The 56800-nt window shown below is 36.2% G+C and carries 67 protein-coding genes, 3 riboswitches and 2 other annotated features (2 of these 72 only partly in view); of the genes, 50 read left to right on the top strand and 17 right to left on the bottom strand.

Features of this window, described 5'->3' with window-relative positions:
• The 3 genes in view from dltB to NSQ69_RS07130 are tightly spaced (at most 12 nt apart) and all read right to left on the bottom strand, a layout consistent with a single transcriptional unit that may run on beyond the window.
• Positions 1-158, bottom strand: the start of a protein-coding gene (gene dltB / locus NSQ69_RS07120) for a D-alanyl-lipoteichoic acid biosynthesis protein DltB (RefSeq protein WP_002126234.1). It extends 1009 nt beyond the left edge of the window; the window shows 158 of its 1167 coding nt (coding positions 1-158); its start codon is at positions 156-158; its stop codon lies beyond the left edge, outside the window.
• Positions 155-1669, bottom strand: coding sequence for a D-alanine--poly(phosphoribitol) ligase subunit DltA (gene dltA, locus NSQ69_RS07125; protein ID WP_002011625.1), 1515 nt, complete (start codon positions 1667-1669; stop codon positions 155-157). The genes dltB and dltA overlap by 4 nt, the downstream gene beginning before the upstream one ends.
• A gap of 12 nt (positions 1670-1681) precedes the next feature.
• A complete protein-coding gene (locus NSQ69_RS07130; protein WP_002011626.1) occupies positions 1682-1828 on the bottom strand; it encodes a teichoic acid D-Ala incorporation-associated protein DltX in 147 nt (48 codons plus the stop codon).
• A 359-nt stretch (positions 1829-2187) separates the two neighbouring features.
• Here NSQ69_RS07130 and NSQ69_RS07135 point away from each other — a divergent pair, with 359 nt between their 5' ends.
• The 5 genes from NSQ69_RS07135 to NSQ69_RS07155 all read left to right on the top strand — a co-directional run bounded on the left by NSQ69_RS07135 (position 2188) and on the right by NSQ69_RS07155 (position 5249).
• A complete protein-coding gene (locus NSQ69_RS07135) occupies positions 2188-3366 on the top strand; it encodes an amidohydrolase (RefSeq protein WP_002126238.1) in 1179 nt (392 codons plus the stop codon).
• A 223-nt stretch (positions 3367-3589) separates the two neighbouring features.
• Positions 3590-3754, top strand: a complete 165-nt coding sequence (locus NSQ69_RS07140; protein WP_002011628.1) for a hypothetical protein — start codon at positions 3590-3592, stop codon at positions 3752-3754.
• Positions 3747-4193: a flavodoxin gene (locus tag NSQ69_RS07145; RefSeq protein WP_002086759.1), complete on the top strand. Its 447-nt coding sequence runs from the start codon at positions 3747-3749 to the stop codon at positions 4191-4193. Before NSQ69_RS07140 ends, NSQ69_RS07145 begins: the two co-directional genes overlap by 8 nt.
• 24 nt (positions 4194-4217) lie before the next feature.
• Positions 4218-4991, top strand: coding sequence for a hypothetical protein (locus tag NSQ69_RS07150; RefSeq protein WP_002140953.1), 774 nt, complete (start codon positions 4218-4220; stop codon positions 4989-4991).
• 96 nt (positions 4992-5087) lie between these two features.
• The gene (locus tag NSQ69_RS07155; protein WP_002126244.1) at positions 5088-5249 is read left to right on the top strand and encodes a hypothetical protein; all 162 of its coding nucleotides are present in this window, start codon (positions 5088-5090) and stop codon (positions 5247-5249) included.
• Here NSQ69_RS07155 and NSQ69_RS07160 read toward each other — a convergent pair.
• Entirely contained in the window at positions 5246-6154 is a 909-nt protein-coding gene (locus tag NSQ69_RS07160; protein WP_341099105.1) for an aminoglycoside phosphotransferase family protein, read from the bottom strand. The genes NSQ69_RS07155 and NSQ69_RS07160 overlap by 4 nt on opposite strands.
• A 112-nt stretch (positions 6155-6266) precedes the next feature.
• On the opposite strand from NSQ69_RS07160, the gene NSQ69_RS07165 reads away from it, so the two are divergent.
• Positions 6267-6764, top strand: coding sequence for a hypothetical protein (locus NSQ69_RS07165; protein ID WP_002126248.1), 498 nt, complete (start codon positions 6267-6269; stop codon positions 6762-6764).
• A gap of 25 nt (positions 6765-6789) precedes the next feature.
• Here the strand turns inward: NSQ69_RS07165 and NSQ69_RS07170 are convergent, their stop codons facing one another.
• The 3 genes from NSQ69_RS07170 to NSQ69_RS07180 form a co-directional block, all read right to left on the bottom strand.
• The gene (locus NSQ69_RS07170) at positions 6790-6939 is read right to left on the bottom strand and encodes a hypothetical protein (RefSeq protein WP_050000110.1); all 150 of its coding nucleotides are present in this window, start codon (positions 6937-6939) and stop codon (positions 6790-6792) included.
• A gap of 18 nt (positions 6940-6957) precedes the next feature.
• The gene (locus tag NSQ69_RS07175) at positions 6958-7131 is read right to left on the bottom strand and encodes a hypothetical protein (RefSeq protein ID WP_000343684.1); all 174 of its coding nucleotides are present in this window, start codon (positions 7129-7131) and stop codon (positions 6958-6960) included.
• Between the two features lie 76 nt (positions 7132-7207).
• Positions 7208-8566 (bottom strand): MATE family efflux transporter, encoded by a 1359-nt coding sequence (locus NSQ69_RS07180; RefSeq protein ID WP_002126252.1) that lies wholly within the window; start codon positions 8564-8566, stop codon positions 7208-7210.
• Between the two features lie 182 nt (positions 8567-8748).
• Here NSQ69_RS07180 and uppP point away from each other — a divergent pair, with 182 nt between their 5' ends.
• Both uppP and NSQ69_RS07190 read left to right on the top strand, forming a co-directional pair.
• Positions 8749-9540 (top strand): bacitracin resistance undecaprenyl-diphosphatase, encoded by a 792-nt coding sequence (gene uppP, locus NSQ69_RS07185; protein WP_002011643.1) that lies wholly within the window; start codon positions 8749-8751, stop codon positions 9538-9540.
• A gap of 194 nt (positions 9541-9734) precedes the next feature.
• Positions 9735-10199: an SRPBCC family protein gene (locus NSQ69_RS07190; RefSeq protein ID WP_002126258.1), complete on the top strand. Its 465-nt coding sequence runs from the start codon at positions 9735-9737 to the stop codon at positions 10197-10199.
• 40 nt (positions 10200-10239) lie between these two features.
• On the opposite strand, the gene NSQ69_RS07195 is transcribed toward NSQ69_RS07190, so the two are convergent.
• The gene (locus NSQ69_RS07195) at positions 10240-10827 is read right to left on the bottom strand and encodes a thioredoxin family protein (RefSeq protein WP_078175613.1); all 588 of its coding nucleotides are present in this window, start codon (positions 10825-10827) and stop codon (positions 10240-10242) included.
• Between the two features lie 33 nt (positions 10828-10860).
• Positions 10861-11292 carry a regulatory YrvL family protein gene (locus NSQ69_RS07200; protein WP_002126264.1) on the bottom strand — a complete coding sequence of 144 codons (432 nt, stop codon included), beginning with the start codon at positions 11290-11292 and terminating at the stop codon, positions 10861-10863.
• Between the two features lie 162 nt (positions 11293-11454).
• Here NSQ69_RS07200 and NSQ69_RS07205 point away from each other — a divergent pair, with 162 nt between their 5' ends.
• Positions 11455-11874: a MarR family winged helix-turn-helix transcriptional regulator gene (locus NSQ69_RS07205; protein WP_002064429.1), complete on the top strand. Its 420-nt coding sequence runs from the start codon at positions 11455-11457 to the stop codon at positions 11872-11874.
• 153 nt (positions 11875-12027) lie between these two features.
• Positions 12028-12183, top strand: a complete 156-nt coding sequence (locus NSQ69_RS07210) for a hypothetical protein (protein ID WP_002011733.1) — start codon at positions 12028-12030, stop codon at positions 12181-12183.
• A 22-nt stretch (positions 12184-12205) separates the two neighbouring features.
• Here NSQ69_RS07210 and NSQ69_RS07215 read toward each other — a convergent pair whose 3' ends face one another.
• Entirely contained in the window at positions 12206-13459 is a 1254-nt protein-coding gene (locus NSQ69_RS07215; RefSeq protein WP_050000112.1) for a dicarboxylate/amino acid:cation symporter, read from the bottom strand.
• A gap of 968 nt (positions 13460-14427) precedes the next feature.
• Here NSQ69_RS07215 and NSQ69_RS07220 point away from each other — a divergent pair.
• Positions 14428-15771, top strand: a complete 1344-nt coding sequence (locus tag NSQ69_RS07220) for a TrkH family potassium uptake protein (RefSeq protein ID WP_002168825.1) — start codon at positions 14428-14430, stop codon at positions 15769-15771.
• A gap of 34 nt (positions 15772-15805) precedes the next feature.
• On the opposite strand, the gene NSQ69_RS07225 is transcribed toward NSQ69_RS07220, so the two are convergent.
• Positions 15806-16180: a hypothetical protein gene (locus NSQ69_RS07225; protein ID WP_002011728.1), complete on the bottom strand. Its 375-nt coding sequence runs from the start codon at positions 16178-16180 to the stop codon at positions 15806-15808.
• A 172-nt stretch (positions 16181-16352) separates the two neighbouring features.
• On the opposite strand from NSQ69_RS07225, the gene ytfJ reads away from it, so the two are divergent.
• Positions 16353-16760, top strand: coding sequence for a GerW family sporulation protein (gene ytfJ / locus NSQ69_RS07230; RefSeq protein WP_002168824.1), 408 nt, complete (start codon positions 16353-16355; stop codon positions 16758-16760).
• Positions 16761-16868: 108 nt separating this feature from the next.
• Complete coding sequence (locus tag NSQ69_RS07235; RefSeq protein WP_000608225.1) at positions 16869-16958, top strand: hypothetical protein; 90 nt, start codon at positions 16869-16871, stop codon at positions 16956-16958.
• Positions 16959-17386: 428 nt separating this feature from the next.
• Here the strand turns inward: NSQ69_RS07235 and NSQ69_RS07240 are convergent, their stop codons facing one another.
• Positions 17387-17626 carry a YkuS family protein gene (locus tag NSQ69_RS07240; protein WP_002011725.1) on the bottom strand — a complete coding sequence of 80 codons (240 nt, stop codon included), beginning with the start codon at positions 17624-17626 and terminating at the stop codon, positions 17387-17389.
• 86 nt (positions 17627-17712) lie between these two features.
• Positions 17713-17952 (bottom strand): DUF3911 family protein, encoded by a 240-nt coding sequence (locus tag NSQ69_RS07245; RefSeq protein WP_002011724.1) that lies wholly within the window; start codon positions 17950-17952, stop codon positions 17713-17715.
• A 59-nt stretch (positions 17953-18011) separates the two neighbouring features.
• Here NSQ69_RS07245 and NSQ69_RS07250 point away from each other — a divergent pair, with 59 nt between their 5' ends.
• The 21 genes from NSQ69_RS07250 (at position 18012) to NSQ69_RS07350 (ending at position 36603) form a co-directional block, all read left to right on the top strand.
• Positions 18012-18227 (top strand): hypothetical protein, encoded by a 216-nt coding sequence (locus NSQ69_RS07250; protein ID WP_078177944.1) that lies wholly within the window; start codon positions 18012-18014, stop codon positions 18225-18227.
• A 141-nt stretch (positions 18228-18368) separates the two neighbouring features.
• Positions 18369-19265: a branched-chain-amino-acid transaminase gene (ilvE, locus tag NSQ69_RS07255; RefSeq protein WP_002011723.1), complete on the top strand. Its 897-nt coding sequence runs from the start codon at positions 18369-18371 to the stop codon at positions 19263-19265.
• A gap of 15 nt (positions 19266-19280) precedes the next feature.
• Positions 19281-19509, top strand: a binding site (T-box leader).
• Positions 19510-19581: 72 nt separating this feature from the next.
• A complete protein-coding gene (gene ilvB / locus NSQ69_RS07260) occupies positions 19582-21282 on the top strand; it encodes an acetolactate synthase large subunit (RefSeq protein WP_002168823.1) in 1701 nt (566 codons plus the stop codon).
• The gene (ilvN, locus tag NSQ69_RS07265; RefSeq protein WP_000822948.1) at positions 21279-21788 is read left to right on the top strand and encodes an acetolactate synthase small subunit; all 510 of its coding nucleotides are present in this window, start codon (positions 21279-21281) and stop codon (positions 21786-21788) included. The genes ilvB and ilvN overlap by 4 nt, the downstream gene beginning before the upstream one ends.
• A gap of 21 nt (positions 21789-21809) precedes the next feature.
• Positions 21810-22826: a ketol-acid reductoisomerase gene (gene ilvC, locus NSQ69_RS07270; RefSeq protein ID WP_003188179.1), complete on the top strand. Its 1017-nt coding sequence runs from the start codon at positions 21810-21812 to the stop codon at positions 22824-22826.
• Position 22827: 1 nt separating this feature from the next.
• Positions 22828-24348 carry a 2-isopropylmalate synthase gene (leuA, locus tag NSQ69_RS07275; RefSeq protein ID WP_002186328.1) on the top strand — a complete coding sequence of 507 codons (1521 nt, stop codon included), beginning with the start codon at positions 22828-22830 and terminating at the stop codon, positions 24346-24348.
• Positions 24349-24426: 78 nt separating this feature from the next.
• Positions 24427-25491, top strand: coding sequence for a 3-isopropylmalate dehydrogenase (gene leuB, locus NSQ69_RS07280; RefSeq protein WP_002011718.1), 1065 nt, complete (start codon positions 24427-24429; stop codon positions 25489-25491).
• Complete coding sequence (gene leuC / locus NSQ69_RS07285; protein ID WP_002011716.1) at positions 25491-26885, top strand: 3-isopropylmalate dehydratase large subunit; 1395 nt, start codon at positions 25491-25493, stop codon at positions 26883-26885. The genes leuB and leuC overlap by 1 nt, the downstream gene beginning before the upstream one ends.
• Entirely contained in the window at positions 26863-27444 is a 582-nt protein-coding gene (gene leuD / locus NSQ69_RS07290; protein WP_002126281.1) for a 3-isopropylmalate dehydratase small subunit, read from the top strand. Before leuC ends, leuD begins: the two co-directional genes overlap by 23 nt.
• Before the next feature lie 309 nt (positions 27445-27753).
• The gene (locus NSQ69_RS07295; RefSeq protein ID WP_002186327.1) at positions 27754-29016 is read left to right on the top strand and encodes an ATP phosphoribosyltransferase regulatory subunit; all 1263 of its coding nucleotides are present in this window, start codon (positions 27754-27756) and stop codon (positions 29014-29016) included.
• On the top strand, positions 28992-29627 hold the full coding sequence (hisG, locus tag NSQ69_RS07300) for an ATP phosphoribosyltransferase (RefSeq protein WP_033708301.1): 636 nt from the start codon (positions 28992-28994) through the stop codon (positions 29625-29627). The genes NSQ69_RS07295 and hisG overlap by 25 nt, the downstream gene beginning before the upstream one ends.
• An 11-nt stretch (positions 29628-29638) precedes the next feature.
• A complete protein-coding gene (gene hisD, locus NSQ69_RS07305; protein ID WP_341099109.1) occupies positions 29639-30928 on the top strand; it encodes a histidinol dehydrogenase in 1290 nt (429 codons plus the stop codon).
• Positions 30928-31512, top strand: a complete 585-nt coding sequence (gene hisB / locus NSQ69_RS07310) for an imidazoleglycerol-phosphate dehydratase HisB (RefSeq protein ID WP_002030662.1) — start codon at positions 30928-30930, stop codon at positions 31510-31512. Before hisD ends, hisB begins: the two co-directional genes overlap by 1 nt.
• Positions 31513-32142 carry an imidazole glycerol phosphate synthase subunit HisH gene (gene hisH / locus NSQ69_RS07315; protein ID WP_002168816.1) on the top strand — a complete coding sequence of 210 codons (630 nt, stop codon included), beginning with the start codon at positions 31513-31515 and terminating at the stop codon, positions 32140-32142. It abuts the gene before it with no gap.
• Positions 32115-32834: a 1-(5-phosphoribosyl)-5-[(5-phosphoribosylamino)methylideneamino]imidazole-4-carboxamide isomerase gene (gene hisA, locus NSQ69_RS07320; RefSeq protein ID WP_002186325.1), complete on the top strand. Its 720-nt coding sequence runs from the start codon at positions 32115-32117 to the stop codon at positions 32832-32834. Before hisH ends, hisA begins: the two co-directional genes overlap by 28 nt.
• On the top strand, positions 32828-33586 hold the full coding sequence (gene hisF / locus NSQ69_RS07325) for an imidazole glycerol phosphate synthase subunit HisF (protein ID WP_002126292.1): 759 nt from the start codon (positions 32828-32830) through the stop codon (positions 33584-33586). Before hisA ends, hisF begins: the two co-directional genes overlap by 7 nt.
• The gene (hisI, locus tag NSQ69_RS07330; RefSeq protein WP_002086731.1) at positions 33583-33888 is read left to right on the top strand and encodes a phosphoribosyl-AMP cyclohydrolase; all 306 of its coding nucleotides are present in this window, start codon (positions 33583-33585) and stop codon (positions 33886-33888) included. Before hisF ends, hisI begins: the two co-directional genes overlap by 4 nt.
• Positions 33889-33898: 10 nt before the next feature.
• Positions 33899-34222 (top strand): phosphoribosyl-ATP diphosphatase, encoded by a 324-nt coding sequence (gene hisE, locus NSQ69_RS07335; RefSeq protein ID WP_002011702.1) that lies wholly within the window; start codon positions 33899-33901, stop codon positions 34220-34222.
• 12 nt (positions 34223-34234) lie between these two features.
• A complete protein-coding gene (locus NSQ69_RS07340; protein ID WP_033730590.1) occupies positions 34235-35254 on the top strand; it encodes a histidinol phosphate phosphatase domain-containing protein in 1020 nt (339 codons plus the stop codon).
• A 68-nt stretch (positions 35255-35322) separates the two neighbouring features.
• On the top strand, positions 35323-35487 hold the full coding sequence (locus NSQ69_RS07345; RefSeq protein WP_002030670.1) for a YozQ family protein: 165 nt from the start codon (positions 35323-35325) through the stop codon (positions 35485-35487).
• Positions 35488-35622: 135 nt separating this feature from the next.
• Complete coding sequence (locus NSQ69_RS07350) at positions 35623-36603, top strand: 2-hydroxyacid dehydrogenase family protein (protein WP_003188176.1); 981 nt, start codon at positions 35623-35625, stop codon at positions 36601-36603.
• Positions 36604-36635: 32 nt separating this feature from the next.
• Here the strand turns inward: NSQ69_RS07350 and pssA are convergent, their stop codons facing one another.
• Both pssA and NSQ69_RS07360 read right to left on the bottom strand, forming a co-directional pair.
• On the bottom strand, positions 36636-37337 hold the full coding sequence (gene pssA / locus NSQ69_RS07355; RefSeq protein WP_002011698.1) for a CDP-diacylglycerol--serine O-phosphatidyltransferase: 702 nt from the start codon (positions 37335-37337) through the stop codon (positions 36636-36638).
• A gap of 182 nt (positions 37338-37519) precedes the next feature.
• The gene (locus NSQ69_RS07360) at positions 37520-39406 is read right to left on the bottom strand and encodes an LTA synthase family protein (RefSeq protein ID WP_341099111.1); all 1887 of its coding nucleotides are present in this window, start codon (positions 39404-39406) and stop codon (positions 37520-37522) included.
• Positions 39407-39659: 253 nt separating this feature from the next.
• Here NSQ69_RS07360 and NSQ69_RS07365 point away from each other — a divergent pair, with 253 nt between their 5' ends.
• The 12 genes from NSQ69_RS07365 to NSQ69_RS07420 all read left to right on the top strand — a co-directional run bounded on the left by NSQ69_RS07365 (position 39660) and on the right by NSQ69_RS07420 (position 50668).
• Entirely contained in the window at positions 39660-40055 is a 396-nt protein-coding gene (locus tag NSQ69_RS07365; RefSeq protein WP_041868037.1) for a DUF3888 domain-containing protein, read from the top strand.
• Positions 40056-40144: 89 nt separating this feature from the next.
• Positions 40145-40326, top strand: a riboswitch (Lysine riboswitch).
• A 180-nt stretch (positions 40327-40506) separates the two neighbouring features.
• Positions 40507-41823 (top strand): diaminopimelate decarboxylase, encoded by a 1317-nt coding sequence (gene lysA, locus NSQ69_RS07370; RefSeq protein ID WP_002126306.1) that lies wholly within the window; start codon positions 40507-40509, stop codon positions 41821-41823.
• Positions 41824-41940: 117 nt separating this feature from the next.
• Positions 41941-42049, top strand: a riboswitch (SAM riboswitch).
• Between the two features lie 72 nt (positions 42050-42121).
• Complete coding sequence (locus NSQ69_RS07375) at positions 42122-42265, top strand: YezD family protein (RefSeq protein ID WP_000116159.1); 144 nt, start codon at positions 42122-42124, stop codon at positions 42263-42265.
• 87 nt (positions 42266-42352) lie between these two features.
• Positions 42353-43057, top strand: a complete 705-nt coding sequence (locus NSQ69_RS07380; RefSeq protein WP_002126308.1) for a phosphoadenylyl-sulfate reductase — start codon at positions 42353-42355, stop codon at positions 43055-43057.
• 39 nt (positions 43058-43096) lie between these two features.
• Positions 43097-44233 carry a sulfate adenylyltransferase gene (gene sat, locus NSQ69_RS07385; protein ID WP_002126309.1) on the top strand — a complete coding sequence of 379 codons (1137 nt, stop codon included), beginning with the start codon at positions 43097-43099 and terminating at the stop codon, positions 44231-44233.
• Between the two features lie 12 nt (positions 44234-44245).
• Positions 44246-44839 (top strand): adenylyl-sulfate kinase, encoded by a 594-nt coding sequence (gene cysC, locus NSQ69_RS07390; RefSeq protein ID WP_002030679.1) that lies wholly within the window; start codon positions 44246-44248, stop codon positions 44837-44839.
• 11 nt (positions 44840-44850) lie between these two features.
• On the top strand, positions 44851-46473 hold the full coding sequence (locus NSQ69_RS07395) for a nitrite/sulfite reductase (RefSeq protein ID WP_050000114.1): 1623 nt from the start codon (positions 44851-44853) through the stop codon (positions 46471-46473).
• An 11-nt stretch (positions 46474-46484) separates the two neighbouring features.
• Positions 46485-46685, top strand: coding sequence for a DUF3906 family protein (locus tag NSQ69_RS07400; RefSeq protein WP_000366913.1), 201 nt, complete (start codon positions 46485-46487; stop codon positions 46683-46685).
• A gap of 84 nt (positions 46686-46769) precedes the next feature.
• Entirely contained in the window at positions 46770-47546 is a 777-nt protein-coding gene (gene cobA / locus NSQ69_RS07405) for a uroporphyrinogen-III C-methyltransferase (protein WP_341099113.1), read from the top strand.
• A 1-nt stretch (position 47547) separates the two neighbouring features.
• Positions 47548-48300, top strand: coding sequence for a sirohydrochlorin chelatase (locus NSQ69_RS07410; RefSeq protein WP_002030685.1), 753 nt, complete (start codon positions 47548-47550; stop codon positions 48298-48300).
• The gene (locus NSQ69_RS07415; RefSeq protein WP_002186321.1) at positions 48275-48892 is read left to right on the top strand and encodes an NAD(P)-binding protein; all 618 of its coding nucleotides are present in this window, start codon (positions 48275-48277) and stop codon (positions 48890-48892) included. Before NSQ69_RS07410 ends, NSQ69_RS07415 begins: the two co-directional genes overlap by 26 nt.
• A gap of 61 nt (positions 48893-48953) precedes the next feature.
• Positions 48954-49201, top strand: a binding site (T-box leader).
• Between the two features lie 111 nt (positions 49202-49312).
• Complete coding sequence (locus tag NSQ69_RS07420; protein WP_002186320.1) at positions 49313-50668, top strand: sodium-dependent transporter; 1356 nt, start codon at positions 49313-49315, stop codon at positions 50666-50668.
• Positions 50669-50700: 32 nt separating this feature from the next.
• On the opposite strand, the gene NSQ69_RS07425 is transcribed toward NSQ69_RS07420, so the two are convergent.
• Positions 50701-50865 carry a hypothetical protein gene (locus NSQ69_RS07425; RefSeq protein WP_003188170.1) on the bottom strand — a complete coding sequence of 55 codons (165 nt, stop codon included), beginning with the start codon at positions 50863-50865 and terminating at the stop codon, positions 50701-50703.
• A 98-nt stretch (positions 50866-50963) separates the two neighbouring features.
• Complete coding sequence (locus NSQ69_RS07430; RefSeq protein WP_002168808.1) at positions 50964-52238, bottom strand: murein hydrolase activator EnvC family protein; 1275 nt, start codon at positions 52236-52238, stop codon at positions 50964-50966.
• A gap of 493 nt (positions 52239-52731) precedes the next feature.
• Between NSQ69_RS07430 and gltP the strand changes: the two genes are divergently transcribed.
• From gltP to NSQ69_RS07450, 4 genes are all read left to right on the top strand, one after another.
• Positions 52732-54006 carry a glutamate/aspartate:proton symporter GltP gene (gene gltP, locus NSQ69_RS07435; RefSeq protein WP_098167336.1) on the top strand — a complete coding sequence of 425 codons (1275 nt, stop codon included), beginning with the start codon at positions 52732-52734 and terminating at the stop codon, positions 54004-54006.
• A 68-nt stretch (positions 54007-54074) separates the two neighbouring features.
• Positions 54075-54593 (top strand): DUF402 domain-containing protein, encoded by a 519-nt coding sequence (locus NSQ69_RS07440; RefSeq protein WP_215564166.1) that lies wholly within the window; start codon positions 54075-54077, stop codon positions 54591-54593.
• Positions 54594-54713: 120 nt separating this feature from the next.
• Positions 54714-54819: riboswitch (SAM riboswitch) on the top strand.
• Between the two features lie 94 nt (positions 54820-54913).
• Positions 54914-56230, top strand: coding sequence for a Na+/H+ antiporter NhaC family protein (locus NSQ69_RS07445; RefSeq protein ID WP_002168806.1), 1317 nt, complete (start codon positions 54914-54916; stop codon positions 56228-56230).
• Positions 56231-56459: 229 nt separating this feature from the next.
• On the top strand, positions 56460-56800 hold the 5' portion of the coding sequence (locus tag NSQ69_RS07450; protein WP_002011676.1) for a lmo0954 family membrane protein. 16 nt of this gene lie beyond the right edge of the window; the window shows 341 of its 357 coding nt (coding positions 1-341); the start codon lies at positions 56460-56462; its stop codon lies off the right edge, out of view.

Below are 56800 nucleotides of genomic sequence, written 5' to 3' on the forward strand. Positions count from 1 at the left end.
GCTTGCTTCGGTTTATCAGAGAAGATAATAACGAGCATTACTAATGTTAAAACGGCATTATATTTACGCAACATTTTACCTTTTAATCCAGCTATGATAGTAGGTATTAATAAAATGCCTACTATAGCGAAAAAATAAAATGATCCATATGCGGTCATGCTGTAACCTCACTCAATAATTTTTTGCGATCTACCTTTCCATTTGGTGTCATTGGAATAGAAGATTGATACATGAATTTACGTGGAATCATGTAATTTGGTAATCGCTCATTGAGTTCTTTTTTGATTGCAGATGTTAATTTGAATTCTTTTTCAAACGAATGCTCTCCAGGAACAACAACCGCTAATAAGTAATCATATTTTTCACCTTTTTTAATTGGAACAACAACTGCACCTTCTACGTAAGAACACGCGCGAAGATGATGTTCGATTTCTTCTAATTCCATTCGATAACCATGAAGCTTAATTTGGAAATCAAGACGACCATTATAGAATAGAAGACCATTTTCTACATAGCCAGCATCACCTGTTTTATAGGCACGCTCACCATCAATCATGGTAAATACTTTTTCTGTTAATTCAGGGCTTCCTAAATAGCCAACGCTTACGCTTGGACCGACAATTACGATTTCACCTTTTTCACCGTCAGGTGCAATTGTACCATCTTCTTTCATAATAAGAAGGCGACAGTCTGATTTACAGTAGCCAACTGGAAGTGATTTGTATTGATCAAGCACTTCTTCTGTAACGTGAATGCCTGTTACAGCAACAGTAGCTTCTGTTGGACCGTACGTATTCATAATTGCTGCTTTCGGGAAACGCTCAATTAATTTTCTAGCTACTTCATTTGGCAACACTTCACCGCAGAATAAGAATGTTTTCATGTTTGGTAGCATACTTTCAGAGAAAGAGGCTTCCATTAAACACATTTCTGCGAAAGATGGTGTCGAAGTCCATACTTGTATATCCGATTGCTCTAAAGAAGCAAACAAGTCTTTTGGACGTGCAATCATGTCTTTATCGATTGCCCATAGTGTGCCACCCGTTACTAATGATGGGTAAATATCCATTACAGATAAATCGAATGAGAAAGGTGCTTGGTTTAAGAATACTTGCCCTGTTTGTAAGTTGAAATCTTCTACAGCCCATTTTGTAAAGCTAACAAGACAGTTATAAGTAATCTGAACCCCTTTCGGATTACCTGTACTTCCTGATGTGTAAATAATGTAGAAGTTCTCATCACCTTTTACCGCATGTTCAGGATTTGGAATGTTCCCTTTATGAGTAAAGAAAATATCTTTTAAGTTGTCTTCACTTACGATACGAACTGGTAAATCAGTTACAGTTACTTCAGTTCCTGATAAAAGTAATTTCGCACCAGAATTTTCAGCGATACGTTGTACGCGATCAGCTGGGATAGATAAATCTACAGGAATGTAAGCATGTCCAGCTTTTACACAACCTAAAAAGTTAATAATCATTTCAGGTTGCATATGGCCATAAACCATAATTGGTGAACGATCATCTGGATACTCAGAAGAAATCCAATGTGCTAACGCATCAGAATCTTCCTTTAATTGTTTGTACGTAATTTTCGCATCTCGCCAAACAAAAGCGGTTTGATCAGGCGTTTCTACAGCCCACTTTTCAATTTGTTCTAATAACTTCATAACGTTCCCACCCTAAAATTCGTTGTAAATAAATGTACTTGTGTTTGTATCATGGAATCCATACAACCAAAGCAATGCAAATAAAATTGCAAGGTAATAAACCGTCTTTGCAACCCATTGTGTGAGTGGTTGAGACCATATCTCTTTTAATCTTTCCATGTCTTTCCCTCGCTTAATGAAATAATAGCTCTTTGTAGGTATCATGTCCTACATTATTGTGAAAAAAACAAAATCCCACATTTTAGGTAAAAATAAGTCAAAAGGCTCTTTTCTGATATTAGCACTAAATACTAAAAAAGAAAATCCCTAACTTAGCAATTATATTACATTCAGCATGAATTTGTAATGGGTTTGACATGTAAATAGGAAGTGGATTGTGTGAATGTATAAAAGTGGATTGTGAGAAGGCGGGAAAATATAATATTTGTTTTGTTATTCCTGAATTGGAGTGGGTTAATAATCACTGGGTACTTAGTACATTTTTAAGGTATAGAGCCTTTTAAAAGGAGGTAATTATTATGAAAAGAGAGTGGAGGAGTTTTATTTCAGAGGAAAATATCATTAAATGGAGACGGCATTTCCATAAGTATCCGGAATTATCGTTTCATGAAAAAGAAACTTCGCAATTTATATATGAAACATTATGCTCATTTTCTTCTTTTGAAGTAACGAGACCAACGCAGTACAGTGTGCTAGCAATTAAAAGAGGAAGGCAACAAGGGAAAGTAGTTGCGATTCGAGCTGATATAGATGCTTTACCAATCCAAGAGGAAACAAGGAAACCTTATACGTCTGTGCATAAAGGAATAATGCATGCATGCGGGCATGATGCTCACGCAGCTATTTTATTAAGTGCAGCAGAGACGATAGCAAATATGAAGGAAGATTTTGCAGGCGAAATCCGTCTGTTCTTTCAGCACGCAGAGGAAGTGTATCCCGGTGGTGGACAAGAAATGGTGGAGGCCGGTGTTATGGACGGCGTCGATTATGTAGTAGGTTTGCACGTTATGTCTGGATTAGAAAGTGGAAAGATAGGAATTGTATATGGCCCTATGATGGCAGCACCAGACGTATTTACAATTGAAATTTTAGGAAAGGGTGGTCACGCGGCACGACCAGAAGAAACGATAGATCCTATTGCTATCGGAGCACAAATTATTACAAATTTACAACATATCGTATCAAGAAATACAAGTGCTTTTATGCATAGAGTAGTGTCAGTTACACAATTTCATGGGGGGATGGCCGATAATATCATTCCTAGTGCAGCAGCTTTAATGGGAACTGTTCGATCTTTTAATCAAACATTAAGAGAGGAAGCAAAAGAGAAAATTGAGCAAATTGTAAAAGGAATTACAGAAGCACATGGGGGAGATTATACATATACGTATCGTTACGGATATGATCCAGTTGTTAATAATGAGTACATTACGAAAATAGTAGAAAAAAGTGCGATAAAATTGTTCGGAAATCAGCGTATTGTGCATCTTGAACCTTCTATGGGAGGAGAAGATTTTTCAGCGTATTTAAGAAAAGCACCTGGTTGTTTCATTAAATTAGGAACAGGGAATAAAAATATTGATACTTGTTATCCACATCATCATCCGAAATTTGATGTGGATGAATCGGCTTTAATTAATGGAGTGGAACTATTTTTAGAGACAACTATAAGACTACTAGAAACTGATAAAACATAAAAAAAGGCAACTGCACTCTATTGCAGTTGCTTTTATTTCTTCCGTCAGAGAGGGCTGAGAAAGAACTATGCTCATTTATAGTATATGAATAGCTAACGGACAAGCTTGTACATTTTAACTATTTTTTTTAAAATAGTTATTGACTTTGATAATCAATTTCAATTAATCTAATGGTATAATTGAAATTGATAATTATTATCAATGAAATAGATGAGGAACCTTAATGAGAAAAACATTTCACCTTTTACGAAGGGGATTAAAAAATAAAGATGTTGATAAGCATATTGAATGGCAACGAAATGTAATTCGTTCTGAATATGTAGATGAGAAGAGTACACTTCAAACAGAAAAAGAGATACAAGGTAAAAGGAGAGGTTCAGTTGAGTAAGTTAGTAATGATTTTTGCAAGTATGAGTGGAAATACAGAGGAAATGGCTGACCATATTGCGGGTGCGATTCGTGAAACAGAAAATGAGATTGAAGTAATTGATATTATGGATACACCAGAAGCTTCTATATTAGAGCAATATGACGGGATTATTTTAGGTGCTTATACTTGGGGAGATGGTGATCTTCCTGATGATTTTTTAGATTTTTATGATGCAATGGATTCTATTAACTTAACTGGTAAAAAAGCGGCTGCATTCGGTTCTTGTGATTCGGCTTATCCGAAATACGGGGTAGCGGTTGATATTTTAATAGAAAAGCTGCAGGAGCGCGGGGCAGCAGTTGTGTTAGAAGGATTGAAAGTAGAATTAACGCCAGAAGATGAAGATGTAGAAAAATGTTTACAGTTTGGAGCTGAATTCGTAAAACACCTTTCTTAATGGCAGAAGGGAGATGAAGAGCAATTGCATGAGAAAATCTCAATCAAAACGATGACAGATTACCATTTGTATGATTTTATGCGTTGTCCGCATAAATTTTATTTCCGTCATATAAAAAGAAGAGAACCTTCTTCATTTGAATGGCAACAAATAGCACAAATGATTGTGAATCAAATTATTAATGAATATTACACGCTACCTGCGGGCCAACAAACGAAAATTGTACTTTTAATATTAATAGAAAAGTATTGGAAAAAAGTAAGGATTAATATGTTTGCTTCAAAGGCGGAGTACTATATTGTTTTAGCAAAGCTAACTGATCACTTATTACAGTTTGTTGAAAGGGATGATAGTCAGGCACCGCCGTTATTTTTATATGAGAAGTTTCAAACATATATGGAAGAGTTAGGTGTCCACATGTCATTGACATTTGAAGTTGGTGAGTGGAGTGCTGAATCGTTTGTAATTAAAAAGTATGTTGTCGATGCGGATGAGGAAATGCTTGCTCTTTGTCAGAAGCTAATGACAGTATTCAGTTATAAAGCTTTCGGTATTCTTCCAGGGAAAATTGAAGTTATTAATTTAATAGAAGGAACTAAGTATGAGTACATTCCAAAGCAGGAAGATATTATAACTGGAATGGATGATTTATTTAGAATGAAAGAAATGTTGCAACAACCTGAGCACTATACAGAGCGTCATTTTCGTTCTGAGTGTATGAGTTGTGCGTTTCGTAGTGAATGCCAAAGGGAAGAAGTAAAGAAAGAAGCGAAGCAGAAGAAAAATATAGTACATTAAAGGATGCAATTTTGCATCCTTTTTTGTTATTGACATGAAAAGCTTTTCATCATTTACCGTATATTTGTAGCAGATTAATAAAGGGAGGAATAATCAATGAAAGATGAAACGGCAGTATTTCAATGGTTAAAAGAACAGAATGCTCCTTTTGGAATTCAACTGCAAATTTTACAGGCATTTCAATTGTATAAAGTTATTGTTGAAATGGATAAAAAGTTAATGATGTATGAGGAGAGAGAGTATAGGGAGAGAATTTAATCTCGTCCCTGTAGTATTGCTTTAAGCTGTTCTTCATTCTTCTTTAATGTTATTTCGTTGTTTGTTTCAATGTTATAAATAAGGTTATGTAGTAAAGGGCTGTATTGATAAAAGGTAGTGATGCGGTGAATGAATAATGGATGGCGGTGAGAAATAAGTGTACTGTATTGTTCATATACAGATGTAGTAAACTCACGACCGAAATCATAATATAGCCCAGCAAAATCAAAAGCGGGATCGCCAATTTGAGCATCTCCAAAATCGATAACACCTGAAATGGTTTTGTTCAAGTTGTTAAATAAAATGTGGTGATGTGTAAAGTCAGCATGGATGATTGTATTTTGAAAGGCAGATTTAGCTATACAGGTAAAGAAATTTTCGAATAAACGATTTAAGGCTGATTTCTGTAATGAAGTAAGATTGTTAGTAAAATATTGATTTAATTTTGTTTGTAGTTCTTTCCAGTAGGTAAGTGTTTTTTCGATAGGGAACCCTAGCGTTTCAGTACGTTTTAAAGGAATACTATGTAAAGCCGCAAGGAAAGTGGCTAATTGTGTAATAATTACTTCAAGTTCTTTTTTCTCTAGCTTTGCAAGTAGTTCAGTTGTTAACGGTTCACCATGAATGAGAGGATAATAGCTGCAAAATGGAACCGTATTACAATCATTCTTATACAATAAATGATACTTAGGAATCTCGATTTCTTGTAATGAATGAGAAAGAATTGTGCACAGTTCTTTTTCTAACGGAATTCGGTTTGCATATTCAAGTTTTCGTGGGAAACGAAATAGTAGTTCGGCATTTATAATAACCGTTATATTATCCCACCCTTCTTCATTTTGTATATATGAATGTATAGAAAGATCTGGTAGAGCTTCTTTTATATATTGTTTGTAAGAGTCCATAATTGTTCCTCGTTTCTAAGTTAAAGGTAGGGTATTCTATTTTATGATATCAGAATTTTCTTTCTATACGTTAAAATATAACTATCATTAATGGAGGAGGGTGGGGTGCATTATGAAGAAAAGAATATTAATCATTTCTCTATGTATCGCTTTTGGATTGTTTTGGCCATATAAAGAGGAGGTTTTTGCCACCTTTAAACCGATAGATCGCTACGAGTTAAATAAGGAATTAAAGAACAAAAGTATAGAAACTTTAACTGATAAAGAAATGAAAATGATAGGAGAACACTTTGTGACAGCGCAACTAGCAGTGTTTGAGTTTAATAATAAAGAAGATGTGAAACGAAAAGGTGAAGAAATATTTGTAAGTAGAGGGTATGAACAGTTAATAGAAAATTATTACCCAAACCGTTTTCGGGATTTAGAGTATAAATTTACAAACGAAGAGATACGTGAAGAGACAGATGAGAGTTTTCGCTATCATGCTGTAGCGTACGTTACTGGTATTGAAAATGGCAAGAGAAGTGAAATGAAATTAAATTATGACATGAAAATTGTAAAGGTTAATAATTTATTCATGGTGTTAGAACAAAAACAATATGTACAATAAAAAACCCTCTAGAAGCAGAGGGACTTTAAAGATTTTCATTTTGTTGACCAAGTTCTTTTTGAGCAATGTATAAATTTCCTTGCTCAACTTGTTTCAGTGTATGAACAGAATCTCCTGTATATCCTTTTTCCGTTTTCACAGTTCTTTTTGAACGATTTGAATCTTGTTTCTTCATATAATAGACCACCCTTCTTTAAAAATAGACGAAAATGATGAGCACGAGTAATACAGCTGCGAAAATGGTAATGCCCATTAAAAAAGAAGTATTTTTATATTTAGGTGGCTTATGTACATCTTGCCGATATCCAGGTGAAATTTCAGGGGCGAATTCTTCATCGAATGATTGTTTCTTTTGTTTTTCGTCCATATGTATCCACCTTTCTTTTTCATTATGTTACACGTTACAAGAAAAAATATGCATGAAGAAAACAGCCGCTATATCATTAGCGGCTGCTTTGCGTTGTATATTTTCTTTGTACTTGAAAGAGACGGATAAGCAGGAAGATTGCTCCAAATGCTAGACCGATAATAAGACCGATCCAATAACCTTTTGCTGCCCAGTCAGTATAAGTTGCTAACATGTAGCCAAGAGGTAGACCTATTACCCAATAAGCTATTAATGTCATAATTAAGGCAACATTTACGTCTTTATAACCACGAAGTGCTCCTTGTACTGGAGTTGCAATCGCATCTGAAATTTGAAATAAAATCGCGAATATAAGAAATTCTTTAGCTAAATGATGGACATTTGCATTTGTCGTATAAATAGAAGCAATTTCATCATCAAAGAAATAAAGAAGGATTGAATATAAAAGAGCGAAAGCAAGGGCTAACCCAATTCCGATAAATCCATATTGTTTCGCATTATTGTATCGTTTTGCTCCAACTTCAAATCCAACGGCTATCGTCATTGCCATTGCTAAACTTAAAGGAGTCATATATAACAAGGAAGCAAAGTTCATAGCTGCTTGATGTGCTGCTATTGTTGTCGTACTAAAATTACTCATCATAAGTGTTACCGCAGCGAAAATACTCGTCTCAAAAAAGATAGCAAATCCGATAGGGACGCCAAGTTTCAGGAATTCCTTCCAGATTGTAAAGGAAGGGCGGTATAACTGTTTAAAGATATTGAAAGAAGCGAAAGGCTCTTTCGTACGAATAATAATAACCGTAATAATTAAAATACACCAATAAGTTGCTGCAGAAGCGATTGCCGCACCAACACCACCGAGTTTTGGAAAGCCAAAGTGACCAAAAATTAATAAGTAATTTAATACTACATTAATTGGTAATGATAGTAATGTAATAATCATCGTTGTTCGAGTTTTTCCTAATGCATCAATAAATCCACGTAAGACGGTGTAAGTAAATAAAGGGATAATTCCAATCGCGATAATAATTAAAAATTGTGCTGCAATACGTTCCACCGGTTCTTCTAATTGCATGCCATTTAAAATAGGTGAAACAGCGAAGAATCCGATAAGGATAACAACGAAACTAGCACAAATTGCTAAATATACTGCTTGTATGACAATGTGGGGAACGTCCTCCTTTTTCTTTGATCCAACGAGCTGTGCAACAATAGGAGTAGTAGCCATTAAAATTCCTGTTAAGCCGGTACTAACGGGAAGCCATATACTTGTTCCGATAGCAACACCCGCTAAATCAATAGGACTCGCATGTCCTGACATTGTCGTATCAAAAAAGCTCATCGCAAATAATGACATTTGCGTTACAAAAATCGGGAAAAAGAGTAATAAAAATTGCTTTAACTTTTGTGAGAATGAATTAGTTTCTTTCATAAAATCCCCTTTCAACGTAAAAAACAAACTCTTATTATCATACAATTTAATCAAAAAATAGAAAAGAAATAAGCGTATACAACAAATGAAATCAATAAAAAAAGGATGCACTTTGAAAAGGGATAAGGTATTATGATAAGGTGTGAAAAAATTACATATGCGTTATTAAGGAGGCACTAATTGTGGCTGATTGGTTAATTGGATTAATCATGGGTGCTGTTGAAGGTTTAACAGAGTTTCTACCAGTATCATCAACAGGACATATGATTTTAACAGGACACTTAATTGGATTTGAAGACGATAGAGCGAAAGTTTTCGAAGTTGTTATTCAGTTGGGATCGATTTTAGCAGTTGTTGTTATATTTTGGAAGCGTTTATGGTCATTAGTTGGAATAGGGAAAGTAACAGATGGGCCATCGTTAAATTTATTACATATTATTATCGGGATGATCCCTGCTGGAATTCTTGGTGTATTATTCCATAGTACAATTAAAGAAGTTTTATTCGGTCCAGGACCGGTTGTTATTAGCTTAGTAGTTGGTGGTATTTTAATGATTGTTGCTGAGAAGTTTTCAAAACCAAGTACAGCAAGAACGTTAGATGAAATTACATATAAGCAAGCATTTACAATTGGAATGTTCCAATGTTTAGCACTTTGGCCAGGATTTTCTCGTTCTGGATCAACAATAAGTGGTGGTTTATTAGCTCGCGTTTCGCATACAGCGGCAGCTGAATATACGTTCATTTTAGCGGTACCAATGATGGTAGCTGCAAGTGGCTTAGATTTAATTAAAAGCTGGGATATATTAAGCTCGGCTGATATAACGTTATTTGCAACTGGATTTATTACAGCATTCGTTGTTGCGTTGCTTGCAATCGTTTCATTCTTAAAATTATTAGCTCGTGTAAAACTAACACCGTTCGCTTACTATCGTTTCATTTTAGCTGCGGTATTCTATTTCTTCATTATGTAAGTATAAAATATCAGCAATACCCTATAGAATAGACACTTGAAAAAAAGTCTACACTGTAGGGTATTTTTTTATAGAGAGAGAAAAATGAAACTTTTACCTTCAATTACTTGTATTTCACCATGTGAAATATGCCATAATGATTTCGTTATAATAATTTTAAGGAAATCGATAGGGTATTTGAGAGGAGCAATTTAGTGAGTTTTGCAATAGAAATAGTAATTCCAGCACCAATTGATGTTGTATTTGATTATGTACACAATGACGAGAAAATACTAGAATGGAGTACCTTTATGGTAGAAAATAGGTATCCTTCAAATATAGATGTTGAAAACCCTCGTGAAGGTGACAAATATATATCTGTGCAAAAGATGGGGAAGAAAATATATGAATTTGAGGCGGAAATTTTAGAGTATGATGAACCGTATATTGTTTCAGTTGGATGTGAGATGAAGCAAGGTTATACAGCTGCAACTTATATGTTAGAAGAGGATGAAGAAGGTACATCGCTTACTTTAATCGTAGAATTTGAACCGAAGAATTTTTTATATAAGATTATGTACAAGTTGACTGGGTGGATGACACGTGGAATATACATGGGTGAAATGGAACGTTTAGCAGCGTGCGTAGATGCTGTATATTCTCAGAAAAAAGGATTATAATTTAGTAAAATAAAAAACCTGCCGAAATCGGCAGGTTTTTTTATTTTACTACTTTCTCAATCATGCTTTCCATTACATGTTCCCAAAGAGAAGTATCATCAGCTAATGTAGCACGGAAATTAGCATACATTTCTTTTTGTTTCTCTTCGAATGTTGGATCTTCTTTTTCAGGTAATGTAGCGCGCATTGAAGTTACTAATTCTTGTACTTTTGGAGCGCGTGGTCCAAAGACGGCTTGTTCATTTCCGTCTTTATCAATGAAAATAAAGATTGGAATCGCACGTGCTGTTCCGTTTGTTAAGTATTGATCCATTAACTCTAAGTTTTCATCGCGAATTAATAAACGCATATCAATATTTGCAACTTCAGAAATTCGTTTCATAACAGGTACACATAAAAGAGCGTCGCCGCACCAGTCAGCTGTTAATACGATAACGCGCCAGCCATCATTTTGACGTTCTTCTAAAACTGGAAGTAATTCATTTGGAATTAAAAAGTTATTGTAAATGTGTAGTAGCTCGTATTGGTTTACTTTCATTTCATTCACATATGTATCAAAGGACATGCCTTTATCAGCCCATTGTAGTAAGTTCATAAGTAACACCTCTTTAGTATGATTTATTTTTATTGTACCAATTTTTATATAGAAAAGCTTGTATTCTTACTCTTTCTTATCACTAAATAATTTATTTAGTGTGTAAAGGAATAGTGTGACACATAATTCAGCTATGTTGGGCATTTGTACACTCTCTATCCAGTCATCGGCGGTATGTATGACAAACCAATCTAACGTAATTTCAATTATAGAGAGCAGAGCAATTGAGAGCCAATTGGGCATACTTGTCATCATTGGATGTAGGAGCACTTTAAAGAAAATGAATATAAAATATGTAATACCGTCTAATAAAAGAATGAGTAAAAAAAAGAGTAGTAGAGCTGTTCTTGATGAATATTCTATACCTGTAATATGAAAGATTCCTACATATACAAAAAATATAAATGCAAAGAATATAATGAGAATAAGAATAACAACACTAATAATAATAGTCTTATCTTTTAGACTGAGATTAGAAAGTTTGTCTTCTTCACTCATTGCCCCAACTCCTTTTTCTGGAAAATCAATTTCATTGTACCATGAAATATCTATTAAAAAACTACGAATTATGGGGAAATAAGGTGACAAAAAGTAAGATTTCGTGTAAAATTATTAATAAGGTTTTTATTTAACTAAATTAAATAAAAGGGGCTGTCAAAGTTGTCTCAAAATCGAGAACAATTAATGGAAGAACTATCGACAAATGTTTTTGCAATGTTTCGCACGTTGCGTAATGATATTGGAAAAATATTTGGTGGTTACATACCGTGGAATGAGTTCATTGTCCTTAGAATATTGAACCGTACGAATAAAGAAATGGTCTCACGTGTAGCTAATGAGTTAAATGTGTCGAATAGTCATATTACAGCTGTTACAGAAAAATTAATTAATAAAGGCTTTGTAACTCGTTCACGTTCTACATCAGATCGCCGAGTTGTATATTTAGAGATTACAGAACAAGGGAAAGAGTTAGTTGCGAAAATGGAAGGTGAGAAAAAGAAATATTTACAAGAAAGATTTTCCGCACTTTCAGAAGATGAAATGGATATAATGATATCTATTTCTAAAAAACTTATTTAAATAATTACAAATAAGAAAACGCTTACCTAATTGAAAAGAAGACCTTCCTCATATATGGAAGGTCTTCTTCTGTGTGTAATAGATGATAAAAAATAAAATGTGTATGAAAAAAGATAGAGCGCCATACTACTAATAAAGGAAGGAGGGAGAAATATGACGAATCGTAATGGTAGTCAAGGAAGTGGAAATCAAGGTTCACCAAAATCAGGGCAATTCCAGCAGGAGTTTAGTACTGAATTTGAAACGGGAAATGATAATAAAGGAAAAGAATATCGTTCGAAAAAAGGAAGTAAATCAAAAAAGGAGTGAAATGATTCACTCCTTTTTTGATTTAAGATGCTGCAGATTGATCCGTATTATATTTTTCTTCTGAGTTTGCAACAATCATTGCACAAATTGCATCACCGGAAATATTTACAGCAGTTCTAGACATATCTAGAATGCGGTCAATACCGATAATTAAAGCAATGCCTTCTACTGGTAGATTTACTTGATTTAAAACCATCGTAAGCATTACTAGTCCAACACCTGGTACACCTGCAGTACCGATACTAGCTAGTACAGCAGTTAATACGACCATAGCTAATTGTGGTAATGTAAGTTCAACGCCGTATACTTGAGCGATAAATACAGTTGCTACCCCTTGCATAATAGCAGTACCATCCATATTTATCGTTGCACCTAGTGGTTGTACAAAAGAGCTTATCGCTTTTGGAACTCCAAGTTTTTCTTGGGCGGTTTTCATGGCAAATGGAAGGGAAGCATTAGAGCTAGATGTACTAAACCCAATTGCCATTACCGGACCGAAATGTTTAAAGAAACGAATAATACTTTCTTTGGCTAGTACCTTTAATAAGCCGCCGTATACGAAGACACCGTGAATAATGAGTACCAACATAACGACAATCATATACTTGAACATCGCAGCGACGCCTGCAAGACCCATTTTACCAACGGATGAAGCGAGCAACCCGAATGTTCCGATTGGAGCTAATTTCATGACGAGATTAACAAGATACATCATTAATTCGTTGCCCTGTTCAAGTAATGAATGGACACCTTGAACTCGTTTTCCTAAAACAGCTAAACCGAGTCCGATCAATGCGGCAAAGGCAATAATTTGTAGCATGTTCCCATCAGCCATCGCTTTTGCTGGATTATCTGGCACAATATTCAGCAATGTATCAACGAAAGATGTTTCAGTTTTTGCACCTTCATACTTAAGCCCGTCTGTTTTAAAGTTACCGCCAGCTCCTGGTTTTATGATAAGTGCAAATGTAACTGCAATAGAGATAGCGACAGCTGTTGTTACGAGAAAGAATGAAATTGATTTTAAACCAATTCTTCCAAGTTGTTTCGGATCTCCAAGACCAGCAGCACCAAGTACGATAGAAATGAACACAACAGGAACAACTAGCATTTCAATAAGGCGAATAAACAGTTGACCAAGTGGATTGAACGCATATTGATTCAATGGCTCAAAAATAGATGGAGCAGCTAAATTTAAAGTGAGTCCGACAACTAGACCGAGAAATAATGCAATTAAGATTGCCTTTGTTTTTGTAAAATTGCTTTCTAAATTAATTATACCGAAAAAATACCTATTTTGACAATATTTTCTGAATATTCAGTGTGAAAATGTCTGTTTCAATGTATATAGTCCAGTTTTGCTGAAATATGTGGAAAGAATACATTTATGTATTTGGAAAAAAATAGACCATCACATGATGGCCTAGGGAAGGGGACAATTTATGTCAATTTAATTAGGGATGGAAAGCTGTTCAAGACACTGGGGAATGTCTTATAAATTAGGGAGGAACAGCTCCGATACGTATACTATAAAAGGTAGATGTGATCCTCGTGTGAACATGGAGTGAAAGAGAGAGGGAGTTTCAAATAAAAGATAGAAAGAATAAAAAAATAAGACCATCACATATATGATGGTCAAGGGAAGGGGACAATTTATGTCAATTTAATTAGGGATGGAAGCTATTCAAAGACACTGGGGAATGTCTTATAAATTAGGGAGGAACAGCTTCGATACATATACTATAAAAGGTGGATGTGATCCTCGTGTGAACATGGAGTGAAAGAGAGAGGGAGTTTCAAATAAAAGATAGAAAGAATAAAAAAATAAGACCATCACATATAGGATGGTCAAGGAAGGGGACAATTTATGTCAATTTAATTAGGGATGGAAAGCTGTTCAAGACACTGGGGAATGTCTTATAAATTAGGGAGGAACAGCTCCGATACATATACTATAAAAGGTAGATGTGACCCTCGTGTGAACTTGGAGTGAAAGATATGGGAATTTGAAAAGGGATAAAATAGTTGTTGTAAGAGTTATAGTATAAGTGGAGATATAATAGAAAATATTCTTTTGTAAAACGATAGGAGTCTGAATATAAATAAAAGTTGAAATCTATGAAAAAAAGGATTATGCTCAACTATATTATGAGAATATAAGGTTTATCCCGCTACTTGTAGGCTCTTAAAGAGTCTTTATTTATGAGGGGATAAAAGCTTCACTTGATAAAGGGAGTTAGTGATATGGAAGTAGCAAAAAAACAAGGGTTGTATAATCGTTTTATACGATTGAATCCACCACAAATTTTAGCATTAGGCTTTTTTTGTTTAATTGTGGTCGGAGGATTGTTATTAAAGTTACCGTTTGCAACGAAAGTACATATTAGTTGGGTAGATGCTTTCTTTACAGCTACGTCGGCAGCGACTGTAACCGGTTTAGGTGTTGTAGATACTGCGAGTACGTTTACGATGTTTGGTGAAATTGTTATTATGTTTTTAATTCAAACGGGTGGTCTCGGTCTTATGACGATAGCCATTTTAATTGTTTGGGTATTAGGGAAAAAAATTGGTTTACGCCACCGATTATTAATTGGAGAAGCATTTAATCAAACAAATATTGGTGGTCTTGTGAAATTAGTAAAACGTGTTTTTATTTTTTCTATTTGTATTGAGCTAATTGGAGTTATCTTTTTATCGATTCGCTTTATTCCAGAGTTTGGTTTTGGAAAAGGTTTATACTATAGTATTTTTCACGTTATTGCGTCATATAATAATGCCGGCTTTGCGCTTTGGCCAGATAATTTAACAAGATACGTAGGAGATCCTATTATTAATATTGGGATTTGTTCTTTAATTGTAATAGGAGGGTTAGGGTTTACGGTATTAATTGATATATGGTATAGCCGTAGTTTCCGAAAATTATCACTGCACTCCAAAATCATGATTGTTGGAACGATAGCACTTAATGTTATTGCGATGCTTGTGATTTTTGTATTGGAATATAATAATGTGAAGACTTTGGGGCACTTATCTTTAAATGAAAAGTTATGGGCTTCGTTCTTCCAAGGAATTACACCTCGTACAGCTGGTTTTAACACGGTAGATTATGGGGGGATGGAAGAGTCATCGATACTATTTACGATGGTATTAATGTTTATTGGTGCAGGAAGTGTATCGACAGGCGGTGGAATTAAGTTAACGACATTCGTTATTTTAATTACATCAGTTCTTTCTTTCTTTAGAAAGAAAGAGGATTTTGTTTTGTTTCAGCGTACGATTAAAATGTCGACAGTAACGAGAGCGTTAGCAATTGTCGTTGCTAGTCAAATACTTATTTTTACAGCGGTATTTGTATTAATGCTTACAGAAGACTTCAGTTTTATTCAGTTATTATTTGAGACAATTTCAGCGTTTGGTACAGTAGGGTTAACAATGGGGATTACTGCGAAGCTATCGGCGTTTGGAAAATGTATTATTATGTTTGTTATGTTTTGTGGATTAATCGGACCGTTAACACTTGTGTTCTCTTTGGCACGACCAGCAAAACAAAAAATTAAATATCCATCAGAAGATGTATTTACAGGATAAGGTATCCCGCATAAAGCGAGATACCTTTTTCTTTTTAAAAAAGAGAGAACAATAAACCAATAAGCGCCACCCGGAATAAAATCGCAATGAGTGCAGCGATACCACCCACAATGGCAGCGGTACCGCCAGTTACAGTAGCCCCGCGATTATAAGCGTAAATACCAAGTAGAACAGACACAAGACCAAATAGTGTTGGGAATGTGAATAATGATAATATTGCTAAGGCAAGAGCAATGAAACCAGCAGTCGATCCAGCTGCAGACGATCTTACATCATCGTTATCTTTATCATCATAATCGATACGCTGTGGTGCAACTTCAGCTGCGTATTCTTCTTTATAATCACTATCTATTCGATCTCTTTTTTTATATTCATCAAATTTCTCAGTCAAAGTAAGGACTCCTTTCATAACAAGGTTCAATAGTAGTATGTATCTCTTTTTCCTTTTTATCCGAGCATGTACAGGGAGTAATATCCAATTGGAAAGTGGAAAATGTTTTTTCAAAATAGGAAAACTTAGTATGACTTCCTCTATTTTGGAAAGTATAAAAAAGAATAATGAGGAAAGGGTGTAGTACATAATGGAACATCCAATTGAAAATTTAATGAAAACAGCAATGACAAATTTAAAAGAGATGGTAGATGTAAATACGATTGTTGGAAGTCCGGTTTCAACAGCTGACGGAAATGTAGTATTAACAGTATCTCAAGTGGCTTTTGGTTTTGGAGCTGGTGGAAGTGACTTTAAAGGTGATTTTATTTCCGAAAAACATAACAGCGGACAAGGGCAGCATAAAGAGAACAAGCAAAGTCATCCATTCGGAGGCGGAAGCGGGGCTGGGGTTTCTATTAGCCCAGTTGCTTTTTTAGTAGTTGGTTCTAACGGTGTGCAAGTGTTGCATCTCAATAGTAGTACACATTTAATTGAAAAAGCGTTAAATACTGTGCCAAGCACTGTGGATAAATTTGTGAATGGTCGCCAAAAGTGAACTTGCATTTTTTAGGAATTATGATATATTAGAAAAAGTGCGCTTTAGGACGATCGGAATAATTGAACTGTAAATATATATGATGTGTGGAATAAGGGAGAGGAATTTATGATTAATATCAAAAACTTAGTAGTTGGCTTATGTATGTTAGTAAGCGGTTTTGTTGTATATGTAATAAAAGAAAAAGCTCCATTCTAAAACAGACAAACCGTTAATGTCTGTTTTTAATTTGTAAAAAATGTTGACAAGTTATTGTATTGGTGTTAAAATTTTAATTCGTGTCTCGGTTAAAGCTAGTGTAAAGTAAATAAATCTTATGAATATAATACGAAAAGTTTGCGAAAGATCGGGTAGTCTTACCAACAACTTTTGTGAACAAACCCTATAAATTGTATATGTAAGCTTTATATGTATACTAGTGAATCAAGGAGCGGTCAGTGGAACCGTAATGATGAGAGAGAGGTAGGGCTTTCATCCAGTATATGTTACTTTCCCGTTAGGTGAATATAAAAAAGAGGGCTCCTTTTGAAAAGGAGCCCTCTTTCTATAAATAAATTGAAACTATAATCAGTGGGACCATTCCATTCCCTTTACATGTTAGCTCACAAATAATGTGATAAAAATGATTAAGTGCGGTTTTCAACTTGCTGACAAATTTCATCTGTTGTTAAACCATGTGCTTTAATTACAGATCCTTTTATCGATGTATCTGCAATGCCCATCATATTAGAATCTTGCCCGGTTACAACGCAACAATCACACCCATGTGCATCATTTTCAGAGTTAAGTGAAACGACTTCATGTCCTTGTTGCTGAAGAGCTTGTTGAACATCTGTTAAAGAGTTCTCAACACCAATTCTAGCCATAATTTTCACCTCCTACCATCTAGTTGCTAGTATGCTCAAGTCCATAGCATATATTTATGAAAAGATGGTAGGAAGAGAATATTTGTTTAGTCGTTATATACACCAGTAAGCATTTGACTAACGAATTGATCATTTAATGTATCTTGTGCTGAACTGTTATTAGACTGAATATCGATTGAAGCTGTGTAGTTGTTATGTTTCCTACTATTTGGTTCTACTTCAACGTAATTATCGAATTTACAAAATCCTTTCGTATCCATTAGATCAAATAGTTGTAGCATTTCTACTACCTCTTGTCTCGTTCCTTTAATTTGTACACACGCCATTGTTATTTCCTCCTTCAATTTGACAAATTGTTTTTTAAAAATAGGATTATGATTACTAAATGAAAAATATGAATGTTATTTTTAGACAGCGTTATTTTTGTTATTTTCCCCCTTTTTCACCAAAAGTCGTTGTATATTCCCGGATTTATAAAATCGGACGTCCGTTTATTGAATACAATAGATTCGTATCAATTGGCGAAAACCCTTCTTTTAAACAAATATTTTTTTTAGTAGAATTTGACGAAAAAATTTTTTTGACTTTTTGTAAACGTTAACAATGTTATTAAATCAATATGAACAAAGATGTACGTACGATTAAAAATTAAAAATTTTCTAAAAATTCACTTGATTTATTTGAAAAGGAGAGTAGACTAGGAAACAATAAAAAACTCATAGAACATAGGGGGCGCTTTCAAGTGAACGAGCAGTGGATTTTCTTAAATGGAGAATTTGTTCCAAAAGACGAAGCAAAGGTTTCAGTATATGATCATGGCTATTTATATGGCGATGGAGTGTTCGAAGGAATTAGGGTATATAGCGGTAATGTTTTCCGTTTGAGAGAGCATCTTGTCCGGTTATATGAATCAGCGAAATCCATCATGTTAGAAATTCCATATACGTTAGAAGAAGCAACGAAAATCGTTGTTGAAACGATTCGACAAAACAAACTATCTAATGGATATATCCGCCTCGTTGTATCAAGAGGACCTGGGAACTTGGGATTAGATCCCGATTCTTGTACGAAACCAAATGTAGTAGTAATTGCAGAGCAATTATCTTTATTTCCACAAGAATATTATGAAAAAGGGATTCCGATTATAACAGTTGCAACGCGTCGCAATCGCCCGGATGTTTTATCGCCTCAAGTAAAATCTTTAAATTACTTAAATAATATTTTAGTTCGCATTGAGGCGAAATTAGCTGGAGTACAAGAAGCACTTATGTTAAATGACCAAGGATATGTAGCTGAAGGCTCTGGAGATAATGTATTTATTGTGAAGGGAAATAAATTAATTACACCACCAAGTTCTGCTGGAGCGTTAGAAGGTATTACACGAAACGCGATTTTAGAAATCGGCGAAAAACTTGGATATGACGTAAGAGAAGAATTATTTACAAGGCATGATGTATATGTAGCTGATGAAGTGTTTTTAACAGGAACAGCTGCTGAAGTAATTGCTGTTACGACAGTAGATGGAAGAACGATTGGTTTAGGTAGAACAGGGCCACATACGAATCGTTTATTAGAAGAATTCCGTAAATTAGTTGTAGAAGATGGAGAGAAAATTTACGAAGAAAATAAAGTTGGATAATAGCTCTTATGACATGATAAAGCGTTGATAGGGAGGAGTAGTTGACTGTGAAGCCTCACAGAGAGTCGGTGGTTGCTGGAAACCGATGGTTCACGTCGACGAACATCACCCTTGAGTGCTAAGCTGAAACGTTTGTTTAGGCTTAGACGGTAGCTCCGTTATTAGCTAGACTCATATCCCGAGTCACTGAGGCAAGAGTAATCTTGCAAAGAAGGGTGGTACCGCGAAATCTTTCGTCCCTTCAGCACATAGCTGGAGTGTGGACGTAGGATTTTTTTATTTTATAAATGTTTAAAAAAGGGGGCTTATAAGAAAAATGTCTTCAAAAACGGAAGAGAAACTGGCAACTGGTGCACAGCTATTGTTAGAAGCGCTAGAAAAGGAAGGAGTAGAGGTGATTTTTGGTTATCCAGGTGGTGCGGTTTTACCTCTATATGATGCGCTTTATGATTGTGAAATTCCGCATATTTTAACGAGGCATGAGCAAGGTGCAATTCATGCTGCTGAAGGATATGCAAGAATTACAGGCAATCCAGGAGTGGTAATTGCAACAAGTGGACCGGGTGCTACAAATGTTATTACTGGTCTAGCTGACGCGATGATTGATTCATTGCCACTTGTTGTATTTACAGGGCAAGTAGCAACAACGTTAATCGGGAGTGATGCTTTCCAAGAAGCTGATATTATGGGGCTTACGATGCCGGTGACAAAACATAATTATCAAGTACGAAAAGCATCGGATTTACCCCGAATTATTAAAGAAGCATTTCATATCGCTAGAACAGGAAGACCAGGCCCAGTCGTAATTGACCTTCCGAAAGATATGGTAGTAGAGAAAGGTGAGCGATGTAGTGATGTTCAAATGGATTTACCAGGATACCAGCCTAATTACGAACCGAATCTACTACAAATAAACAAATTATTACAAGCGATTGCGACTTCAAAAAAACCGTTAATTTTAGCTGGAGCAGGTGTATTGCATGCGAAGGCATCGAAAGAATTAACAAGCTTTGCTCGTAAATATGAAATTCCTGTTGTTCATACTTTACTTGGTCTTGGTGGTTTTCCGCCAGATGATAAATTATTTCTTGGGATGGGAGGAATGCACGGTTCTTACACGGCTAATATGGCGTTATATGAATGTGATCTACTTATAAATATAGGAGCAAGATTTGACGATCGTCTTACTGGAAATTTAGCTTATTTTGCTAAAGAAGCGATTGTCGCACATATAGATATTGATCCAGCAGAAATCGGAAAAAATGTGCCGACTGAAATTCCAATTGTTGCGAGTGCGAAGCAAGCATTAGAAGCTCTACTCAACTTTAAGGAAGGGGAAGTAAATCACAATGATTGGCTCTCATTATTGAATAGTAGAAAAGAAAAATACCCTCTTTCTTACAAAGAGCATTCGGAATGTATTAAGCCTCAATATGCAATTGATATGCTATACGAAATTACGAAAGGGGAAGCGATTGTAACGACAGATGTTGGGCAACATCAAATGTGGGCAGCTCAATATTATCCGCTGAAAAATCCAGATAAATGGGTAACTTCTGGAGGCTTAGGAACAATGGGCTTCGGATTTCCAGCAGCAATAGGTGCACAAATCGCAAAGCCTGAAGAACTAGTTATTGCAATTGTTGGTGATGCGGGATTTCAAATGACCCTGCAAGAACTAAGTGTATTAAAAGAGCATTCTTTACCAGTTAAAGTGTTTATTTTAAATAATGAAGCTTTAGGAATGGTAAGACAATGGCAAGAGGAATTTTATAATGGGCGATATTCGCACTCCTTACTTTCATGCCAACCAGATTTTGTTGCGCTTGCCAATGCTTATGGCATAAAAGGTGTTCGTATTGAAGACCCACTTCTTGCAAAGCAACAATTACAGTATGCAATTGAGTTAAGAGAGCCTGTTGTAATTGATTGCCGCGTACTTCAATCCGAAAAGGTAATGCCGATGGTTGCCCCAGGAAAAGGCGTTCATCAAATGGAGGGAGTGGAGAAAAGGTGAAGAGAATTGTAACAGCGACAGTTCGAAATCAAAGCGGTGTGTTAAATCGAATTACAGGTGTTATGACACGTAGACATTTTAATATTGAAAGTATTTCAGTAGGTCATACGGAATCATCGGATATTTCGAGAATGACGATTGTTGTACACGTTGAAAATGAACAGCAAGTTGAGCAGTTAATTAAACAACTTCATAAGCAAATTGATGTACTGAAAGTATCAGATATTACAGAAGAAGCGATGATCGCTAGAGAACTTGCACTTATTAAAGTAGCAACGTCTGTAGCAAGAGCAGAATTATATAGTTTAATTGAACCGTTCCGAGCCGCTGTAATAGACGTTGGGAAGGATTCCATAGTGGTGCAAGTAACAGGTACCCAGGAGAAAGTAGAAGCGTTAATTGAATTACTTCGTCCATATGGTTTGAAAGAAATTGCTAGAACAGGTGTAACAGCATTTACACGTAGTATGAAAAAACAAGATAAACAAGTTATGTTAATTCAATAATTATTTAAAAAATAGGGGGAAATGAAAATGGCGAAAGTTTATTATGAAAAAGACGTAACGGTAAATGTATTAAAGGAAAAGAAAGTAGCAATCATCGGATATGGATCGCAAGGCCATGCGCATGCGCAAAACTTACGTGATAACGGATTTGATGTGGTAGTAGGACTGAGGAAAGGGAAGTCATGGGATAAGGCGAAAGAAGACGGTTTTTCTGTATATACAGTAGCGGAAGCAGCAGAAAAAGCAGATGTAGTAATGATTCTACTACCTGATGAATTACAGCCGGAAGTATATGAAGCTGAAATTGCACCAAACTTACAAGGCGGCAATTCTCTCGTTTTCGCGCATGGATTTAATGTTCACTTTGATCAAGTAAAACCGCCAGCTAATGTAGATGTATTTCTAGTAGCACCGAAAGGTCCAGGACATCTAGTACGTCGTACGTTTGCGGAAGGGGGAGCTGTTCCTGCATTATTTGCCGTATATCAAGATGCAACAGGAGTTGCGACTGAAAAGGCACTTTCATATGCAGATGGAATTGGGGCGACGAGGGCAGGTGTATTAGAAACAACGTTTAAAGAAGAAACAGAAACAGATTTATTTGGAGAGCAAGCTGTACTTTGCGGCGGAGTGACTGCACTAGTAAAAGCTGGGTTTGAAACGTTAGTTGATGCTGGTTATCAACCGGAAGTTGCATATTTTGAATGTTTACATGAACTAAAACTAATCGTTGACCTTATGTATGAAGGCGGACTTGAAAATATGAGATATTCAGTTTCAGATACAGCGCAGTGGGGCGACTTCGTATCAGGACCACGCGTTGTAACGGAAGATACGAAGAAAGCGATGGGTGCAGTGCTAGCAGAAATTCAAGATGGTACATTTGCAAGAGGCTGGATTGCAGAGCATAAAGCAGGAAAACCAAATTTCCATGCGACAAATGAGAAAGAGAATGAACACGAAATTGAAGTAGTTGGACGTAAATTACGTGAAATGATGCCGTTTGTACAGCCGCGAGTAAAGGCAGGGGTCAAATAATATGAAGCAAATTTTGTTCATGGATACGACGCTACGTGATGGCGAACAATCACCAGGAGTTAATTTAAATGAACAAGAGAAATTACAGATTGCGAGGCAACTAGAGAGACTTGGTATTAATGTAATGGAAGCTGGATTCGCAGCAGCTTCTGAAGGTGATTTTCAATCGGTAAAACGTATCGCAAATACCATTCAAAATGCTACGGTTATGAGTTTAGCTAGAGCGAAAGAAAGTGATATTCGAAGAGCCTATGAAGCTGTGAAAGGCGCTGTCTCTCCTCGTTTACACGTATTTTTAGCTACGAGTGACATTCATATGAAATATAAGCTTTGTATGTCAAAAGAAGATGTATTAGATAGCATACATCGCTCGGTTACGCTTGGGAAATCACTATTTCCAACAGTTCAATTTTCAGCAGAAGATGCAACAAGAACATCGAGAGCATTTTTAGCGGAAGCAGTAGAAGTCGCGATTCGCGCAGGAGCGAATGTAATCAATATTCCTGATACAGTTGGATATACGAATCCAGAAGAATATTATTCTCTTTTTAAATACTTACAAGAATCCGTTCCGTCGTATGAAAAAGCAATTTTCTCTTGTCATTGTCACGATGATCTTGGGATGGCAGTAGCGAATTCGTTAGCTGCGGTCGAAGGCGGAGCGTTACAAGTAGAAGGAACGATTAATGGAATTGGAGAAAGAGCGGGGAATGCGGCGCTAGAAGAAGTCGCGGTTGCTCTCCATATTAGAAAAGACTTCTATGAAGCAGAATCCTCTATGACATTAAAAGAAATTAAAGCGACGAGTACGTTAGTAAGTCGGTTAACGGGTATGGTTGTACCGAAAAATAAGGCGATTGTTGGAGCAAATGCTTTTGCTCACGAATCAGGTATCCATCAAGACGGTGTATTAAAAGAAGTAACGACGTATGAAATTATTGAACCATCACTGATTGGAGAGTCACAAAATTTATTTGTATTAGGAAAGCATTCCGGGCGCCATGCGTTTACTGAAAAAATGAAAGAACTTGGTTATGAGTTTACAAAAGAAGAACGAGATGTGGTGTTTGAAGCATTTAAAAACTTGGCTGACCGCAAAAAAGAAATTACAGAAGAAGATTTACGTGCGCTTATGCTTGGTGAAGCAGCATTTGCGGCCCAGCAATATAGCATTACTCAATTGCAAGTACATTTCGTATCAAATAGTACACAGTGTGCAACGGTTGTACTAAAAGATGAGGAAGGAAATATGTACGAAGATGCAGCAACTGGTTCTGGAAGTATTGAAGCGATCTATAATGCAATTCAAAGAATTTTAGGATTAGAATGTGACTTAGCGGATTATCGCATACAATCTATAACGCAAGGTCAAGATGCACTTGCACATGTTCATGTTGAATTAAAAGAAGGAACTCATCAAGTATCAGGTTTTGGTGTTGCGCAAGACGTATTAGAAGCATCGGCGAGAGCGTATGTTCATGCGGCCGGAAAATTAAAATCTTTTATTACTCTTATGAAGTAACTGTTTGATAAGTGAGGGGATCGTCCCTTACTTATCAAAATATATTTCTGAAAATTCAGATAAAAAGGGGTGTTTTAATTGGAAAAACGTATCGTTTGTTTAGCGGGTGATGGTGTTGGTCCGGAAATTATGGAAAGCGCGAAGGAAGTATTGCATATGGTAGAGAGGCTATATGGACATCACTTTCATTTACAAGATGAGTACTTTGGCGGAGCGGCTATCGATTTAAATGGGCAACCATTACCACAGCGAACACTTGCCGCTTGTTTAGCGAGTGATGCGGTTTTACTTGGAGCGGTTGGTGGACCGCGGTGGGATGATGCGAAAGAAAGGCCAGAGAAAGGATTATTAGCTTTAAGAAAAGGACTTGGTGTATTTGCGAACGTTCGTCCTGTAACAGTAGAAAGCGCAACTGCACATTTATCGCCATTAAAAAACGCAGATGAAATTGACTTCGTTGTCGTTCGTGAACTAACAGGCGGTATTTATTTCTCTTATCCGAAAGAAAGAACGGAAGAATCGGCAACCGATACACTTACGTACCATCGTCATGAAATTGAACGTATCGTGTCGTATGCTTTTCAATTAGCGAGTAAGAGAGAGAAAAAAGTAACCTCTATTGATAAAGCGAATGTTTTAGAATCTAGTAAATTGTGGAGAGCTGTTACGGAAGAAGTAGCTCTTCGTTATCCTAATGTTGAATTAGAGCACATTTTAGTAGATGCAGCTGCTATGGAGTTAATTCGAAACCCAAGGAGATTTGACGTTATCGTAACAGAAAATTTATTTGGTGATATTTTGAGCGACGAGGCTTCTGTATTAGCAGGGTCATTAGGAATGCTTCCATCAGCGAGCCATGCGGAAAACGGGCCGTCTTTATATGAGCCTATTCACGGATCAGCGCCAGATATTGCAGGTAAAAATAAAGCGAATCCAATTGCGATGATGCGTTCAGTAGCGATGATGCTTGGGCAATCATTTGGATTAACGAGAGAAGGGTATGCGATTGAAGAGGCAATTTCTGCAGTTCTTCAATCTGGGAAATGTACAGCTGATATTGGGGGGAATGAGACGACAACTTCATTTACGAGGGCAGTTATTCAAGAAATGGAAGAGCAGGCACTAGTAGGGAGAGGAAGATAATGGGAAAAAGGTTACTAGATAAGCTTTGGGAAAGACATGTAGTTGTAACGAATGAAAATGGATTGGATTTATTATATATCGATCTTCATCTCGTTCATGAAGTAACGTCACCGCAAGCCTTTGAAGGCTTGCGGCTTGCAAATCGAACTGTTCGGAGACCGGAATTAACGTTTGCAACGATGGATCATAATATTCCAACGAAAGATGTTTGGAATATTACCGATCGCATTGCGAAGCAGCAATTGGATACACTTCGTGACAATTGTAAACAATTTAAGGTGCGATTAGCCGATATTGGTGATGAAGAGCAAGGAATCGTTCACGTTATAGGACCAGAACTTGGGCTCACACAACCGGGGAAAACGATTGTATGCGGTGATAGCCATACAGCAACCCACGGTGCTTTCGGTGCTTTAGCGTTTGGTATTGGTACGAGTGAAGTAGAACATGTATTAGCAACTCAAACGTTGTGGCAACGAAAACCGAAAGCGATGGGGATTGAATTAAAAGGAAAGTTACCGAAAGGCGTTTATGCAAAGGATATTATTTTGCATCTTCTCTCAAAGTACGGTGTAGCGGTTGGAACGGGGCATGTAATGGAATTCTACGGAGAGACGATTCGTGATATGGGTATGGAAGAGAGAATGACACTTTGCAATATGGCAATTGAAGGGGGAGCGAAAGCTGGCATCATTGCACCAGATGAGAAAACATTTTCTTATGTAAAAGGGCGTGAATATGCACCGAAAGACTATGAAACGTTTACGGGAAAATGGTCGGAGCTTTATACAGATTCAGATGCAATTTATGATTTACATATTTCGGTAGATGTTACGGATTTAGCACCGTATGTCACTTGGGGAACAAATCCTAGTATGGGTGTTCCTATTGATGAAAAATTACCAGAGAAGCATAACGAAAATGATGAAAGAGCATTTTCATATATGGGATTGAGCCCTGGGCAAAGTACGTTTGAAATTCCTGTTAAGCATGTCTTCATTGGTTCTTGTACAAATTCACGTTTATCTGACTTAGAAATTGCTGCATCTGTTGTAAAAGGGAAAAAGGTAAAAGAAGGTGTGCGAGCACTCGTTGTACCAGGATCAAAAAGTGTGAGAGAGCGGGCGATGCAAAAAGGCTTACATCGCATATTTGAAGAAGCGGGATTTGAATGGAGAGAGCCTGGATGTTCAATGTGTCTTGGGATGAATCCAGATCAAGTACCTGAAGGAGAACATTGTGCTTCTACTTCAAATCGTAATTTTGAAGGAAGGCAAGGGAAAGGAGCACGAACACATTTAGTAAGTCCAGCTATGGCTGCAGCAGCTGCGTTATATGGTCATTTTGTTGATATTAGAAAGGAGAGTTACGATGGAACCATTTCATATTCATAAAGGTACTGCCGCAGTACTTATGAATGATAACATTGATACAGATCAAATTATTCCGAAGCAATATTTGAAGAGAATTGAAAGGACGGGATTTGGAAAATATTTATTTGATGAGTGGCGTTACGATAATGAGCGCCATGAAAATCCTAATTTCCCCCTTAATGCACAAGAACGAAAAGGAGCAAGTATATTAATTACAGGTGATAATTTTGGATGTGGTTCTTCAAGAGAACATGCTCCGTGGGCGCTTGCGGATTATGGTTTCCGCGTTATTATCGCCGGAGGATTTGCAGATATTTTTTATATGAATTGTATGAAGAATGGTATGTTACCGATTGTAATGGATAAAGAGATGCGTGAACAACTTGCCAAAACGAATGCGAGAGATCAAATGGAAGTTGATTTAGAGAATGAAGTAATTATTACGAATACGCACAGGTTTCATTTTACAATCGAGAAAATGTGGAAAGAAAAATTATTAAATGGTCTAGATGAAATCAGCATTACAATGCAATATGAACAAGAAATTGAAGAGTATGAAAGAAAAGTAGCTTCACACTAACTAAAAGTAGAATATTCGAAATGTATTTACATTCAGAATTAACTGTTATATAATATGTAAAAAATCAGAGGAGAAAGGGAGTAAGTATTATGAATATCGTGCAATCTATTAAAATGCTTACAAAATTACATCATCATACATGAAACCCTTGAACCTAACGTGAAAACGTGTAGGCACAAGGGTTATTCCCGTTGTACCTACACTCTACTAAAGAGCCTTGTAGGTATTTTGTCTACAAGGCTCTTTTTATTTTCGGTTTGGGTGGATGGAATGGGCATAAATTAAAGAGGGAAGGGTGTGTGAATTCAGATGACAAAGTGGAAACGGGCAAATCCGAATGGAACGAGAGATTACTTATTCGAAGAATGTACGTTAATTGAAGAAGTGGAACAAAAATTAAGACGGACCTTTTTAGAGAGAGGTTATGAAGAAATAAGGACACCTACAATTGAATTTTATGATGTTTTTGCATTTCAAAACAGGCCGATAGATGAAGAAAAGATGTATAAATTTTTCGATGAAAAAGGACGGATTATCGTTTTACGCCCAGATATGACAATTCCTTTAGCAAGAGTAATTGGAACACAGAGAGGGGATATTCCTCTTAAAGTAACTTATAGCGGGAATGTATTTCGGGCGAATGAGTCCCTTACTGGGAAATATAATGAAATAGTACAAAGTGGTATTGAAATTATCGGGATTGAAAATGTAAGGGCTGAAATTGAATGTGTGATAAGCGTAATTCAAGCACTTCAAAAATTAAAGGTGCAATCTTTCACAATTGAGATTGGGCAAGTGCAGTTATATAAATGTATCGTAAAAAAGCTCCCCATTAATGATGAAGAAGAGAAGTTACTTAGAACGTATATTGAAAGTAAAAATTATGCCGGACTCTCACACTTTATAGAAGAAAAGAAATTAAATCGGTGTGATGAAACAGTAAGGTTACTTGAGAAACTACCAAGGTTATTCGGGAGTTTAGATGTTGTTGAGGAAGCAGAAAAACTCGCCTCAAGTAATGAAATGAAAATGGCCATTGCGAGAGTGAAAGAAATATATGAAACAATTGAACAGTTAGGATATGGCTCTTACATATCAATTGATTTAGGTATGGTTCAACATTTGGATTATTATACGGGTGTTATTTTCAAAGGGTATATATATGAAATTGGAGAAGAGATTGTTAGTGGCGGAAGATATGATGAGTTAATTGGAAATTTTGGAGAGATGACGCCAGCGGTTGGGCTCGCGGTGCAAGTAAATCAAATAGTTAAGGCACTTCAAGAGCAGCAAGAACCATATAAACGAAAGAGAATAGATATTATGATTCATTATGAGTTAAATAGATTAGCAGAAGCGGAAAGGTTACGAAATTTACTTCAAAAGGACGGGAAGAATGCCCAGTTATCTTTATTCTCTAATTTAAACGATACTTTTCAATTTGCAAACAAGAATAAAATAATGACAGTCGTTGAGGCGAAGAGTGAGTCACTAGTGGAATATGTATGGAGAGAGAAATGGATCATCCAGAAAGAAGGGGAGGCTTCATGCGTAACATTCAAATTGCGTTAACGAAAGGAAGATTAGAAAAGCATGTTATTCCACTTTTTGAAAAAATTGGAATTGATTGTTCAGAGCTCAAAGATAAAGGAAGAAAACTTGTGTTTAAAAGTAAAAACACAAACATTTCATTTATTTTAGTGAAAGCGGTAGATGTTGCTACTTATGTAGAACATGGCGTAGCTGATATTGGAGTCGTTGGAAAAGATATATTAATGGAATTTGAGAAAGATATATATGAGATGGTCGATTTAGGAGTGGGCGTGTGTAAATTTTGTGTCGCTTCTATTCCTACGTATAATCCGAAGAGTTATCGAAAAAAACGAATTGCTACGAAATATCCGCACATTACTTCTACATATTTTCATGATAAAGGGGAGGATGTAGAAATTATTAAAATAGAAGGATCTGTAGAGATTGCTCCACTTCTAGGTTTGGCAGATGCAATTGTTGATATTGTTGAAACAGGAAAAACATTACAAGAAAACGGGTTAATTGTATTTGAGGAAATGTGCTCTATATCAGCTCGAATGATTGTGAATAAGGCTGCATTGAAAACTAAAAAAGACGAAATATTCTGCATTATAAATATGATGGAACAAGAAATTTTGTCAGGGAAATAGGGGGACTTTAAATGGAGATAGTTTTTGAAGATTTCCAAGAGGCTTTATCGAAAATAAAATTGCTACGAGAAAGCGCTCATATAATAGAAGAAACTGTTCAAAGAAGTGTAAGCGAAATTGTTCAAAACGTAAGGGAGAGTAAAGATGAGGCGTTATCGTTCTATACAAAAAAGTTTGATGGTGTAGAAATCAAAAATTTTCGTGTAAGTGCAGAAGAAATAAAACAAGCAAGTAGGTTTGTAGAACAAGCTTTTTTAGAAGCGTTAGAAGAGGCAAAGAAAAACATTGTCTCGTATCATGAAAAGCAAAAAAGACAATCTATGTTTGATTGCGTGAGTGAAGGGGTAATTAGAGGGCAGCTTATTCGTCCGTTAGAAAATGTAGGTGTATATGTGCCGGGCGGGACTGCTTCGTATCCTTCATCAGTATTAATGAATGTATTGCCAGCAAAACTCGCAGGAGTGAAAAAAATTGTAATGGTAACACCGCCGAAGCAAGGAGGAATTGATCCGCATATTTTAGCTGCTGCAAGTCTTGCAGGTGTAGATGAAATATATATGGCCGGTGGTGCTCAAGTAATTGCTGCTCTAGCATATGGAACGGAATCGATTCCTAAAGTAGATAAAATAGTTGGACCAGGGAATTTATATGTCACGCTAGCGAAGCGAGAAGTATATGGGATAGTCAATATCGATATGATTGCTGGACCATCAGAAATTGTAGTTATCGCAGATGAAACAGGAAATGCCGAATATATTGCTGCTGATTTATTATCACAGGCAGAACATGACGAGAGGGCAACAGCTATTTGTATTACAACAAATATAAAGCTTGCTAAAGAAGTAGAAAGAGAAATAGAAAGGCAGCTAGAGACGTTGCCTAGAAGTGAAATCGCTCGTGAATCCATAAAAAGAAATGGAGCAATTTTTATTGTCCCTTCTTTAGAAGAGGCGTTTCAATTATCAAATGAAATCGCTCCAGAACATTTAGAGTTACACATAAAAGAGCCAATGAATGCTCTAGCTTATGTAAAGCATGCTGGATCAATTTTTCTTGGTCCATATGCACCTGAACCGCTCGGAGATTATTTGGCGGGGCCGAATCACGTATTACCGACAAGTGGAACGGCAAGATTTTTTTCTCCGTTATCCGTCGATGATTTCGTAAAAAAATCAAGCTTCGTTTCGTATACGGAAGAAGCGTTAAGAAGTGTACAGCATCATATTGTAGAACTTGCAAATAAAGAAGGTTTACATGCACACGCAAGAGCAATCCAAATTAGGTTTAAGGAGGAAGAATAATGCGCGAGTCTAGTCAAGTACGTGAGACGACGGAAACAAAAATTAAATTAAGTTTGCAACTTGATGAAAGTACGAATGTTTCTGTGCAAACAGGAGTTGGATTTTTTGATCATATGCTAACTTTATTTGCTAGACACGGAAGATTTGGTTTGCAAATTGAAGCTGAAGGTGATGTATTCGTTGATGCTCATCATACGGTTGAAGATGTTGGAATTGTACTCGGAACTTGCTTGAAAGAATCATTGCAAAATAAAGAGGGGATTAACCGTTACGGCTCAGCGTATGTACCGATGGATGAATCTTTAGGATTTGTCGCGATTGATATAAGCGGGCGCTCATATATTGTATTTCAAGGTGAATTAACAAATCCGAAGCTAGGGGATTTTGACACAGAATTAACGGAAGAATTTTTTAGAGCAGTTGCTCATGCTGCAAATATTACGTTACATGCTCGCATTTTATACGGAAGCAATACACATCACAAAATTGAAGCTTTATTTAAAGCGTTCGGTCGAGCGCTTAGAGAGGCAGTCGATAAAAATGCCAATATTAATGGTGTAAATTCAACGAAAGGGATGTTGTAATTGATTGCAATTATAGATTATGGAATGGGAAATATTCGTAGTGTGGAACAAGCATTAAAATATATTGGAACAGAGTACATCATAACGGATGATAAAAAAGAAATATTGAGAAGTGATGGAGTTATTTTACCAGGAGTAGGCACATTTCCGAAAGCGATGGGCGTTTTAGAAGAAAAAGATTTAGTATGTGTGCTAAAAGAAGTTGGGAGCTTAGGAAAACCGCTTCTGGGTATTTGCTTAGGAATGCAGCTTTTATTTGAAAAAAGTGAGGAACTACAAAATTGTAACGGATTAAATTTATTGCCAGGTGTTATTCGAAAGTTAAAAGTTCCTTATAAAATTCCACATATGGGGTGGAATGAATTAAAAAAAGAAGGAGAAATATCGCTTTGGAATGGAGTAGAGGACGGTTCTTTCGTATATTATGTCCACTCTTATTATGCAGATTGCCCGAATGAAATTGTGTATGGGGCAAGTGAATATGGAGTGAAAGTACCTGGTTTTGTAGCAAAAGGAAATATATTTGGCGCACAGTTTCATCCTGAAAAAAGTGGGGAAATTGGGATGCGAATGTTAAAAAATTTCAAAGGGGTGGTAGAAGCATGGAAATCTTCCCAGCTATCGATGTAAAAGAAGGACGATGCGTCAGGCTTTATCAAGGAGAGTTTAGTAAAGAAACGGTGATGAATGAAGATCCAGTCGCACAAGCAATCATATTTGAAAAACTTGGAGCGAAAATACTACACGTTGTTGATTTAGATGGAGCAATTGTTGGGGAGTCAGTAAATTTACCTGTCATTGAAAAAATATGCAAGGCGGTACGTATTCCAGTGCAAATTGGAGGAGGAGTTCGGTCACTCGCGGCAGTGGAGAAGTTGTTGTCAGTAGGTGTAGAAAAAGTGATATTAGGAACGGCTGCCCTTTACGATAAATTATTTTTAGAAGAAGCGGTTCGTCTATATAAGGAGCAAATCATAGTTGGAATTGATGCGAAAAATGGTTTCGTAGCAACGAGGGGCTGGTTAGATGTGTCTGAAATTTCGTACATCGATTTAGCGAAGCAAATGGAAAGTGTAGGTGTTCAAACGATTGTGTTTACGGACATTTCAAAAGATGGGACACTTGCAGGACCAAATTTTGAGCAATTAGAGTTACTGCAAAAAAGTGTGGGTATTCGTGTGATTGCATCTGGAGGTGTCGCATCTATTCAAGATGTGAAAAGATTAAATGATATGAACATATATGGCGTCATTATTGGGAAGGCACTTTACGAGAAAACGATTGATTTAGAAAAAGTGTTACAGGTAACAAAACTATGTTAGCAAAACGAATTATTCCATGTCTAGATGTGAAAGAAGGGCGGGTAGTAAAGGGTGTGAATTTTATAGGGTTACAAGACGTCGGTAATCCTGTTGAAATAGCCGCATTATATAATGATGCGGGAGCAGATGAAATCGTATTTTTAGACATTACTGCGACGCATGAAGGGCGAAAAACGATTATAGATGTTGTAGAACAAACAGCCTCAAAGGTGTTTATTCCTCTTACAGTTGGCGGGGGGATTTCAAGTGTTAAAGATATGTACAATTTACTAAGAGCTGGAGCAGATAAAGTTTCAATAAACTCAGCGGCAGTGAGAAATCCGAAGTTAATCCAGGAAGGTGCGGAACATTTTGGCTCACAATGTATTGTCGTAGCAATCGATGCTAGAAAAGTAGCAGAAGATAAATGGAATGTATACGTAAATGGCGGAAGACTTAATACGGGAATGGATGCAATCGAATGGGCGAGACGCGTTGCCCAGCTCGGAGCAGGAGAAATTTTGTTGACGAGTATGGATGCAGATGGAACGAAAAACGGATATGATCTTCGTTTAACTGGAGCAATTTCAAACAGCGTTTCTGTTCCAGTAATCGCATCAGGTGGATGTGGTCATGTGGATCACATTATAGAAGTATTTCAAAAGACAACAGTTGATGCAGCATTAGCGGCATCAATCTTTCATTATGGTGAAGCGACTGTACAAGATGTAAAGAGAAAATTAAGAGAAGCAAACGTTGAGGTGCGGTTATGAAACCTAATTTTGCAAAAGGATTGATACCAGCTGTTGTTATCGAGGAAGATACGAAAGAAGTTTTAATGTTAGCTTATATGAATGAAGAAGCGTATGACAAGACGCTGGAAACGAAAAGAACATGGTTTTATTCCCGTTCGAGACAATCGTTATGGAATAAAGGAGGTACATCGGGAAATGTCCAATATGTGCAATCACTTTATTTAGACTGTGATCAAGATGCAATCGTTGTTGTCGTAAAGCAAGTAGGGCCTGCTTGCCATACGGGAGAAAAAACGTGTTTTCACTACAAAATTATATAGGGGGATACATATGGAAGATATCCTTAAGTTATTATTTGAAACAATTGAAGAACGAAAGAAAAATCCACTCTCTGAATCATATACGAATTATTTATTTTCAAAAGGTGAAGATAAAATTTTAAAGAAAATTGGTGAGGAGTGCACCGAAGTAATTATTGCGTCTAAAAATAATGATAAAGAAGAAATAGTAAAAGAAATGGTTGATGTGTTCTATCACTGTTTTGTTCTATTAGCCGAAAAAAATATTCCATTAGAAGATGTCATGCAAGAAGTGAAAGAAAGAAATGGAAAGCTTTCGCGAGTAGGGGACAGAAGAGAAATAGATACATTATAAGGGGGAATATGGATGAAAGTGGACTATCACATTCATTTAGAAGAAGGGCCATATTCAATAGGGTGGCTAGCTAAAATAAATGATGCGCTACAATATTTTGAACCGCTTAAAGAAGAAAAACATTCTATGGAATGGCTTATGAAAACACAAGAACGCCTGCAAAGACGTGTGAAGGAAGGTCCATTTACAGCGAAATGGATTGATTTATATTTAGAAGAAGCTGTGCGAAAAGGTATAAAAGAAGTTGGTATTGTCGATCATTTATATCGTTTTCATGAAGCGAAAGGATATTATGAAAAGCATGTAGATATTAGTGATTCTAAGCTTGGTCGCCTGCAAAAAGAATGGTTAGATCAAGTAAGAGTAACGTCTATTTATGATTTTACAAAGGCGATTGAAGAGGCAAAAGAGCGATGGAGTAAACGAGGGATAACGCTCAAACTTGGAATTGAAGCGGATTATTTTATCGGGGGTGAACAAGAGTTAAAAGGTTTACTAGCATTAGGAGACTTGGATTATGTAATCGGTTCGGTCCATTTTATAGATGGATGGGGATTTGATAATCCAGATACGAAAGAGTATTTTGGTACGCATGAGTTACATACTTTATATCACACGTTTTTCGCTACAGTTGAAAGTGCTGTTCGTTCCGAGCTTTTTGATATTATAGCTCACCTCGATAACATAAAAGTATTTAATTATCGATTGAATGAGAATGAACAGCTTTCTTATTATAAGGAAATTGCTCGTGCGTTAGTGGAAACAAATACAGCAACAGAAATAAATGCGGGATTGTACTATCGATATCCTGTGCGCGAAATGTGCCCAAGTCCGCTTTATTTACAAGTATTAGCTAAACATGGAGTTCCGATTACTCTATCCTCAGATGCCCATTATCCGAATGATTTAGGAAAGTATGTGGAAGAGAATATAAAGACATTACGCAATCATGATATTTCTCACATAGCTACATTTACGAAACGAGTAAGAACGATGAGATTGCTTGAAGAAGAAGGAATAATTTCAAAATGAAACACGATTTTTTGATGAAAATCACCCTTTTTGTTCAAAATAAGAAAGAATGAAAAGGAGGATGAAAAATGGCGAAACAACAAAATAAACAAAACGTACAAGCGGCAGATCAAGCCTATACTTCTGAAACAAATAATACTGCTAACTCAGTTATTGAGGAACAAATTAGCGATACAGTTGCAGAAGGAACAATCGATGCGAAGCTTGGGAAAGAATCGCAAGAAAAAGCGTAAAAAGAGGGGAGAGTTGCATCTCCTCTTTTTTTATGGAGAAGTGTCGATTTTCAAAACTATAATCAAATTCCTTGGTTTTTATATGTAGATTTCTTACAATGAAATATAAGAGATATCATATTTTGTATAGAAGAGGTGTTAGTAGTGGCGAAAATATTAGTAGCAGGGAAAATTCCAGAAATCGGATTAGAATTATTGAAAAATCATGATGTAGAAATGTACAATAAAGAAGAATTAATTAGTGTAGAAGAGTTAGCAGAACGTGTAAAAGATAAAGATGCACTTTTAAGCTTACTTTCTACGAAGGTATCGAAAGAGGTTATTGACGCAGCACCAAACTTGAAAATTATCGCAAATTATGGTGCTGGTTACGATAATATTGATTACACATATGCTGGAGAAAAGGGTATTGCTGTTACAAATACGCCGAAAGTATCTACAGAGGCAACAGCAGAATTAACGTTTGCACTGCTTTTAGCAGCGGCACGTAGAATTCCTGAAGGGGATACCTTATGTCGTACAACTGGATTTAACGGCTGGGCACCATTATTTTTCTTGGGTCGTGAAGTGCACGGTAAGACAATTGGAATCATTGGCCTCGGAGAAATTGGGAAGGCAGTTGCAAAGCGTGCGAGAGCATTTGGAATGAATGTTTTATATACAGGACCAAATCGAAAGCCTGAAGCTGAAAGTGAACTGGAAGCAACATACGTAACGTTAGAAGAATTATTACAAACAGCGGACTTTATTACAATTAACTGTGCTTATAATCCGAAATTACATCATATGATTGATGAAGAACAGTTTAAAATGATGAAGAAAACAGCATATATTGTAAATGCTTCACGTGGACCAATTATGCATGAATTTGCACTTGCTCATGCACTAAAAACAAATGAAATTGAAGGTGCAGCTCTTGACGTGTTTGAATTTGAACCGAAAATTACAGAAGAGCTAAAAGGATTAAAGAATGTGGTGCTTGCTCCTCACGTAGGAAATGCAACATTCGAAACACGTGATGCAATGGCTGAAATGGCAGTAAGAAATATTTTAGCTGTATTAAATGGTGAAGAACCTGTAACACCTGTAAATCAAAAAGTATTAGTTACAAAATAAAAAAGAAACCTTCCGAAATACGGAAGGTTTTTTTATTTTTCTTTATTCGCTTTTTTAGAAGGTCTTTGTCTAATAAATTGAGATAACATATACAAAATGTATAGTGGAATAGCAATGAATAAGAAAACAGAAATGTTGCCAAAACTTGTTTGGTACATTGTGATAATAATTCCAACTAAAAATAGTGTAATAATTATGCTATATCGTGGAATTGGTACATCTTTTAAACTTGGGATACGAACACGGCTCACCATTAAAAATGCGAACGTTACAAATACGGTAATGAGAACGATTTTTGGAATGGTATGTGAAAATAATGTTAAGAAAGCAACAAGCCCTCCTGCTGCGGTAATCGGAACTCCAGTGAAATATTTCATAGAAGTAGAAGATGGTGTTACATTAAATCGTGCTAAGCGATATGCTCCGAACAGAGGGAATAATCCCGCTATGTATAGTCCAATGATTCCGTAGTTGGAAAAAGATGTGTAATACATTAAAACAGCAGGTGCTGCGCCAAATGTTACAACATCCGCGAGTGAATCAAGCTCTTTTCCCATTTGTGAATCAACGCGTAATAAACGAGCGACACGACCATCAAGACTATCTAACATCATCCCGATCAGTACTAAAATAGCAGCTGATTTATAATATCCTAAAGATGCATAGCCGATTGACAAAAATCCGCTATATAAATTCCCGAGCGTAAATAAGTTTGGAATAGCTGCTCTATACAAAATCTGATCCCTTGCTTTCTGTTATAAATTCTTAATTAGTGTATGAAAGTTTACTTATTTTATCATACCATAAATTTCTTTCTCATACGAAAAAAATTCCCAATTTGTGAAAGATTGTATAGAAGAGAAATTTGAAAAATAAGTAAAAAAAGGAAGCAACTTTTGTGAAGTTGCTTCCTACACTATTCAAATTTCGTTGTCATCGTTCCGGTTTTATATCGATTGTTAGGATCAAATCTTAATAAATCTCCATAAATGAGTTTGTCGGATAATTTTAATTCTGTTTTTGCTTTTTCAATATAAGGCTGACATAGTGTTAAATCAGCTTCTTCACCTGTGCTTCTTTTATAGCACATATTTTTTGTATAAACATAATCTTCCGAAACAAAACTGCCGTCCCGCATTACCATAAGAGGGTCTTTTTCTTTCGTAAATAAGTCTGTTCCAAATTCTACGGATTGATTTGTTTTAATACCAAGTAAATGAAGTAACGTTGGTTTAATATCAATTTGACCAGATACTTTAGAGATGACTTTTCCTTCTTGGCCAGGCACATGAATAATGAGAGGGACGCGTTGTAATTGCATAGAATCAAACGGTGTAATAGCGTCTTTCCCAAGGAACTGAGCCATAGCTGCATTATGGTTTTCAGAAATGCCGTAATGATCACCATAAATGACAATAACGGAATTATCATATAGTCCTTCGTCTTTCAATTGTTTAATAAATAATTTAAGAGCTTCATCCGTGTAACGAACGGTTGGGAAGTAGCGATTTAAAACACCACTTTCGGAATTAAATTCATCAACATATTGATCTTCTGGATTTAGAAGAAATGGAAAATGGTTTGTTAACGTAATAAATTTTGTATAGAACGGTTGTGGTAAAGATTTTAACTTTGGAATAGATTGCTCAAAGAACTCTTTATCTTTTAATCCCCAACCGACAGACATTTGTTCCGTTCCTACGTAATCATTTAAATTAAAGTAACGATCATATCCAAGCGCAGGATACATTACGTCACGATTCCAAAACGTTTTATCGTTTGAATGGAAGACAGCAGAAGAATATCCGTATTTCTTTAATTGTTCTGGTGTGGCAGTGTATTCATTTGTTGCATGAGTAAAGAATACAGAACCACGGTCTAACGGATAAAGGGAATTTTCAACGATAAATTCAGCATCAGAAGTTTTACCTTGTCCCGTTTGATGATAGAAGTTATCGAAATAAAAACTATCTTTAATAAACTCATTTAAAAATGGAGTAATCTCTTTTCCATTTATTTTTTTATTAATAACAAAACTTTGTGTAGATTCCATTGAAATTAAAATTACATTTTTACCCTTTGCAGCTCCAAATAAGTTTTTATCAACTTGTTTATCTTTTGAGTCTGTATAGTTTTTAATTTCAGAGAACCCGTCTCCACTTGCAAATACACGCTCAGCTGAAGACTTAGATTGAAGTGTAATATCAAATAGATGATATGTGTATAACCCTAAATTTTTCACGACAGTTTGACGATCAAACGAGCGTGAGAACATTTGTGGTTTATATATAACTGAAACAACAATTTGTAGTACTAATAATACTGTTACACCGCTAAAGAAAGTTCGCTTCTCAGAGCGAGAAAGGGGTGTTTTATCACCAAATGATGGGAATTTACGCGAAATAAACATTAAAATAATTGCGTCTGCAAATAAAAGTAATGTTTTATACGTAAAGAGTTCTTTTATACTCGTCCCTAAGTCAGCCATATTATTTGTTTGGAATAAAACAGGGAAAGTAACAAAATCGTTATAGAATCCGTAAAACATTGCATTTCCAAATAAAATAAATGACAGTATAAAACTAATTACAATAATAATTCGGTTTCGGTACTTAGATGCAAGTAAAGCGAAACCAAAAAATAAAAGTAACGAAGCTAGTGGGTTAATAAAAAGCATAAACTCTTCAAAGAAGTTATCAATTCTAATATCAAATGCTAGCTTGTACACAATATATGTTTTTATCCATAATAAAACGACTGCAACTAGTGCAAATCGCAGTTTTGGAAACAGATTTTGTAGCATAATATACTCCTCTCCTAAAAGCATGACGGTTCTTGTGAGCCGGTTTGATTAGCGCCTCATTTTATATATACGAACAGTCCTTTGTTATTATGTTTATTATACTATGAGTATCATTATACGAAAATAAAAGAGAGTTGTGGGCTTTTTTATAATAATTGAGTAGAAAAAGGGCAGTGGGAGACAATAAAACGGAGTTTCTATGTATGATAATTATCGTGCGCAAAAAGAATCGAGTAATAAAACGGAGGTTATAATGCGAAAATTATTATATTTTATAGTATGCAGTAGTGTTATACTTTTTGCTTCACCGAGTGTGTCGGTAGCACAATATGATGCACCCCTTATGGAAGATGCCCTTTATTCTGTTTTATTTCCAAAAATAAATAAGTCAATTGAAAAACAATATGGGAGCTTGAAGCCTTATCAATGTCCTAAAATTATTAGTTTAAAAAAAGTGTATAGTGGTACATATTTATTTCAAGCGAGTATTGAAGTAACGAAGTATGAACAGGTTGGTGGGAAAATTGTTCCACCATTTGAGAAGGTAACGATTACATTTAATAACGAAGAGGGCGAATGGGAAGTGACAAAGGTTTCAGTAAAGCGCTTACCAAATGATACGAAATTAAACTGTAAAAAAACAATATAAAAAATTGTTTGACAAATAAAATGGTCCTTTGGTATTGTTAATAGCAACAATTAGATGTTTGAAAATTAAATAGACTTACCTCATCTACTCTCAAAGGTAGAGGCCGCGATAGGAAAGAGTAAGCTATGGGAGATTTAATGGAATCTGTGATCATAGGTTGAAAGGGACTATTGCCGAAATATAAGAATAACCATCTTATTCATATATTGGGACTGCATTGAATAAATGTAGTACTGTCATAAGATTTATTTTATGAAGAGCTATTTGGAGATGTTGATGCGGTTTCTTATTTTGAGGAGATAACAACTCGTTTATTTTTTCAATATATATTTTTCCTAATAAGAAACGCGTGTGAACATTGTTCCGCGCGTTTTTTGTCTATCTAAAAGCGTGCTGCAATGAATAGAAGATTGGGGTTATGAGTTTTAGAGGAAATAAGGGAGGAATTCAAATGTATTTACACGGCACAAGCCGAATCAATGGGCAAGGACACTTAGAAATTGGTGGGTGCGATACGACGCAGCTAGCAAAACAATACGGAACACCACTTTATGTATACGATGAAGAGTCTATTCGAGGAAAGTGCCGCGCGTTTCATCGTGCTTTTAAAGAAAGTGGTTTCTCTTATCAAGTAGCATATGCAAGCAAGGCGTTCTTGTGCATGGAGATGTGCCGAGTAGCTCGTGAAGAGAATATGTCTTTAGATGTTGTTTCTGGAGGAGAATTATATACTGCGCTCCAAGCTGGTTTTCCGGCATCGCGTATTCATTTTCACGGAAATAATAAAACAGAAGAAGAAATGATTATGGCTCTTCAGGCGAATATCGGTTGTTTTGTAGTAGATAATTTCTTAGAATTAGAAATCTTACATGATTTAGCAATGCAACATGGGAAATTTGTGAACATATTAATCCGTGTAACGCCTGGAGTAGAGGCACATACACACGAATATATAACAACAGGTCAAGAGGATTCGAAATTTGGATTTGGTGTTTCAAATGGTCAAGCGATGCAAGCAATTGAGCTTGCCTTGCAAAAATCAAATTATAATGTGCTAGGAATTCACTCGCACATCGGATCACAAATATTTGAAACGGCTGGATTTGTTCGAGCAATTGAAGTACTCCGCCAATTTTTAGAAGAAGTGAGAGAGCGAACACATTATGTGATGAAAGTATTAAATGTGGGCGGAGGTTTCGGTATACGTTATACGGATTCAGATACACCGTTAACACTTGAAACGTATGTGCACGCTGTAACAAGTACGATAAGAGAACAATTTACATTATGTGAATATCCGCTTCCAGAAATATGGATTGAACCAGGTCGTAGTATTGTAGGTGATGCTGGAACAACACTTTATACAGTCGGAGCGGTGAAAGAGATTCCTGGCATTCGGAAATATGTTTCAGTCGATGGTGGAATGACAGATAATTTAAGACCAGCGCTATACGGAGCCCGTTATGAGGCGATGTTGGCGAATCGAGGGAATGATGAGAATGAGGAACTCGTTTCGATTGCTGGGAAATGCTGTGAAAGTGGAGATATGCTGATTTGGGATATTAACTTACCGCAAGTTGCTTCTTCTGATTTACTAGCAATTTCTTGCACGGGGGCATATGGGTACTCGATGGCGAATAATTATAATCGTATTCGTAGACCAGCTGTCGTCTTTGCAAAAGGCGGGACGTCACAAATTGTCGTAGAACGTGAAACATATGAAAATATCATTGGGAACGATCGCATACGTATTAAAGAGCTGGTGTGAATGAGAAAGAAGGAGTTGTCTAGTAAAGGCAGCTCCTTTTAAAAAAATAAAAATAATTAAATATATCGGAAAACTAGGATTGAAAAAAATCAGAATTGTGATAAAATACAAATACAAAGCTTATCAAGAGAAGCTGAGGGAACTGGCCCTACGAAGCTCGGCAACCTGCTTATAGAAAGCAAGGTGCTAAATCCAGCAAAATGGAATCCATTTTGAAAGATAAGGTAAAATATATTACCGAACAGTCTTTTCGAAATGGGAAAGATTTTTTTTATGAATAAAAAGGGGGGCTGTTTGCGTGAGCGTACGGGAGCATTTTGATGAAGTATCTGAGAAAATTCAAGCGATGCTTGCTGATATGAAATATGGTTCCATTACAATTGTTGTGCAAGATGGAAAAGTGATTCAATTAGAAAAAAGTGAAAAGGTTCGTTTAAAGTAAAAAGCGCTGACTAGAAAAACTAGAGGCGGTTTTAATCTATTTTTAATAGGTTAAAGCCGTCTTTTTGCTTTTACAGGGGGAAAAAACATGTTGACGTACGAAACGTGGAAAGAAAATAGTGTTTCATTTTCTGAAGAAGATGAAACGAAAGGCGCGCTATCAGTATTAAGTTGGGCTTATAACGAATATAAAGATGAAATTGTATATGCATGTAGCTTTGGGGTGGAGGGAATGGTTTTATTGCATCTTATAAACCAAGTAAATCCATCTGCTAAAGTTGTATTTTTGGATACAAATGTTCATTTTCAAGAAACATACGAATTAATTAAGAAGGTACGCGAGAAATTTCCTTCATTAAATATTATAGAAAAACAGCCAGAACTTACACTCGATGAACAAGCGAAGCTTCATGGAGAGAAGTTATGGGAAAGTAATCCGAATCTTTGCTGTAGTATTAGAAAAATTTTACCGTTAGAAAAATCATTAGCAGCGGAAAAAGCGTGGATATCAGGCTTAAGAAGGGAACAATCAGAAACGCGTAAGCATACACAGTTTATAAATCAAGATCGTCGTTTTCAATCTATTAAAGTTTGTCCACTCATTCATTGGACTTGGAAAGAAGTTTGGCGATATGTATATAAACATAGTTTGCCGTATAACCCATTGCATGATGTTGGCTATCCGAGTATTGGGTGTGAGAAATGTACATTACCTGTAGGTGATGGTGGCAACTCAAGAGATGGAAGATGGGCTGGGAAAATGAAGACGGAATGTGGCCTTCACTTTCAATGAGATAGATTTTGAAATAAAGCTAAGAAGGGATATAAGAAGATGAGTACAACAAATGAATTAGTAAACCGCATTGATGAAACATATGAAATATCGAACATTGTAAAGGAAATCGAGATAGACAAAATTGCACTTAGTGATTTAGAACTTTTGGCGACAGGAGGATATAGCCCTCTTACAGGATTTTTAGGGAAGAGAGATTATGATTCAGTAGTAGAAACGCTTCGTTTAGCAAATGGTAGCGTATGGAGTATACCAATTACATTGCCGGTAACAGAGGAAGTAGCAGAGGGACTGAAAGCTGGAGAGGAAGTAAAACTTGTTAACGATGGAAATGTATATGGTGTTATTCAAATAGAAGATATTTTTGTACCTGATAAAGAAAAAGAAGCGTTACTTGTATATAAAACGACGGATGAAGCTCATCCAGGAGTAAAGAAATTATATGAACGACCAAACGTTTACGTTGGAGGAGCTATTATTCTTACAAAACGTTTTGGGAATAATCCATTTCCTTCTTATCATTTAGATCCAATTGAAACGAGAGAAGAATTTAAAAAACGCGGTTGGAAAACAGTAGTTGGATTTCAAACGAGAAACCCAGTACATCGTGCCCATGAGTATATTCAAAAATCTGCCCTTGAAATTGTAGATGGTCTCTTTTTAAATCCGCTCGTTGGGGAAACGAAGTCAGATGATATTCCTGCTGATGTAAGGATGGAAAGCTATGAAGTATTACTTCAAAACTATTATCCGAAAGATCGTGTCTTTTTAGGTGTATTTCCTGCAGCAATGCGTTATGCAGGACCAAGGGAAGCGATATTTCATGCACTAGTAAGAAAGAACTTTGGTTGTACCCACTTTATTGTAGGGCGTGATCATGCTGGGGTAGGGGACTATTACGGAACATATGAAGCGCAGGAAATCTTTACGAATTTTACAGTAGAAGAGTTAGGGATTACGCCGTTATTTTTTGAACATAGTTTTTACTGCACGAAATGTGAAGCAATGGCTTCAACGAAAACATGTCCGCATGGAAAAGAAGACCGTGTCATCTTATCGGGTACGAAAGTACGAGAAATGTTAAGGAATGGTGAGATTCCGCCAAGTACATTTAGTCGTAAAGAAGTAGTGGAAGTGCTAATTAAAGGTTTGAAAAAAGAAGTAGTAACAGAATAGGGAGAGAATAAGATGGATACGAATATTACTTGGCATACAGCTTCTGTTTCAAAAGATGAGAGAAGAGTGAAGAATGGGCATCACAGTTTTGTAGTTTGGTTTACTGGTTTATCAGCTTCGGGTAAATCTACAGTAGCGAATGCGGTTGCTCGTAAACTATTTGAAAAGAATATAGGAAATTATGTGCTAGATGGGGATAATATTCGGCACGGTTTAAATAAAGACTTAGGTTTTTCTGAAAGTGATCGTATGGAAAATATAAGACGTATTGGCGAAGTGGCGAAGCTATTTGTAGATCAAGGTACTGTTGTTCTTACAGCGTTCATTTCACCATTTCAAGTAGATCGAAAACAAGTTAGGGATTTATTAGCGGCAGATGAGTTTATAGAAGTGTTTGTAAAATGTCCAATTGAAGAGTGTGAAAAACGTGATCCAAAAGGGTTATACAAAAAAGCGAGACAAGGTGATATTAAAGAGTTTACTGGTGTTGATTCACCGTATGAGGAACCAAAACAAGCAGAATTAATTGTAGAAACGCACAAGTATTCTATTGAAGAATGTGCAGAACAAATCGTGAAATACTTACAAGAGCGTAGTTTTATATAGGGGGATAAAAGATGAGTTATGAAAAAGTGTGGGCTAATAATGAAAAATTGAATCCGTCCGAGAAAAAGAAATTAGAAAAAGATGGATTAGAAATCTTTAATGATATTCCTTACTATGCGGAGAATGGATTTGAATCTATTCCGAAAGAAGAGTGGGACGCTTTTAAATGGGCAGGATTGTATTTGCAAAGACCAAAAGAAGCGGGCTATTTTATGATGCGTGTCAACATTCCTTCTGGAATTATTACAAATGCGCAGGCAGAGGTGCTGGCTTCCATTGCTGAAGATTATGGGCGTGATGTGTTAGATATTACGACAAGACAGGCGATTCAGTTTCATTGGTTAGAAATTGGGCAAATTCCGGATATTTTTAAGAGGTTAGCTAGAGTTGGTTTATCTTCAGCGGGGGCATGCGGTGATATTACGCGTAATATCACAGGAAATCCACTTGCTGGAATTGATGCGAATGAACTATTTGATACAACATCGATTGTTAAAGAAATATACGATTACTTCCAACATAATGAAGAGTTTTCTAATCTACCACGTAAATTCAAAATGTCTATTAGTTCTAACATTTATAATTCAGCAAATGCAGAGATTAACTGTGTGGCGTTTACACCTGCTACGAAAGAAATAAATGGTGAGGAAAAGGTTGGGTTTCATATAAAAATAGGCGGAGGATTATCAGCTCGTCCGTACTTAGCGGAAGAATTAGATGTATTCGTTTTACCAGAAGAAGTGAAGGCAGTGTCGATTGCAATTGCTACTATATTCCGTGATTTTGGATATCGTGAAAAACGCCACTTAGCACGTTTGAAATTTCTTGTCGCTGACTGGGGCGCTGAGAAATTTAAAGAGAAACTAGTAGAATACACAGGCCCATTGCAAAGTAAAGGGGAAAGTGCTCTCAAAGGCTGGAATGCAGGATACTTTTATGGCGTTCAAGATCAAAAACAAGCAGGATTAAAGTATGTCGGCTTTAATGTACCAGTAGGGCGTTTACACGCAGAGGAAATGTTTGAGATTGCAAGAATTGCAAAGAAATATGGAAACGGGCAAATTCGAACTTGTAACTCTCAAAACTTCATTATTCCGAATGTTCCGCCAGAAAATGTTGCAGGATTATTAAGTGAACCGTTGTTTGAAGCAATTTCAGCAAATCCGAAATCGTTTATCGGTCATGCGGTTTCATGTACTGGCATTGAGTATTGCAATCTTGCGTTAGTAGAAACGAAAGAAAGATTACGCAAAATCGCAGAGTACTTAGATACACAAATTGCACTCGATGTTCCAGTTCGAATTCATATGGTAGGATGCCCGAACTCATGTGGTCAACGTCAAATTGCTGATATTGGTTTGCAAGGGATAAAACTGAAAACGAAGGAAAAGGGAATCGTTGAGGCGTTTGAAATATATGTGGGCGGAACACTATTAGACGGAGGAGCATATAACGAAAAGTTAAAAGGGAAAATAGATGGAGAAGATTTGCCGGATGTTCTCGTGTCCTTTTTAAGTTATTTCCAAAAGAATAAATTACTAGCCGAAACGTTTTATGATTTCGTAGGACGTGTTGGAGTGGAAGAATTACAAATTGTACTAAATCGTGTATTAGAAGAAGTAATAGCATCTTAGGAGGGGGCAATATGGACTTATATCGATTTGAAGCTGTATTAGTAAATAGTATTGTTCCAATTGTTGTCGTTGCTCAGAGTGAAGAACAGGCATTTAAGCTTGCGGAAATTGAGCTTGAAAAACATTTTTTACCGTTACCAGAAGTGAAAGAGATTTCTTTGTTTGAAAAAAAGAAGATTCGAAAAGGGGCGGCATTTGTTATTCATGAGTAGAGAACATGTAATACGAAATAATAGTAACTTCCATTCGTGATTAAGAGTGGAAGTTTCATTTTATAGTAGAAATGAGGAGAGATTATGGGGAAGGTTTATATCGTCGGGGCGGGTCCTGGTGATCCGGATTTAATTACTGTTAAAGGGTTGAGATGCATCGAGAAGGCTGATGTTATATTGTACGACCGTCTCGTAAATAAAGAATTGCTTTCTCATGCAAAGCCTGAAGCGGATTTAATTTATTGCGGGAAACTCCCAAATTATCACACGATGAAGCAAGAGACAATTAACACATTTCTTATTAAATATGCGAAAAAAGGAAAAGTTGTAACGAGACTTAAGGGCGGAGATCCATTTGTATTTGGAAGAGGTGGAGAAGAAGCTGAAGCGTTAGCGAAGCAAAGTATCCCATTTGAAATTATTCCTGGTATTTCAGCTGGTATAGCTGCTCCTGCTTATGCTGGAATTCCAGTAACGCATCGCGATGCAAGTGCAAGTTTTGCTGTTGTGGCAGGGCACCGGAAAGAAGGGGCTGAAGAGGAAGTGAAGTGGGAAAGTTTAGTGAAAGGTGTAGATACATTAGCGGTCTATATGGGGGTTAGTAATTTACCTTACATATGTGAACAACTAATAAAACATGGAAAAGATCAAAGTACACCTGCCGCTATCATTGAGTGGGGAACGACATCTATGCAGCGTACTGTTACAGCGACGTTAGGAACAATTGTAGATGTTGCCAAAAAAGAACGAATTCAAAATCCAAGTATGATTGTTATTGGAGAAGTTGTCCGTTTTAGAGAAAAGATACATTGGTTTGAGAAACAAACGGAAAATGCATATCAAGTAAGCGGAGTATTGTAAAATGAAGGCTGTTATATATATATGTCATGGAAGCCGTTTGAAAGCAGCAAAAGAAGAAGCGGTTGCATTTATTACGTCATGTATGAACCGTGTAGAGGCAAATATTCAAGAAATTTGTTTTTTAGAGCTAGCGAATCCTTCTATTGAAGAAGGATTTCGTACATGTGTGAAGCGTGGTGCTACAGAGATTGTCGCTATTCCTGTTTTTTTATTAGCGGCAGGACATGTAAAGAAAGATATTCCGTTTGAATTACGAAAGTTAAACGAGGAATATCCGGATATCAAAATAGTGTATGGTAATCCATTTGGTGTATCAGAAGTGCTTGTAAAAGCGGTATATAACGGAAGTGGTATTAAAGACTATAAAGAAGAAGTAACACTTTTGCTCGTTGCAAGAGGGAGTAGTGATCCGGAAACTTTACAAGACATAAAGTGGATTTCTTCTTTATTTCAAAAAGAAGAGAACATTAAAGAGGTGGAAGTTTGTTATTTAGCAGCCGCGGAGCCGAAGTTTGATGAGAGGTTGAAAGAAATTGTAGAACAAAAAGAACGGAACATTGTTGTGTTACCTTACTTATTATTTACAGGCTTACTCATGAAACATGTTGAGAAAGAAGTGCGTCAATATGAGTCGGAAGAGATAAAAATAAGTCCCTATTTAGGAAAGAATGTAGCGTTTCGAGAGATGTTAATTCAGAAAACAGAGGAAATATTGAAGGGAGATCAATATGTATCCACTTACAGTGCGAGTTGATAAGAAACGTGTTGTTGTCATTGGTGGAGGGAAAGTAGCGGGGTTTAAAATTATTCCTTTACTAAAACAAGGTGCGGATATTGTTGTAGTAAGTACAGAATTAGATGCAAATTTAGTGAAACTTGTAGAAGAAAAGCAAATTCGTTGGTATCAAAGAGAGTATGAGAAAAGTGATATTAAAGATGCTTTTTTAGTAGTTGCAGCGACTAGTGATTCGGTACTAAATGAACAAATTGCTGAAGATGTCTCGGTAAATCAATTGGTAAATGTTATTACGAATCCGGAAAGTGGAAATGTTCATTTTCCGGCGGCGTTTCATCGTGGTTTGCTTAATGTAGCTGTTTCTACAGGAGGAGCAAGCCCGAAATTGGCGAAAAAAATTCGTGACGATATCGCAAATAAATATGATGAGACATATGAAGCGTATCTTAATTTTTTATATGAAGTAAGAATAAAAGTGAAAGAATTACAAGTAGATAAGCGGCAGAGAAATATACTATTACAAGAAGTATTAAAGTCAGTATATGTTCTAAATGGAGAAAAAAGAGAATTGTTTTTACAAGAATTAGAGAGAAAGGTTCATATAGGATAATGAATAAATTGTGCTTTACAACTATAAGAATATAATTTATAATCACAAGTAACTTCAATAGATGAAATCGATGAGCAAGAAGAGTACGTATATTTGATGCGTTCAGAGAGCTGGGGTAAGGTGTGAGCCCGGTACGATAAAATATACAGAATGGGCTTGCGAGAGGTATGCTGAACATTGCAGTAGGCAACCCGGGTTCCGCCGTTAAAAGGATAGAGTATCGGAATTTTCCTGTACTTGAACAAGTGGGATTTATCAATCCAATTGAGGTGGTACCACGGTATTTATATTACATATATCGTCCTCTACATGCATATTTGCGTGTAGGGGACTTTTTTATTTTCTAAAGGAGGTGTGCGAGTATGAAATGAAAGTGTATAATTGGTAAAAGTTATAATATTCAGAAAAGGAGAAATTATAATGAAAGAAACACAGCAATGGACGTCGAAAATAGGCTTTGTACTCGCAGCAGCGGGAGCCGCAGTAGGTCTTGGGGCAATATGGAAGTTTCCATATGTTGCAGGTAATGGAGGGGGAGGCGCGTTCTTCCTTGTATTCTTACTATTAACTTTATTTATTGGTATGCCTCTTCTTGTAGCTGAATTTGTTATTGGCCGTAGTACTCAAAAAGAGGCAGTTACAGCTTATAAAGTATTAGTACCAAATAGCAAGTTATATCCTTGGATTGGTCGTATGGGGGTTGTTACTTGTTTTAGCGTACTATCTTTTTATAGTGTTGTAGGTGGATGGATTTTACTTTATTTATACTATAGTGTCACAGGTAGTTTCTGGAACGGAGTAGTCGATTATGGGCAATTGTTTGCTGAAACAATTGCAAATCCAGTAAGTGCGATTGGGGCGCAATTCATTTTTATGCTTTGTACCATTTTTGTTGTTAGTAAAGGTGTGGAAAAAGGCATAGAAAAGGCAAGTAAGTACATGATGCCGCTATTATTCATTTTATTTATTGCTATCATTATTCGTGCGTTAACACTTGATGGTGCTATGGCTGGGGTAGAGTTCTTCTTAAAACCAGATTTTTCAAAGCTTACAGCAGATACGATTTTATATGCGATGGGACAATCTTTCTTCTCACTAACGGTAGGTGCCTCGGTAATGGTAACGTATAGTTCGTATTTAAAGAAAGAAGAGCATTTAGCTAAATCAGCAACATCTATTGTAAGTTTAACTGTATTTGTTACAGTACTTGCAGGATTAGCGATTTTTCCGGCGATTTTCGCATTAGGAGTTAAACCGACAGAAGGACCAGGGCTACTGTTTATCGTTCTTCCTGCTGTCTTTGCGAAAATTCCATTTGGACAATTTTTCTTCATTATGTTTTTAGTTTTATTCTTCTTTGCGACTTTAACATCTGCGATTTCAATGCTTGAAATTGTAGTAGCATCTGTTGCGAAAGATAATGAGAAGAAGCGTCCGTCAGCTTCGTTATTAATTGGTATTCTTATTTTTGCAGTTGGAATCCCATCAGCGTTATCGTTTGGAATTATGAGTGATGTGAAAATATTTGGTAAGACATTCTTTGATTTCGTCGATTTTTCGGTAAGTAATGTATTACTGCCACTCGGAGTACTAGCCATTTCGTTATTTGTACCAAATAAAATGAGTAAAGAGCTATTAATGAAAGAATTAGAAGTTACGGAAACGAAAGGGAAAACATTGTTTAATATTTGGTTCTTCTTGCTTCGTTATGTTATTCCGGTAACTGTAATTATCGTATTTTTAAATGCGATAGGTGTATTTAAAATGTTTGCATAATAAAAAGACGGAGATGTGGATTCTCCGTCTTTTTATTGTGTTGTAGAAGTATTTAATAAGCGATTATATGCTTTATAAGCTGTGACAACTGCGATAAATGATCCAATTAAAAATAACGCTGAGCCGCCGAATGTAAATAGCCGGCCAATGTATGTTTCTCTAGCTTCTTCTATTTCTTCTTGTAATTGTGTATTCATATTTATCACCCCGCAAAATATAGGCATTTAGTTGTAGTTTATGTAAAACGCCTAAAAAGTGTGAAGTAGTAAAAAAAACTCGGTATGCACCGAGTTTTTTATAATCCGATATAAGGAGACGGATCAACTGCGTTTGTCTTACCAACATTCCATTCCCCGATATGAAGTTCGAAGTGTAAATGTTGTCCGTAAGATTGACCGGTATTTCCCATAAAGCCAAGTTGATCGCCTTGTTTTACAGTTTGTCCATTTGATACAGAGCGGCTATTCATATGTGCATACACTGTCGTATATGTTTTTCCATTAACACGGTGAGATAAGTAAACAACGTTTCCGTAACTAGAGGATAATTCTGAACGGATAACAACGCCATCTGCAGCGGCAATAATTGGAACTGTTCCCGAAGCTGCGATATCAATTCCTTTATGGTTATCTAAAGAACGTGCGCCGAATCCAGAAGTTTTTGATCCAGCGGCTGGCTTAATAAATCCACCTTTGTTCGTATCTTGCGGTGTTGGTGCGGATTGTGTGCTTTCTTTAGCAGAAGCGGCGGCTTGTTTTTTTGCTTCCTCAGCCTTGCGTGCCTCTTCAGCTTTCCGAGCTTCTTCCGCACGTTTTTCTTCTTCAATTGCTTTTTGAACAGCTTGACGCTGGTTTTCTAAAATACCTTGTGACTCTTCTAATCCTTCAATCTCGGAATCTACTTTTGATACTTTCGTATGTAGATCTTTAATAAGAGTTTGTTGCTGTTGTTGATTACTTTGTAACTCTTGTTGTTTTTGTACTAATTTTTGCTCGGATTCTTTCAATTGTTGCTCTTTTTTCTCAACAGCTTCTTTTTCTGTCGTCACAGCATTCTGATCACTTGTTTGCTTTTTCACAATATCTGTATCGTTATTTAAAATTAAACTTACAGAATACATATTATCAACAAGATCAGCAATATTTGCAGAACTTGTTATTACTTCTGTAATGATACTCGTACGAGGCTTTTCTTGCATAGATTGTAGTCGTTGTTTAATAACTTCCTGCCGTGTATCTATGTTCGTTTGTAATTGCTCTATATGTTTCTTTTTTTCAGTAATAACTTGCTGTGTGTTGCTAATTTCTTTTTTTGTATCGTTTAATTCAGCTTCGTTTTTATTAATAGAAGTAGTTAATTCGTCGATTTTCTTTTGTAATTCCTGGATTTCTTTTTCTATTTGTTCTTTCTCAGCTGATTTATTTTGTAAGTCATTTTGTTTGCCTTCTAATTCGGATTGAATATTAGATAATTTATTCTCATTCGTTTCAGCGTATACGGGTGAAAGTAACGGGGAAACGAAAATCGTTCCAGCTGCTAAAACACTAAATGCTGCAAATTTCTTTTTCATGGTTGTCTTGCTCCTTTCCCTATGAATGTTATATATCATAAGAAGAAGAGTGTCTATCGTTGTAATCATAATGTAAAGAAAATTTTATAATTTTGCTAAGTTTTGTCGGAATTTAGTATCTTTTCGTAGTGTTTGTCATAAATTTAAAATTCTTGAATGTATAGAAAAAGATATCAATTTCTATATTTTTTTTAAAAAAACATGGGAAATGATGGAGTTTTCCATAATGAAACAGTATTTTAAAAACCTATCAATCACTAGTAAGGAATCGATTTCATGTGAGGTTTTCTGACATGGAGTTTGTTTTTGTCAAGAAAATTATTTGCATTCGTGCAAACTTATTTTGTTGTCAGATTTTAAATTTTGATTTATGATTTTTAACAGGGACAAAATGTAGTGAATTGTCGAATAATATGTAATACTCTTAATTTCATGTTTTATAGAGATAGAATGAGAGATAGAGTGACACATCGAAGAGGGGGTTACCACAAGTATGAAAAGAATAGGACTTGCATGGCAAATTTTAATAGGACTTGCGCTTGGTATTACAGTTGGGGCGATTTTCTTTGGCAATCCGGAAGTGGTGAAGTACTTACAACCAATTGGTGATATCTTCATCCGATTAATTAAGATGATTGTTGTACCGATTGTTGTAGCGAGTATTGTTGTTGGGGTTGCTGGTGTTGGCGATATTAAAAAGTTAGGTCGACTAGGCGGAAAAACAATTATTTACTTTGAAATTATTACAACACTTGCAATTGTTGTTGGTTTATTAATAGCAAACATTTTCCAACCTGGAAAAGGCGTTGATATGGATAAGTTAACAAAAACAGATATTTCTAAATATACACATACGACAGAGCAAGTACAAAGTCATTCGTTCGCGGATACGTTTGTAAATATTGTTCCGACGAACATTATGAAATCATTAGCTGAAGGTGATATGCTTGCTATTATCTTCTTCTCAGTATTATTTGGTTTAGGTGTAGCAGCAATTGGTGAGCGTGGTAAACCAGTTCTACAATTTTTCCAAGGTGTAGCAGATGCAATGTTTTATGTAACGAACCAAGTTATGAAGTTTGCACCATTTGGTGTATTCGCATTAATTGGTGTTACAGTTTCTACATTCGGATTAGCTTCATTAATTCCATTAGGGAAATTACTCATTGTAGTATACGGAGCAATGATCTTCTTCGTTGTAGTTGTATTAGGACTTACAGCGAAAATATTTGGAATAAACATTTTCCAATTCTTTAAGATTTTAAAAGACGAGCTGATCTTAGCGTATTCTACAGCAAGTTCAGAAACGGTTTTACCGAAAATTATGGAGAAAATGGAGAAATTCGGTTGTCCGAAAGCAATTACATCTTTCGTTATTCCAACAGGTTATTCATTTAACTTAGATGGATCAACTTTATATCAAGCAATTGCGGCAATTTTCTTAGCGCAAATGTACGGTATTGAATTATCCATTACACAACAAATTACGTTATTACTTGTATTAATGGTTACATCAAAAGGTATCGCGGGTGTACCGGGCGTATCATTCGTTGTATTATTAGCAACACTTGGTACAGTAGGTATTCCAGCTGAAGGTTTAGCGTTTATTGCAGGTATTGACCGTATTCTTGATATGGCTCGTACAGCAGTTAACGTTGTAGGTAACTCTTTAGCGGCTGTAGTTATGTCTAAGTGGGAAGGTCAATATGACGCTGAAAAAGGACAAGCCTATTTAAAAGAGATATCTGAAAAGGGTCAAGCAGCTTAATTATAATATGAACAAGCTCTCACATAATATGTGGGGGCTTTTCTATATATAGAAGAGGAGCGGACGTAATGAAACGTAAATATGGTGACGGTTCTTCGTGGAAGCGACTAATAGAGAAGGATTATAGGGTTAAGCAAGTAGAGGATGGAATGTTAGGAATACTGGACATAAAAAAAGTGAGAGAACCTAGTTATAAAGAATACAATGGTAAACAGCTTTGCATTGCAGGTGATGGGTATACATGGATGCAATATTTTATAAACGGGGAAAACTTTGCAATTACAGCTATGTTAGACAATCAAAAACAATTACTGCAATATTATATCGACGTGACGAAAGAATATAAAATAGACGAGCGTGGTTTACCTTATTTTGATGATTTATATTTAGATGTAGTATTGTTACCGAACGGTGAGATCTATGTACTGGATGAAGACGAGTTAGGGGATGCCTATAAAATTGGTGATGTTACAAAAGAAGAATATGAGTTAGCATGGAATACAACAAAATGGATTATCGCGAAGATAAAAAATAGAAAATTTTATTGGATTTCAATATTGGATAAAGAAATCGAAAAGTTAAAATGATTGGTTTATTCATATTTTTGCATAATTACCAAAAAAATCTATACAAAAAATAATTGACTTTTGTTTTGTAAGCGAGTAAAGTTAGGAAAGAAATTATTATTAAAAAATAAATATGAAACCTTCTTATAAAGAGAGGCGGAGGGACTGGCCCTACGATGCCTCGGCAGCGGACTCGATTTCAGAGTGCTGTGCCAAATCCAGCAAGCGTGTGCTTGAAAAATGAGAAGAGTGTTTCTTATAGATGTATAAGACCTCTTCTCGTCGGAAGAGGTCTTTTGTTGTTAATTAGAAAAGGTTGAAAACTAGGGAGAGATGATACTTTGAAAGAAACGAGAGGAAATGGTTTAGCTTTATTACCACTTGGAATATTTTTGGCGCTATTTATTGGTTCTGGGATTATTACAGGTGATTTCTATAAATTGCCGATACTCGTAGCGATTATGATTGCTGTAGGAATTGCTTTAGTGATGAATCGTAAGGAAAGCTTTAATGTGAAAGTAGAACGATTTGCTAAAGGTGCAGGAAACCCTGATATTATGATCATGGTTCTGATTTTTGTACTTGCAGGGGCGTTTTCTGAAACAGCAAAAGGAATGGGCGGAGTTGATTCCACTGTTAACTTAGCGTTATCTATTTTACCCCAAGGATTTATCGTTGCTGGAATTTTTGTTATAGGGGCATTTATTTCATTAGCGATGGGAACTTCAATGGGAACAATTGCTGCATTAGCACCGATTGCTGTAGGTATTAGTGGGCAAACTGATATCTCAATTGCGCTTACGATGGCTACTGTTGTGGGTGGAGCGATGTTTGGTGATAATTTATCATTTATTTCTGATACGACAATTGCTGCTGTTCGTTCGCAAGGAACAGAAATGAAAGATAAGTTTAAAACGAATTTTTTAATTGTATTGCCAGCTGCAGTCATTACAATTGTACTATTAGTAATGATTACTTTAGGTAATGATACAGAAATTAAAGCTCATACATTTGATTGGGTGAAGATTTTACCATATGCAGGTGTACTTGTTACAGCGCTACTTGGCTGGAATGTACTTATTGTATTAACCGGTGGAACTGTACTATCTGGTGTTATCGGTCTTATAGATGGAAGTTATACGTTAGAGAGTTTCTTTAAAAGTGTAACGACTGGAATGGGCGGTATGATGGAGTTAGTGTTACTTGCCATTTTAATTGGTGGTATGGTCGAACTGATTCAATATAATGGTGGCATTCAATATTTAATGAATCTTTTAACGCGTAACATTCGTTCAAAAAAAGGAGCAGAGTTCGGTATTGCTGGCTTAGTGAGTATGACGAATATGTGTACAGCGAATAATACGATTTCTATTATCTTTACAGGTCCGCTTGCGAAAAACATTGCAGATCAATATGAAATTGACCCTCGTAAATCAGCGAGTGTATTAGATCTTTTCTCATGCTGTGTGCAAGGATTAATTCCGTATGGTGCGCAAATGTTAACGGCAGCAGGATTTGCGGCGTTATCTCCAATTGAATTGTTACCATATGCGTTTTATCCAATCTTAGTTGGAGTATGTGGAATCATTTCTATATTAATTGGTTTCCCGAGGTTTTCTAAAGTAGCGGGAAAGAAAGAGTATCACAAAACAGCATAATTTAAAATGAAGTTTATGAATAGTAACGAAAGCCGTACAGAGAATGTTCTCTGTACGGCTTTTTATGTGCGATAAAAGAGTGAATCATCCTATCCTACCGCATATTTTTGCAAAAGGCTGAATTTAACTCGGTCTTAAGTCTGAGTCGAAAACAGTTCTTAAGCTCGTTATGAAAAAATGAAAAAATAGTTAAGATAAGAGTATCAAATCGAAGGGAGGCAAGCACAAGATGAAACAATTTCTAGCGTTTATCGCAGCCGGTATTTTGGCTTTAATTGCTCTTGGTAGTCTTGCTGGTATTGTAGGATTCGCCATTGGAGCAGGAGTTGTGTACTGGAGCTATAAATCATTTGTGCGAGCTAAATCATTCTTTGGAAAGTTAGCTTGGGGTATTGTTGGTTTAATCGGTTTGTCCATTGCACTTTCTCATTCCCCAGCATTAATCGGTATCGCAGCATTAGTAGTTTTATACTACGGATACCGTGAGTGGAAAAAAGGAAAAAATGTAGTTGTTGATTCTGCTCCAGAAAGTGCTAAACCATATAGCAACTTTGAAGATGAGTGGAACAA

The sequence above is a fragment of the Bacillus sp. FSL R10-2201 genome (assembly GCF_038008665.1).
Lineage (GTDB): Bacteria > Bacillota > Bacilli > Bacillales > Bacillaceae_G > Bacillus_A > Bacillus_A mycoides.

Bases quoted from the DNA above. Each gene is read 5' to 3' on its own strand.
- cobA (WP_341099113.1), top strand. From the start codon at position 46,770: ATGGGGAAGGTTTATATCGTCGGGGCGGGTCCTGGTGATCCGGATTTA.
- NSQ69_RS07345 (WP_002030670.1), top strand. From the start codon at position 35,323: ATGGCGAAACAACAAAATAAACAAAACGTACAAGCGGCAGATCAAGCC.
- NSQ69_RS07155 (WP_002126244.1), top strand. From the start codon at position 5,088: ATGAAAGATGAAACGGCAGTATTTCAATGGTTAAAAGAACAGAATGCT.
- NSQ69_RS07245 (WP_002011724.1), bottom strand. From the start codon at position 17,952: ATGGCGTGTGTACAAATTAAAGGAACGAGACAAGAGGTAGTAGAAATG.
- cysC (WP_002030679.1), top strand. From the start codon at position 44,246: ATGGATACGAATATTACTTGGCATACAGCTTCTGTTTCAAAAGATGAG.
- NSQ69_RS07410 (WP_002030685.1), top strand. From the start codon at position 47,548: ATGAAGGCTGTTATATATATATGTCATGGAAGCCGTTTGAAAGCAGCA.
- leuA (WP_002186328.1), top strand. From the start codon at position 22,828: ATGAAGCAAATTTTGTTCATGGATACGACGCTACGTGATGGCGAACAA.
- NSQ69_RS07400 (WP_000366913.1), top strand. From the start codon at position 46,485: ATGGACTTATATCGATTTGAAGCTGTATTAGTAAATAGTATTGTTCCA.
- ilvB (WP_002168823.1), top strand. From the start codon at position 19,582: ATGTCTTCAAAAACGGAAGAGAAACTGGCAACTGGTGCACAGCTATTG.
- NSQ69_RS07210 (WP_002011733.1), top strand. From the start codon at position 12,028: ATGACGAATCGTAATGGTAGTCAAGGAAGTGGAAATCAAGGTTCACCA.
- dltA (WP_002011625.1), bottom strand. From the start codon at position 1,669: ATGAAGTTATTAGAACAAATTGAAAAGTGGGCTGTAGAAACGCCTGAT.
- NSQ69_RS07130 (WP_002011626.1), bottom strand. From the start codon at position 1,828: ATGGAAAGATTAAAAGAGATATGGTCTCAACCACTCACACAATGGGTT.
- NSQ69_RS07430 (WP_002168808.1), bottom strand. From the start codon at position 52,238: ATGAAAAAGAAATTTGCAGCATTTAGTGTTTTAGCAGCTGGAACGATT.
- NSQ69_RS07165 (WP_002126248.1), top strand. From the start codon at position 6,267: ATGAAGAAAAGAATATTAATCATTTCTCTATGTATCGCTTTTGGATTG.
- NSQ69_RS07235 (WP_000608225.1), top strand. From the start codon at position 16,869: ATGATTAATATCAAAAACTTAGTAGTTGGCTTATGTATGTTAGTAAGC.
- lysA (WP_002126306.1), top strand. From the start codon at position 40,507: ATGTATTTACACGGCACAAGCCGAATCAATGGGCAAGGACACTTAGAA.
- NSQ69_RS07425 (WP_003188170.1), bottom strand. From the start codon at position 50,865: ATGAATACACAATTACAAGAAGAAATAGAAGAAGCTAGAGAAACATAC.
- leuD (WP_002126281.1), top strand. From the start codon at position 26,863: ATGGAACCATTTCATATTCATAAAGGTACTGCCGCAGTACTTATGAAT.
- NSQ69_RS07360 (WP_341099111.1), bottom strand. From the start codon at position 39,406: ATGCTACAAAATCTGTTTCCAAAACTGCGATTTGCACTAGTTGCAGTC.
- NSQ69_RS07140 (WP_002011628.1), top strand. From the start codon at position 3,590: ATGAGAAAAACATTTCACCTTTTACGAAGGGGATTAAAAAATAAAGAT.
- NSQ69_RS07160 (WP_341099105.1), bottom strand. From the start codon at position 6,154: ATGGACTCTTACAAACAATATATAAAAGAAGCTCTACCAGATCTTTCT.
- hisA (WP_002186325.1), top strand. From the start codon at position 32,115: ATGGAAATCTTCCCAGCTATCGATGTAAAAGAAGGACGATGCGTCAGG.
- NSQ69_RS07340 (WP_033730590.1), top strand. From the start codon at position 34,235: ATGAAAGTGGACTATCACATTCATTTAGAAGAAGGGCCATATTCAATA.
- NSQ69_RS07380 (WP_002126308.1), top strand. From the start codon at position 42,353: ATGTTGACGTACGAAACGTGGAAAGAAAATAGTGTTTCATTTTCTGAA.
- NSQ69_RS07135 (WP_002126238.1), top strand. From the start codon at position 2,188: ATGAAAAGAGAGTGGAGGAGTTTTATTTCAGAGGAAAATATCATTAAA.
- NSQ69_RS07180 (WP_002126252.1), bottom strand. From the start codon at position 8,566: ATGAAAGAAACTAATTCATTCTCACAAAAGTTAAAGCAATTTTTATTA.
- NSQ69_RS07395 (WP_050000114.1), top strand. From the start codon at position 44,851: ATGAGTTATGAAAAAGTGTGGGCTAATAATGAAAAATTGAATCCGTCC.
- NSQ69_RS07200 (WP_002126264.1), bottom strand. From the start codon at position 11,292: ATGAGTGAAGAAGACAAACTTTCTAATCTCAGTCTAAAAGATAAGACT.
- sat (WP_002126309.1), top strand. From the start codon at position 43,097: ATGAGTACAACAAATGAATTAGTAAACCGCATTGATGAAACATATGAA.
- leuC (WP_002011716.1), top strand. From the start codon at position 25,491: ATGGGAAAAAGGTTACTAGATAAGCTTTGGGAAAGACATGTAGTTGTA.
- ytfJ (WP_002168824.1), top strand. From the start codon at position 16,353: ATGGAACATCCAATTGAAAATTTAATGAAAACAGCAATGACAAATTTA.
- hisB (WP_002030662.1), top strand. From the start codon at position 30,928: ATGCGCGAGTCTAGTCAAGTACGTGAGACGACGGAAACAAAAATTAAA.
- NSQ69_RS07440 (WP_215564166.1), top strand. From the start codon at position 54,075: ATGAAACGTAAATATGGTGACGGTTCTTCGTGGAAGCGACTAATAGAG.
- hisF (WP_002126292.1), top strand. From the start codon at position 32,828: ATGTTAGCAAAACGAATTATTCCATGTCTAGATGTGAAAGAAGGGCGG.
- NSQ69_RS07365 (WP_041868037.1), top strand. From the start codon at position 39,660: ATGCGAAAATTATTATATTTTATAGTATGCAGTAGTGTTATACTTTTT.
- NSQ69_RS07170 (WP_050000110.1), bottom strand. From the start codon at position 6,939: ATGAAGAAACAAGATTCAAATCGTTCAAAAAGAACTGTGAAAACGGAA.
- NSQ69_RS07415 (WP_002186321.1), top strand. From the start codon at position 48,275: ATGTATCCACTTACAGTGCGAGTTGATAAGAAACGTGTTGTTGTCATT.
- hisD (WP_341099109.1), top strand. From the start codon at position 29,639: ATGGAGATAGTTTTTGAAGATTTCCAAGAGGCTTTATCGAAAATAAAA.
- NSQ69_RS07240 (WP_002011725.1), bottom strand. From the start codon at position 17,626: ATGGCTAGAATTGGTGTTGAGAACTCTTTAACAGATGTTCAACAAGCT.
- NSQ69_RS07175 (WP_000343684.1), bottom strand. From the start codon at position 7,131: ATGGACGAAAAACAAAAGAAACAATCATTCGATGAAGAATTCGCCCCT.
- NSQ69_RS07420 (WP_002186320.1), top strand. From the start codon at position 49,313: ATGAAAGAAACACAGCAATGGACGTCGAAAATAGGCTTTGTACTCGCA.
- NSQ69_RS07250 (WP_078177944.1), top strand. From the start codon at position 18,012: ATGAAAAATATGAATGTTATTTTTAGACAGCGTTATTTTTGTTATTTT.
- gltP (WP_098167336.1), top strand. From the start codon at position 52,732: ATGAAAAGAATAGGACTTGCATGGCAAATTTTAATAGGACTTGCGCTT.
- hisE (WP_002011702.1), top strand. From the start codon at position 33,899: ATGGAAGATATCCTTAAGTTATTATTTGAAACAATTGAAGAACGAAAG.
- hisG (WP_033708301.1), top strand. From the start codon at position 28,992: ATGCGTAACATTCAAATTGCGTTAACGAAAGGAAGATTAGAAAAGCAT.
- NSQ69_RS07295 (WP_002186327.1), top strand. From the start codon at position 27,754: ATGACAAAGTGGAAACGGGCAAATCCGAATGGAACGAGAGATTACTTA.
- ilvC (WP_003188179.1), top strand. From the start codon at position 21,810: ATGAAAATGGCGAAAGTTTATTATGAAAAAGACGTAACGGTAAATGTA.
- NSQ69_RS07220 (WP_002168825.1), top strand. From the start codon at position 14,428: ATGGAAGTAGCAAAAAAACAAGGGTTGTATAATCGTTTTATACGATTG.
- hisI (WP_002086731.1), top strand. From the start codon at position 33,583: ATGAAACCTAATTTTGCAAAAGGATTGATACCAGCTGTTGTTATCGAG.
- NSQ69_RS07225 (WP_002011728.1), bottom strand. From the start codon at position 16,180: ATGAAAGGAGTCCTTACTTTGACTGAGAAATTTGATGAATATAAAAAA.